The organism is Streptomyces sp. NPDC047017, from assembly GCF_040644175.1.
GTDB lineage: Bacteria > Actinomycetota > Actinomycetes > Streptomycetales > Streptomycetaceae > Streptomyces.
Genome location: NZ_JBEYVW010000005.1, coordinates 262942 through 320442, shown reverse-complemented (window position 1 = coordinate 320442; position 57501 = coordinate 262942). Strand labels below are relative to the sequence as shown.

Here is a 57501-nt window from a genome sequence, read left to right as displayed (position 1 = left end):
GCTTCAGGAGCTGGTCACACGCCTTGACGGCGTTGTCGAGGGCGTCCTTGGGGCTCTGCTTGCCCTGCAGTGCCTTGGCGACCTCGTTGCGCAGCGCGGTCTTCATCTGGTCGCTGAACAGCGCGGGCGTGTAGTTGACCGCGCTCTTCAGGGACTTGGCGGCGGCGATGCGCACCCGGGTGACGTCGGTGCCGTCCTCCTTGGTGAAGTACGGGTCGTCCAGCGAACCGGCGGTGCTCGGGAAGATGGCGACCTTCTTGGCGAAGGACATCTGGTGCTCGGCGTCGGTGACGTAGTGCGCGAAGGCGACGGCGGCGGGGGTGTGCTTGGTCCTCGCGTTCACCATCAGGCCCATCACGTACATGTTGACGTGGCCGGTGCTAGTGATCTGGTCGGTGATGCCGATGTTCTTGTACAGGCTCGGCGCCTGTGTCTTGAAGTGGTCCAGGTCCAGGGCGCTGCCGGGGTTCATGGCGACGGCGCCGGTGAGGAACTTCTTGCCCGTCGACTCGGGGGTGGCGGTGAGCACCTGCGCGTCGAGGGCCTTGGCGTCGTACAACTGCTTGTACTTGGTGAGGAGTTCGACGCCCTTGGCGTCGTTGAAGGCGAAGCCGGTGCCGTCCTTGTCCATCAGGGTGGAGCCGTAGCGGCCGAAGTCCTCGATGGTGGGCACGTTGGCGAGGGTGGCGACCTTGCCGCCGGACTTCTGCGCCAGCTGGAGGGCGTCGCCGAAGAGGTCGTCGTACGTCTTCGGCGGCTTCTCGGCGTCGAGGCCGGCCTGCTTGAACAGGGCCTTGTTGTAGAACAGCGGGCCGGTGTTCAGGTACCAGGGGAAGGCGAAGGTGCCGCTCATGCCGGGGACCTGATGGCCGGCCCAGGCGCCGGGCAGGTACTCGGCCTTGTACTTGGCGGCGGCCTTGTCGAGGTCCATCGCCAGGCCCGCCTTGGCGAGCGGGGCGACCAGGTCCGGGGAGACGTTGACGACGTCGGGCAGGGTGCCGCCGGCCGCGTCCGCGCCGATCTTGTCGGCGTAGCCCTCGGCGGGCTGGTCGACCCACTTGACGTGGGTGCCCGGGTACTTCTTCTCGAAGTCCGCGATCAGGCCGTCGAAGTAGTCCTTGAAGTTGGCGCGCAGGTTCCAGGTCTCGAAGGTGATGTCGCCCTCGACCTTGCCGGAGGCGTCCGTCGAGCCGCCGTCGCCGGAGGAGCCGCAGGCACTCAGCGGCAGGACGAGGGCGGTGACGGCGGCGGCGAGTGCTCTGCGGGATATGGGCACGGTGACACGGCTCCCTTGCGGCGTCGGCGGCGGGTTTCGGAGGTGACCATGCATGCCGAGTTCACAAAAAGTCAATGGATTAGGACCAGCCAAAGCGGCGCCTGTCACATCAGTGCAGGTCAGGCACATAGATTTCGGTACTTGCCATCGAGTACTAATGCGCTTTAGGCTTCCACCACTCAAGCGCTTTAGCGATCACTGCGGGGAAATGAGGGGAACATGCCGGCCAAGCGGTCCCCGGCACGCCGGCCGACCATGAAGGACATCGCGCGCCGCGCCGGTGTCTCCGAGAGCGCGGTCTCCTTCGCGCTCAACGGCCGGCCGGGCGTCTCCGAGGTCACCCGCGACCGGGTCCGCCGGGTCGCCGAGCAGCTCGGCTGGCGGCCCAGCACGGCGGCCCGCGCGCTGTCCGGCGAGGGCGCGGCCACGATCGGTTTCGTGCTGGCCCGGCCCGCGGACACGCTCGGCGTGGACTCCTTCTTCCTGCAACTGGTCTCCGGCATCCAGGAGATCCTGGCGGAGCGCCACCTCGGCCTCCTCTTCCAGGTGGTGGAAGACCTGGACGACGAGTGCGCGGTGTACCGCAGATGGTGGGCCGAGCACCGGGTGGACGGGGTGCTGGTGGTGGACCCGCGCACCGACGACCCGCGCCCGGACCTGCTCGACGGGCTGGGCCTGCCGGCCGTGGTGATCGGCGGCGCGCCCGACGAACGCCACCCGGGCCTGTCCACGGTGTGGGCGGACGACGCCGGCGCGATGGCCTCGGTGGTGGACCGCCTGTACGGGCTCGGCCACCGGCGGATCGTGCACATCGCGGGCCTGGCCGGCCTCGCCCACACCGAGCGCCGGGTCCGGACCCTGCGCACCGAGGCCGCGCGCCGCGGCCTGCCCGGCGTGCAGTCGGTGACCACCGACTACTCCGACGCCGAGGGCGCCGCCGTCACCCGCCGGGTGCTGGGCTCCCCCACTCCCCCGACGGCCCTCGTCTACGACAACGACGTGATGGCCCTGGCGGGCGTGGCCACCGCCACCGAACTCGGCTTCTCCGTCCCGGCGGACGTCTCCGTGGTGGCCTGGGAGGACTCGGCCCTGTGCCGCATGGTCAAGCCCTGGCTGTCGGCCCTGTCCCGGGACAGCGTGGAGTTCGGCCGCACCGCGGCCCGCGAACTCACCGCCCTCCTCGACGGCGGCCCGGCCCGCACGGTCCGGGTCCCGGTACCCCGGCTGATCGAGCGGGAGAGTACGGGGGTGGCTCGGGAGGTGTGAGGGGCGCGAGGCCGGCCACGGTGGGCATGGCCGCAGTAGGTGGCCCGGCCGGGGCGGGCCGGGCCCGCCGCGTGTCCGCGTCCCGCCCTGTGCTTGTGCCTGCGTCCCGCCCCGTGCTCCTGCCTGCGTCCCGCCTCGCGTCTGCGTCCCGCGTCAGCGCCGCGGAGCCAGGTTCAGCAGTGGGGCGCCTGCCGGGAACAGGTATTTCGCGGCCAGGACGGGGTGGCCGGAGACGGCGACCGTCTGGGTGATGAGGAGGGCCGGGGTCTCCGGGGGGCGGGAAGTGGCGGCGCCGCGTTCCTTGCCGAGCATGGTGGCGGTCAGGGTGCTGCGGGCGGTCATCGACCGGGGGGCGGCGTCGAGGAAGGCGGCCAGCATGGTGGTCGCCGGGGCTTCCGGGGTGTCCGGCGCGCCCTGGGAGGGCGGCGGGAGAGGGGTTCCGGGGGCCGTGTCCAGGGCCGTCGCGAGGGCCGGGTCCAGGGACTCCAGGTCCGTGCGGTCGGCCGCCCACTCGTGGGCGAAGCAAGCCGGGACGCCGTCGACGTCGACGACCGTCTCCCAGAAGCAGGCGCGCGCCGAGGGGGCCAGGCGCAGGTGGTAGCCGGAGAAGTCGGTGGGTTCCTCCAGGTCGACGCCGAGGCGGCGGCAGCGTACGGCGCCGGGGCCGAGCAGTGACTCGACGGGCAGCAGGCGCTCCAGGCCGGGCGCGGGCGGCAGTTGGTTGACCGTGCTGCCGGAACCCTGGCGGCGGGTGATGACCCCGTCCTCCTGGAGGAGGATCAGCACCTCGCGCAGTGCGGGGCGGCTGACGCCGAGCCGCGCGGCGAGGACCGGCTCGGAGGGCAGCCGGGCCCCCGGCGGGAAGGTGCCGTCGTCGATCGCGGCGACGATGCGCTGGTAGAGCTCGACCCGGGGTGAGTGGCGGCGGTCTCCCTGCCGAGGCATCCAAGCTCCCGATATCTGTCTGACATGTAGGCCGGTCTGGTGTCCGGCTCGGTCCAGGATAGACCGTGGGGGCGGCGGCCGTCCGGGGGTGCTCGCGGGCCGGTCCGACAGGGGCTGCTCGCGTCTCACCTCGCAGGCTGGTCGTCACGCTGCGCTCCGGGACGTGCGCGGGATCGCTCTTGTGTTCCTCGCGCGGCCGTGCATAACCTCTCGCCAGCTCACGAAAAGTTGTCAGACAAATTACGGGGCTTGTTCCTCCGGTCGATACTTCCCCGTGTCGGCCCCCGCCTCCCTGAAAGAGACGACATGTCCGTCATCGCATCGCGTCCGCTGCTCATGGACTGCGACACCGGCATCGACGACGCCGTAGCGCTGCTGTACCTGTGCCAGACCCCGGGCGTCGATCTGCGCGCGGTCACCACGGTCGCGGGCAACACCAGCGCCGAACGGGCCGCGCTCAACACCCTCCAGGTGCTGGAGGCCGCCGGACGCACCGGAGTCCCGGTCGCCTCGGGCGCCGACGCCACCCTGCGCGGCGTCGTGAACGCCGATGCGAGCTTCGTGCACGGCGACGGCGGCCTCGGCGGCGTACGGCTGCCCGAGCCCGCCGCCGCCCCTGACCCCCGGCACGCCGTGGACCTCATCATCGACACCGCCCGGGAGGCCGGCGGCGACCTGCACATCCTCGCCACCGCGCCGCTGACCAACCTGGCGCTGGCCCTGCGCAAGGAACCGCGCCTGCCCGAGCTGGTCTCCCACGTCACCGTCATGGGCGGCGCCGTCCACCACCCGGGCAACATCAGCCCGGTCGCCGAGGCCAACATCGGCAACGACCCCGAGGCCGCCGCCCTGGTGCTGGCCGCCAGCTGGGACCTCACCCTCGTCCCGCTCGACGTGACCATGCGGGAGAACCTCACCGAGGCGCACCGGCAGTGGCTGCTCGCCCAGGGCACGCCGGTGAGCCGGCTCGCCGGAGAGATCCTCGACTTCTACTTCGCCTTCCACGAGCAGACCGCGCTGCCCTTCCGCGGCTCCGCCTGCCACGACCCGCTCGCGGCCGGCATCGCCGTCGGCGAGGTCGTCCCCAAGCTCGCCCCGCGCCTGCACGTCACCGTCGACACCGCGGACGGCGCGGCCCGAGGCGCCCTCGTCGCGGACACCCGCGGCCTCTACCGCGGCTACCCGGAGCAGCCCGGCGCCCACGCGGCCGTCGTCCTGGAGACCGACGGCACCTTCCCCGACCTCCTCGTCGACCGGCTCTGCCAGGTCCGGAAGTGAGACGGCGCGATGACCACTGACCTGACGACCCGGCCGGCAAAGGCGGCGGCCGGGACGGCGGCGCTGATGACGGCGCTGCTCGCCGCGTGCACGGCCTTCCAGCTGAACGCCAGCATGCTCAGCCCGGCCCTGGTCACCATGGCCCGGGAGCTGCACACCGACGAGGCGAACACCGGTCTGTCGCAGACCGTGTTCTTCACCTCCTCCGCGATGTTCTCGCTGTTCCTGCCCCGCTTCAGCGACATCGTGGGCCGCAAGCGCGTCCTGCAGTGGATGCTGGTACTGATGGCGGTGGGCACGGTGCTCGCGGCGCTGGCACCGAACATCGCGGTCCTCGACATCGCGCGGGCCGTGCAGGGTGCCTGCGGGCCGGTCGTGCAGATCTCGCTGCTGATGCTGCGCTCCGAGATCACCGATCCCAAGCGGTTCGGCACGCTGATGGGCATGGTCGCGGCCGTCAACGGCGGTATCGCCGGGGTGGACGCGCTGGTGGGCGGCTGGCTCGCCGACCACCACGGCTACCGCAGCATCTTCTGGGTGATCGCGGTGGTCGCGGTCCTCGCGGCGGTGCTGGTCCGGGTGGGCTGCCCGGAGTCGCGGCCGTCCGCCGGGACCCCGATGGACTGGGCGGGCGTGGTCCCCCTCGTGGTGAGCGTCGCGGCGCTGCTGGTCGCCGTCGACCAGGCGGAGAAGCTGGGCGCGGCGAACTGGCCGCTGGCCATCGGCCTGCTGGTCGTGGCGGTGGCGGCGTTCGCGGTGTTCTGGCGGGTGGAGCGGCGCGGTGCGCACCCCTTGGTGCGGATCACCGACCTGCGCCGCCGGGCCACCTGGGCGCCGCTGCTGACCACCCTGCTGACCCTGATCGGCGTCTTCGCCACCGTCAACGGCGTACTGATGTCGTTCGTGCAGAACGACGCGGTGGGCTTCGGGATGGGTTCGAGCCTGGCGTCGGTGGTCTTCCTGACGCCGTTCGCGCTGGTGGGCTGGCTCGTGGGGCCGTTCACCGGGCGGCTGGCGCCGGTCCTCGGCTACCGGCGGGTGCTGCGCTGGGGCCTGGGCGGCAGTGCCGTGGTGATCGCGGTCATGGCGCTGGTGGGTGTGCACTCGCTGCCGGTGATGGTCGCCTGCACCGTGCTGCTCGGCGTGACGTACGCGGGGGTGGCCAACATCGTGCTGAACCTGCTCGGTGTCGTCCTCGCCCCGAAGGAGAACCCCGGGTTCCTGCCCGGTCTCGTCTCGGCCGCGTTCGGCCTGGGCGCCGGGCTGAGCTTCGCGCTGCTGTCCGCCGTGCAGGTCGCGGGCAGCCCGGCGGGCAGCGACTCCTCCGGCGGGTACGTCACGGCGATGCTCATCGGAGTGGTCGTCGTGGTGGCGGCGTTCGGCGCGTCCTTCCTCGTACCGCGGCCGGAGGGCGCGGAGGTGCCGTCCTGAGCGTCTGAGCACCCGGGCCGCCTCGGCTGCCTGAGCCCCGGTCGCCTGTCACCTGTCGCCTGCTGCCCGCACCGGTACCTCGGCACGGCCGCCTGCCACCCGCTCAGTCCCCCGACGCGGGTGGCAGGCGGCTGCTGTCCCGGTCCTCGCGCGGTCCCGGCGCGGCAGGGCATAGGTGCCTGCCCGCCCCGATCTCGGCACGGCAGAGGGGCAGGGGCGTGCCCGCCTCCAACCGACCGCAGCGCCACCCGCTCCACCCCTCTCCGCCCCGCCCCGCCCAGCCCCTCAGCGCATCAAGACTCCCGCGCCCCCGAGCCCGTCCCGCGCCCGTCGTCCTCGGGCTTCGCCGCCGTCGGGCCCTGCAGTTCGAGGCGGCCGCCGCCCTCGTTGTGCCCGGAGGTTCCGCCGCCGTTCTGCCCGTTGCCGCCGCTGCCGCTGCCGCCGCTGTTGCCATTGTTGCCGCTGTTGCCGTTCAGGTTCTGCCGGACGGAGTCCAGGATCGTCAGGCCCTGGGCGACCAGCCCGGCCGCGATCTCGCCGAGTCCGTCCGCGCCGTTGAGGACGTTGACGTTGGCCCCGGACAGGCCGCCCGCCGCCTCCTTGACGATCAGCGGAAGCTGGTCGATCAGCATCCGGTCCAGCGCGACCCGGTCGTAGGACGCCGCGGCCTCGGCCTGGATCTTCATCCGCTGCGCCTCCGCGGCGGCCAGCACCCGGACCCGCTCGGCCTCGGCCTCGGCGGGCTTGACGATCTCCGCCACCAGCTCCTGCTGGCGCAGCTTGGCCTGGCGCTGGGCCAGTTCCGTCTGGGCGGCGAGCACTTCCTGCTGGGCGTGCGCCTGCGCCAGCGGACCGGCCTGCGCCGCGTGCGCCTGCGCGCGGTCCACCTCGGCCGAGTACTCGGCCTTCACCACGGCGGTCTGCCGGGCGTACTCGGCCTGGCGGCGCGCCGCCTCCTGCTCGGCCTCGGCGGCGGCCTGGTTGGCCTGCGCCTGGGCGATCTGGGCCTGCCGCTGGATGGCGGCCTTGTGCGGCGCGGACATCGCGTCGATGTAGCCGGTGTCGCCGTCGTCGATCGACTGGATCTGCAGCGAGTCCACGATCAGGCCGATCTTCGCCATCTCCGTCTTGGAGGTGTCCAGCACCTCGGCGGCGAGCTTCTGCCGCTCGGTGACGATCTCCTCGACCGTCATCGAGCCGATGATGGCCCGCAGGTGGCCGGCGAAGATCCGGCCGGTCAGCACCGACATCTGGTCCTGGTCGGAGAGGAACCGCTGCCCCGCGTTGATGATGCTCTCGGTGTCGTTGCCGACCTTGAACGCGATGACGGCACGCACGTGCAGCGCGATGCCCTGCTTGGTCACACAGGTCTCGACGACCTCGGACTCGCACATCGACAGCGTGAGGAAGCGGACCTTGCGGAAGACCGGCAGCACGAACTTGCCGTGGCCCGTCACCACCCGGAACGGCGCGCCCCCCAGTCCCCGCCTGCCGCCCGAGATCAGCATCGCCTCGTCGGGGGCGGGAACGCGGTAACCGAACATGGTTTGTTTCTCCTTAGCCTGCGTCGGCCGCATCGCCGCGCAACCGGTCCAGGGGGTCGGCCCACTCGATGACGTCGACCTCACGGCATCCACGGGACTCGACGACCAGGACCGTCGCGCCGATCGGCAACGGTTCCTGCGACCAGGCGAGGAAGGTCTCGGAACCGCCTCTGATCCGCACCAGGATCTCGCCGGGACCGGCCGATCCACGCGTGCCGATGAGAAGCTCCCCCGTGCAGCCGATCACGGCCTCGTCCTGCGCCATCGCCGACTACTTCCCCTCGTACTCGTCCTGTCCCTCCGACCTTAGACCCACCCGGGCGAGCCGCCTACGCGCGTACGCCCCCGGGTGCAGCGGAGCGGGTCCCGCGCGCCGCCCGGCGGCCTCCCCCCTCGACGAAGTGGCCCGTCTGCGGGCACAGTTCCCCCTGCGTACTCCTACGTACTCACGAGTACGCCCCCACCCGCCCCGCACCCACCGAGGAGCGCCACCGTGACCGACTGGGCCGGCCGTAGCGCCGCCGAGATCGCCGCCGCCGTCCGCGAGAAGCGGGCCACTCCCCGCGAGGTGGTGGCCCGGCATCTCGCCCGGATCGAGCGCCTGGACGGCCGGATCGGCGCCTTCCGGGCCGTCCGCGCCGAGGCCGCGCTGCGCGAGGCCGACGAGGTCGGCGCCCGCTCCGGCCTGGACCGGCTGCCGCTGGCGGGCGTGCCGGTGGCCGTCAAGGACAATCTGGCGGTACGCGGTGAGTCCAGCCGTCTCGGTTCCGCCGCGACCCCGGACACCCCCGCCGCGCACGACCATGTCACCGTGGCCCGGCTGCGGGCGGCGGGCGCGGTGGTGGTGGGCCTGACCAACGTGCCCGAACTGTGCGTCTTCGGCACCACGGAGAGCGTGCACGGCACCGCCCGCAACCCGTGGGACACCACCCGCACCGCGGGCGGCTCCTCGGGCGGCAGCGCGGCGGCGGTGGCCGCCGGGATGGTCCCGCTCGCGCTCGGCAACGACGGCATGGGCTCGCTGCGCATACCGGCCGCCCACTGCGGCCTGGTCACCATCAAGCCGGGCCGCGGCGTGGTCCCGGCGGGCATCGGCCACGGCGACTGGTTCGGCCTTTCGGAGAACGGCCCGCTGGCCACGACGGTCCAGGATGTCCGCCTGATGCTGGCGGTCCTGACCGGCACCGAGGCAGCACCCGACGTCCCCGGAACGCCCGAGACCCCCATGGCCCCCATGGCCTCCGAGACCTCCGGGACCTGCGAGGCGGGGGCGCCCGCCCGTACCGTCGCCGCCTCCCTGCGCAGTCCGCTGACCGGGGTGACGGTGACCAGGCCGTACGCCGTCGCCGTCCGGGACGCCGCCCGGCTGCTGGCGGGCGCGGGCCATCGGGTCCGGCGCGCCGACCCGCCCTACCCGGCCTCGCTGGGGCTGACCGCCGTGCGGCACTGGACGGCGGGCACGGCCGTGGACGCGGCGGGCCTGGACCCGCGGCTGCTGGCCCGGCGCACCCGGGTGCACGCCGCCGTCGGGCGGCGGTTCGAGCGCGGGGTGCGCACGGGCGACGCGCGGGAGCGGCTGCGCGAGCGGATGGCGCCGTTCTTCGCCGAGCACGAGGTGCTGCTCACCGCGGCGCTGGCGCGCCGCGGCCCACGGGCCGAGCCCTGGCACGAGCGCGGCTGGCTGCGCAACCTCCTGGCCAACACCTGTACGCCGATGACACCGCCGTGGAACCTGACCGGCTGGCCCGCGATGTCCGTGCCGTTCGGCACCCTGCCCTCCGGCGCGCCCTGCGCCGTCCAACTGGTGGGCCGCCCCGGCTCGGAGGCCGCGCTGCTGGACCTGGCCGGGCAGCTGGAGCGGCTGCGCCCATGGCGGCGGACGGCGCCCCTGACGTGATCTTCCGGCCGGGCGGCGGCCTCAGAGCGCCTTGTACATGATGTGCAGCCCGACCGGGCCGTGCCGCGGATGCTCGTACGCCCGCGGCACGGTGCCCAGGACGGTGAAGCCCAGGGAAGTCCACAGGCCCACGGCCGGGTTGGTCTCGACGACGGCGTTGAAGACCATGCCGCGGTAGCCGTCGGCGGCGGCCGCCGCGAGGACGTGCTCGGCGAGCGCCCGGCCGGCGCCGCGGCCGGTGCGGTCGGGGTCGACCATGAAGCCCGCGTTGGCGATACGGGCGGCGGGGCCACCGTAGTTGGGGGTGACGAAGGCGGAGCCGACGACGGTCCCGGCCTCGTCCTCGGCGACGAAGACCCGCTTGGCGGGGCCGCCCGTCCACAGGGCGCGGGCGTCCTCCTCGGAGGTGTCCGGGTCCCAGGCGTACGTCTCGGCGGCGGCGACGATGCGGTGCCAGAAGGGCCAGATGCGCGGCCAGTCCTCGGCCGTGGCTTCTCTGATCAGCATGGGCGTGAGTCTGGCACGCCCATGCCGACGGCGATCTCGACGGGTCCCGTCCGGTCAGTCCACGCTGGGCAGGATGTGCGGCTCGGCGAGGTCGTCCTCGTAACCGGCCAGCCGGATGGGGGCGGACCGGGCCCACACGTCGAGGCTTCCGAGGTCCCCGGGCCGCCGTCCGGCGCGCTCCGCGCGCTCGCTGGGGCCCTGATCGAGATTCGTCTTCTCCGGTGTCACCGCGCACTCCCTTATGTGTCGGTCACCCTCGGGGCGCTCACGCGGGCCACGCTCCCGCGCCGGACGCCCGCTCGGGGCTGGGTCGAACAGGTCGGACGCGGTGGCGTCGGCAGCTGAGGCTCCGAGCCGGCCGCTGTGCACCGGCTCGCCCCGGGACGGACCGTGGGTGTGGATGGAACCCCTTCGCGCTGTCCGTCCGCTCCAGATTAACCAGATGAGCGGCCCCCTGCTCGATGGGGCTGCAAAAAGCAGGTAACTATCTGTTGTCAGGCATGTTCAGCGGGCTGCTCACAAGCTGATGTGTCACCACAAATGCCGACTGCGGAATCTGCGGGATTCACCCGTTCGGACGGCGTCTCGTCGTTCAGTTCCCGTTGGCCGGACCGCAAGCTCGCCATGGTGTGCTGACGCACCGCACCGGCTGTCCCCCGGGAGGAACTGACGCATGGAGCTGCGCGGTGTCGAGGAGCTGATGGACCTGCTGCACGCCGGCCGGGGCCCCGTCGTGCCCGTCCGGCACGGGCGCCGCGCCGCCGATCCCTGCGACCACGCCCTGCGCACCGCCGCGCTGCTGCGCCGGCATCGGCCGGCCGACAAGGAACTGCAGGTGGCCGCGCTGGTCCTGGGCGCCGGCCGGCTGCTGGGCCCGGTCGGCGGGGCCCCGGCGGACGAGGCGGCCGGGGCGCTGCGCGCGGCGGACGCGGTCCGCGGCCTGCTCGGGGAACGCGTCCACCGGCTGGTGCGGCAGGCGGGCGCGGGTGGGGGCGGCCCGTGCGGCGAGGACGCCCTGGCCCTGCGCCAGGCCGCCGAGGAGTGCCGCCTCCAGGGGCCCGGTGACGGCGGGCCCGGCGCGGGTGACCTGGAGGACTGGCGGACGGTCCTGGCACGGGTCGCGGCCGGCGCCTCCCGACGGGGAGCCGTCGACCACTGACCGGCGGCGGGGGGCGCGAACCGCGACCGCACCCGCCGACGCGGTCACACCCGGCTCAGGCGCTCCCGGTCCAGAGGCGCCCGATACGGTCACGACCGGTCCACGGGCGCCCGGTCCAGTCCCCCCCCCACTCGGAGGCGCCCGCATCGGTCACCCCAACCGGCCGCGCCCGCTCACCACTTGCCCGGCGCGTAGTCCTTCATGAAGACGCCGTACAGGTCCTCGCCCGTCTCGCCGCGCACGATCGGGTCGTAGACGCGGGCCGCGCCGTCGACGAGGTCCAGCGGGGCGTGGAAGCCGGCCTCGGCGAGGCGGACCTTGTCGGGGTGCGGGCGCTCGTCGGTGATCCAGCCGGTGTCGACGGCCGTCATCAGGATGCCGTCCTTGTCGAACATCTCCTGGGCGGCGGTGCGGGTGAGCATGTTCAGGGCGGCCTTGGCCATGTTGGTGTGCGGGTGGCCCGCGCCCTTGTAGCCGCGGTCGAAGACGCCCTCCATGGCGGAGACGTTCACGATGTACGTGCGCCGGGCCGCCGCCGCGGCCATCGCCGGACGCAGTCGGCTGATCAGGATGAACGGCGCCGTGGAGTTGCACAGCTGCACTTCGAGCAGCTCCACCGGCGTGACCTCGTCGACCGTCTGGATCCAGCTGTTGGTGTCGTGCAGGTCCGGGACCAGGCCGCCCGCGTCGATGGCGGTGCCGGCCGCGATCCGCTCCAGGGAGGCCGAGCCGGACACCAGGGCCAGGTCGGTGACGTCCTGGGCGGTGAGCGCCCCGGAGCCGGCCCCCGGCAGCGCGGCGACCGCGCCGGAGCCGAAGGTGCCGATCACCTCGGCCGCGGGCAGCTCACCGGCGGGCAGCGGCGCCGACTCGGCGGTGACCAGCTCGCTGTAGGCCTGCGGGGAGCGGCGTACGGTCTGGGCGGCGTTGTTGATCAGGATGTCCAGCGGGCCCTCGGCGGCGACCGAGTCGGCGAGGGCGACCACCTGGGCCGGGTCGCGCAGGTCGATGCCGACGATCTTCAGCCGGTGGATCCAGTCGGCGCTGTCGGGCTGGGCCTTGAAGCGGCGGACGGCGTCGTTGGGGAAGCGCGTGGTGATGGTGGTGTGCGCGCCGTCGCGCAGCAGCCGGAGCGCGATGTACATGCCGATCTTGGCGCGGCCGCCGGTGAGCAGGGCGCGCTTGCCGGTCAGGTCGGCGCGGGCGTCGCGGCGGGCGCGGTTCTCGGCGGCGCACTTCTGGCAGAGCTGGTGGTAGAAGTAGTCGACCTCGACGTAGCGCTGCTTGCAGACGTAGCAGGAGCGCGGGCGCCGGAGTATGCCCGCGATCTGGCCCTCCTGCGTCACGGAGGACGGCAGGATGCCCTCGGTCTCGTCGTCGATGCGCTGCGCCGAGCCGGTGGCGGTGGCCTCGGTGACCGACTTGTCGTGGGCGGTCTTGGCGGCCCGGCGCTCCTGGCGGCGGCGCTGCTTGACCATGCGGTAGATGTGCGAGGTGGCCCGGCGCACGGCGACGGCGTCCGGGTGGTCGACCTCTATGCCGTCGAGTTCGCGGAGCACGTCGAGGCAGACGGCGAGCCGCTCCGGGTCGATGCCGGGCCCGTGGGCGATCTCGCCGCCGGGCGCGTACACCACCTCGTCCGTGGCCGTGGAGCCCTGGTCTGTCACCGTCATCGCGCTGCCGCTTCCCTGGTCGTTCCCGCGGCGCTCCCACTCGCGCCCGCTGTCGAACGGGGGATTTTACGGCAGCTTCACGGCCCAGGGCCAAACGCGTGACGGACGGCACCCGCCGACTCGCTGATCACCGGATACGGCCGGTCAGGGGCCGCAGACGGTGATGAGGGTCTCCACCTCCTCGGTCAGGGCGCGGGCGAGCCGGTTCAGGTCGGGCACGGCCTTCGCGTCGGCGACGAGTCCGTAGTGCACGTGGCCGCGGTAGGTGGAGACCGCGACGGCCAGCGACTGGCCGCGGGCGAGCGGCGCGAAGGGGAAGACGGCGGTGAGCGGGTGGCCGCCGAGCCGCAGTCCGAAGCCGGGCAGCGGGACGCTGGTGACCAGGATGTCGAACCAGAGCCGGGCGGCCTGCCCGACCAGGGGGCCGCCGAGCCGGTGGCCGAGGGCGGGCACGTGGTCGGCGAGCAGCGCGACGGCGCCCGCGCCGCGGTGCGGTCCGGCGTCCTTGTTGCGGTCCATGGCGGTGCGTACGGCGGCCAGCCGGCGCAGCGGGTCGGCCACGCCGACCGGCAGTTCCATCAGGTAGCCGGAGAGCCGGTTGCCCTGCGGGTGGGCGGTGCGCGGGCGGCGCCGGGAGACCGGGATCAGGGCGCGGGGCGCGACGCCCTCGACCGGCTCGCCGCGTTCGTCGAGCCAGCGGCGCAGGGCGCCGGCGACAACCGCGATGAGGACGTCGTTGACGGTGCCGCCCACGGCTTTGCGCACCAGGTGCACGTCGTCGATGTCGAGGACCACACCGGCGGTGCGGCGGGTGCCGGTGGGCTCGGCGGTGAGCGCCGGGGTGGAGCGGGTGACGAGGGTGGAGCGGGCGACGCAGGCGCCGATGTCCAGAGCGCGGCCGACGTCGCCGAGCGCGCCGCGCAGCAGTCCGGGCAGCCGGCGTACGTCGGGCAGCGGGCGGTTCGGCGGTTCGGCGCGGCGCGGGCGCGGTTCGGGCAGGTCCATGGGGTCGAGGATGGCCGCGGCGAGGGTGAGGGCGCGCAGGCCGTCGGCGAGGGCGTGGTGGAACTTGAACAGCACGGCGAAGGAGACGCCGTCCTCGCCGGGCAGCACATGGGCCTCCCACGGCGGCCGGTTGCGCTCCAGCGGGCGCTGCATGAGCCGGCCGGCCGCCGCGTGGAAGTCGGCGGCCGGGGCGTGCAGCCGGACGTGGTTGAGCGGGTCGAAGCAGGGGTCGGGCTCGCGGGTGGCGCCGCCGAAGCCGAGCGGCTGCCGCAGTCCGTGGGCCAGCGACCGGCGCAGGCCCTGCCGGCCGAGGTCGAGGGGGCGCCACAGGTCCCGGATGCGCATGCGCAGCCCGGGCACGGCGGCGGCGCGGGCGGCGAGCAGGTCGGCCGCGTGCGCCCCGGCGGTGGGCGAGTGGGCCGAGAAGACCCCGAGCGCGCCGAGGTGCATCGGATGGTCGGCGGACTCGATGTTCCAGAACGCCAGGTCCAGGGGAGCGAGCTGGTCGGCAGTCAATGGCGTGCCTCGCGTCGACGGTGGGTGTGTCTGCAGTCAACCGCTCCCGGCCGATTACGGTCAAGTACGATCGAGTTACGCACAGTTAACGGCAGATTAAAGTCCCGTCCCCGGGGCGGGGACGGGACACCAGCTCACCTCAGCGCGGGCGGCGCCGCCTGGTCCGAGGTGCCCCACGCCGAGGGCCGCGGACCCACGGTGTACCGCAGTGTCCTGAGCGAACGCAGGGCGTCGGTGGTCAGATACGTCCGGTCGTGGGTCACCCCGTCGGCGCGGACCGTCTGGGTGTAGCGGTCCTGCGCGGAGGTGCCAGGGGCCGTGATGGTGAGGGCGCCGCGGGGGTGGTAGCGGCGGTCCAGGCGCAGGTCGATCCGGTCGAAGACGGGCGTGGACAGGCCCCAGGTGGAGTAGCCGGGCTGCACCGGGTACAGGCCGATGGACGACAGCACGTGCCAGGCGGACATGGTGCCCAGGTCGTCGTTGCCGGTCAGCCCGGCCGGCTCGTCGGTGAACAGGGTCAGCGCGGCGTGCACCACGTCGGTGGTCTTCCACGGCTGCCCCGTCGACAGATAGGTGTACGGGGCGAGCAGGTCGGGCTCGTTCAGCGGGTTGTAGCGGTCGGTGTCGTAGTAGGCGTAGGGCCCGGTGACCCACACCTCGCGGGCGGTCCTCGCGGGGTCCTTCAGCAGCTGGTCGTAGGCGAAGAACTCGTCCAGCCGTTCGTTGGCCGGGCGCCGGCCGCCGATCAGGTCCACCACGCCGGGCAGGTCCTGCGGCACCAGCCACTGGTACTGCCAGGCGGTGCCCTCGTGGAAGCCCACGCTCTGCGCCGGGCTCCACGGCCCGGTGAAGGAGCCGGTGGTGTCGCGGGCGTGGAAGAAGCCCGTGGAGGGGTCGAACAGGTGCCGGTAGTTGCGGGAGCGGGCCGTGTACCGGCCGGCGTCCTCGCGGTGGCCCAGGGCGCGGGCCATCTGGGCGAGCATGGCGTCCGACAGGGCGTACTCCAGGGTCGCCGAGGCGCCGAAGGCGTAGTCGGAGTGACCGGCCTTCGCGGGTTCGTGGCCCGGGATGTAGGGGGCGTAACCGCGGCTGAGATAGTCCGGGTTGGCGTCCCGGCCCACGGCCGGGGAGCCGGCGGGCGGCACCCCGTCGGCGTTCTTCTTCAGGGCGCGGTACGCCCGCTCCTCGTACCCCTTGAGCAGGCCCTGCTGGAAGGCGTTGGTGAGGTAGGGGGTGACCGGGTCGCCGGTCATGATGTTCGTCTCGACCGTGCCGTAGCCCCACTTGGGCAGCCAGCCGCTCTCCTCGGCCACCCGGATCACGGAGATCGCCATGTCGCGGGACTCGCGGGGCGCGAGCAGGGCGAGGAACTGGGCCTGGGTGCGGTAGGTGTCCCACAGCGACCAGTTCTGGTAGTACGTGAAGCCCCGCGCCCGGTGCACCTTCTGGTCCCAGCCGGTGTAGCGGCCGTCCGCGTCGTTGCCGACGTTGGGCGCGAGGAAGGACCGGTACAGCGACGAGTAGAAGGTACGGCGGCGGGTGGCGTCGCCGCCGCTCACCCGGACGTCCGCGAGCCGCCGTTCCCAGGACCGCCGGGCCGCCGAGCGGACCGTGTCGAACGGACGGCCGCCCTCGGCGCGCAGATTGCCCGCGGCGCCGGCCGCGTCCACGTACGACAGCGCGGTGGTCGCCTCCACCGTGCGGTCGCGGGTGGTGTCGAACCGGAGGTAGGCGCCGCCGTGCCCGGTGCGCGCGCCGGGGGTGACCGTCGGGCCGTCCCAGGTGCCGTACGCGGTGAAGGGCCGGTCGAAACGGGTGATCGTGTAGACCGTGTACGGGACGGTGTCCTTGCAGAAGCCCCGGCCGGTGATGGCGGTGCGCACGGTGCGGTCGTCGAGGATCTCCACCTGCGCGCCGGTCGTGCGGTGCAGCGCCTGCCCGGCGTCGAGCAGCACGTTGGCCTTGTCGGTGGCGGGGAAGGTGTAGCGCTGCACGGCGGTGCGCACGCCGGCCGTCAGCTCGGCCGCGATGCCCGAGTCCAGGCCGACCCGGTAGTAGCCGGGGCTGGCCCGCTCGTCCTCGTGCCGGAAGCCCGCCGCGTACTTCGCGTAGTCCGTACGGCTGACGTCACCGGTGGTCGGCAGCACCGGCAGGTCACCGCCGATGCGGCAGCCGACGCCGGAGAGATGGACCAGGGAGAAGCCGCGGATGTGGTTCTGGGAGTGGTCGTAACCGGTGCTGTGACCGGTGTCAGGGGAGAACTGCACCATGCCGAAGGGCACGGCCGCGCCGGGGAACGTGTTGCCTTCGTTCGCGGTGCCGATGAACGGGTTGACCAGGTCGGTGAGCCGGGCGTCGCGGGGTGCGGCGGCCCGTGCGGCGACGGGAGCGGCGGTCAGCGCGGACACTGCCACCGCCCCCGTCACGCACAGGCGCAGGCGCCGGGTCCATCTCATGCAGGAAGACCTCCCAGGGAGACGTCATTGCCTGCATGATCACGTCTGGGGGCCGGTCAGCCGGGCATCCCGCGAGTGTCGCGCCGCACGCGTCGCGGCGCGGCGCCCCGCCCGGCGGGAGATCCAAGTGGACCGGGCGCTCGGCGGGCGCGCACCATGGGGGCGTCACTCCCGTCTCCCGCGCACCACCGCGGTCCTGCCTCCTTCGCGGAAGGGAAGTGAACCGGATGCCCAAGGTCTCCCGGCGCACCGCCACCCAGGGCGGCGACTACGGCCCGGTCGTCGAGCAGTCCGAGGACCTCGACCCCTACACGGTGGACTTCCGTAGCTACCGCGCGGACGTCGACCTCACCGCGCTGCTCAGGGACCTGCCCGACGGCCGCTGCCAGTGCCCGCACTGGGGTTACGTCTTCCAGGGCGAGCTGATGCTGCGCTACCCCGACCACGACGAGGTGTACGAGGCCGGGGAGGCGTTCTACGCCCCGCCCGGGCACGTCCCCGTGCACACCGCGCCGGGCACCGAGTACGTGCAGTTCAGCCCGGCCGACGACGTGCGCCGGGCCAGCGCGGTCACCTTGAACCACTTCCCGCCGCTGACCGGCTGAGCGGCGGTCTCCCCGGCGGCCTACGGCACTCGCTGGCCCTTGCCCAGGGCGATCACCCCGCCCTTGGACACCGTGTACAGCTCCGCGTCCCGTTCCGGGTTGACGCCGATCGTCGCGCCGGGCGGCACCTCGACGTTCTTGTCCAGGACGGCGCCGCGCACCACCGCGCCCCGGCCGATGCGCACGTTGTCGTGCAGCACCGATCCCTGGACCACCGCGCCCGGGTCCACCCGCACGCCCGGGGAGAGCACCGAGCGGGTGACCTGCCCGCGGATCAGGCAGCCCGCGCTGATGATGGACTCCCCCGCGATGCCGCCCGCGTTGAAGCGGGCCGGGGAGAGCTGGTTGGAGTGGGTGTAGATCGGCCAGTCCCGGTTGTACAGGTTGAAGGCGGGGCGCTCGGCGATCAGGTCCATATGGGCGTCGTAGTACGCGTCGAGCGTGCCCACGTCCCGCCAGTAGCCCTGGTCGCGGCTGGTCTCGCCGGGCACGTGGTTGGCGCTGAAGTCGTACAGCTGGGCCTCGCCGCGCTCGGTGAGCTGGGGCAGGATCGAGCCGCCCATGTCGTGCACCGATCTCGGGTCCTCGGCGTCCCGGTGCAGCGCCTCGATCAGCGTCTTGGTGGTGAAGACGTAGTTGCCCATGGACGCGAAGACGTAGTCGGGGTCGTCGGGCAGGCCCGGCGGGTCGGCCGGCTTCTCCAGGAAGCGCTCGACGGTCTGCCCGTCCGAGCCGGGCGTGATCACCCCGAACGACGACGACTCGGCGCGCGGCACCCGGATGCCGGCCACCGTCACGCCCGCGCCGCCCTCGATGTGCTGGCTCAGCATCTGCCGCGGGTCCATCCGGTAGACGTGGTCGGCGCCGAAGACCGCCACGTACTCGGGCTCCTCGTCGTGGACGAGGTTGAGCGACTGGAGGATCGCGTCGGCGCTGCCCAGGTACCAGCGGGGGCCCAGGCGCTGCTGGGCCGGGACGGGGGTGACGTAGTTGCCGAGCAGGCTGGACATGCGCCAGGTGGTCGTGATGTGCCGGTCCAGCGAGTGCGACTTGTACTGGGTCAGCACGCAGACACGCAGGATGTCGCCGTTGACGAGGTTGGACAGGACGAAGTCGACGAGCCGGTAGGTGCCGCCGAAGGTGACCGCGGGCTTGGCGCGGTCCGCCGTCAGGGGCATCAGGCGTTTGCCCTCGCCGCCCGCCAGGACGATTCCGAGGACCGAAGGTCCACCACGACGCATGGCCGCTCCCCTCACCCGGTTGAACCACTACTGCCCCCGGGCAGAGCGGACTAAGCCTGCTTGAGGATCTCCTCGTACAGCCGCACGGTGCGCCGCGCGACGGCGTCCCAGCCGAACTCGGTCACCGCCCGCTCGCGCCCGGCCTCGCCCATCCGGCGGGCCGCCGCCGGATCGCCGAGCACCGCGTCCAGGGCGCGGGCCAGGCCCGCCTCGAAGCCGTCGCCGGCGTCGACGAGCAGCCCGGTACGGCCGTCGTCGACCACCTCGGGGATGCCGCCCACCCGGGAGGCCACGACGGGCGTGCCGCAGGCCATCGCCTCCAGGTTGACGATGCCGAGCGGCTCGTACACCGAGGGGCAGACGAACACGGCGGCGTGCGTGAGCAGCTGGATCACGTCCGGGCGCGGCAGCATCTGCGGGATCCAGTACACGCCCGCGCGCACCCGGCTCAGCTCCTGGTACAGCTCCCGGAACTCCTGGTCGATCTCGGGGGTGTCGGGGGCGCCCGCGCACAGCACGACCTGCGCGGCCGGGTCGATGCCGCGGACGGCGCGCAGCAGGTGCGGGACGCCCTTCTGCCGGGTGATCCGGCCGACGAACAGCACGAAGGGGCGGTCCGGGTCGAGGCCGATCCGCTCAAGGGCGGCGGTGCCGTGGTCGGGCCGGTACAGAGTGGTGTCGATGCCGTTGTGGATGACGTGCACGCGGGCCGGGTCCAGGGCCGGGTAGCAGCCCAGGATGTCCTCGCGCATGGCGGCCGAGACGGCGACGACGGCGTCGGCGGCCTCGATCGCGGTGCGCTCGGCCCAGCCGGACAGGGCGTAACCGCCGCCGAGCTGTTCGGCCTTCCAGGGGCGCAGCGGCTCCAGGGAGTGCGCGGTCATCACGTGCGGCACGCCATGCAGGAGCTTGCCGAGGTGGCCGGCGAGGTTGGCGTACCAGGTGTGGGAGTGCACCAGGTCGCGGCCCTGGAGGGCGGCGGTCATGGCGAGGTCGACGGAGAAGGTCCGCAGAGCGTCGTTGGCGCCGTCCAGGACCGGCCAGGGCCGGTGGCGCACCACGCCGGCCGACCGGTCCGCGGAGGACGCCTCGCCCCAGCAGTGCACCTCCAGGTCGACGAGCGGCCGCAGTTCCCGCGCCAGGAACTCGACATGGACGCCCGCGCCGCCGTACACATCCGGCGGGAACTCCCGGGTCAGCAATCCCACTCGCACCCGCAACTCCCTGATCCAGGCGGCGGTGGCGGGCACCGGCGCGGTTCACCGGCACTGTCCGCCGCTCGCCTTCATGGTCACCCCGATCCGGCGCGCGCGGAAGAGCGCGGGGGCCGCCGGAAGCAGCAGTCGCCGCAGACCCCGCCGCCCGGCACCCGGTAGTACAGGCAGCAGCTGCGCCGCCGGAAGCCGCCGGGGCCGAGGGTGCCCGCCCCGGCGAGCAGCGGGTGGCCGAGCAGCCGCGCGGCCAGCTCCCGGGCCCGCTCGCCCGTCTCGGGGCGGCCCTCGTCGCGCGCCCACCGCTCGGCCTGCCGGGCCGCGCCGGCCAGCGCGGAGGCCGCGTTGCCGCGCAGCAGGCCGGGCGCGAGGCGGTACCGGGCCCGCAGGGCCGCCGCCAGGGGTTCCAGGTGGCCGAGGAGCACGGTGGCCGCCAGGGTGTCCGCGTTTGCCGGCACGGTACGCACCCGGGTCAGCCACAGGTCGTCGGGGGCGCTGCCCGCGGGGTCCCAGCGCAGCAGGCACGGGTCGAGGCCGGGGACCCGGCCGTACAGCACGGCGCAGCCGAGCGCGGCCGACCACAGCCGGGCCGCGAGCCCCAGGTGCGCCACGGAGGCGGCCACCCTCGCCTCGGGGGCGCGGATGCCGGCGGCGACCCGGCGGACCCGGACGGAGAGAGGGTCGGGCGGATCGGCGGGGCCCGCGGGGCCGGTGGGAGCGGGGATGCCGTCAGGGTCGGCGTAGGCGTCGGCGAGGGTGGGCAGCGGGGCGGGGGCGGGCGGGGGTTCGCCCGTGCGCAGCACGAAGAAACCGCCGAGGCGGCGGAGGGCGGCGAGGTCGGCGTCGGGTTCCACGGGAGGCAGTACTACCAAGCCGGTGCCGCCGAGCGCCAAGGCGGCCCGGAATCAAGGGAGGTGGGCCCTTGAGGGTGCCCCCGGAGTATCCGCCGGGCGGCGCCCACCCAGGGGAGGACACGGCGGGGACCGTACTCCATCGGCAGTATGACGCAGAGGGTGCTCAGGGACGACGACGGGAAGGATTCCGCAGGGCAGGGTGTTGACCATGGAAGCCGTCCGTTCGCCGCGCCGGGCCCGCAGCCCCCGCCTCCCGCAGAGGAGCAGCAGCTCATGAGCGCCCTCGCGTTGTCCGTGCTGCTGTCGCTGGTGTCGGCCGTCGCGTACGCCGGCGGCGCCATCGTGCAGGAGCAGGTGGCGGTGTCCGCGCCCGGCGAGCGGTACGCGCCGCTGCGCCGGCCGGCCTGGTGGGCGGCCGTCGCGCTGAACGGCCTGGGCGCCGTGCTGCACGTGGTGGCGCTGGCGTACGGGCCGCTGAGCCTGGTGCAGCCGCTGGGCGCCCTGACCATCGTGTTCGCGCTGCCCATGGCGGCGCTCCTGGTCGGCCGCCGGGCGGGCGCCGCCGCGTGGCGCGGCGCGGTCATGGCGACGGTGGGCCTGGCGGGGCTGCTGTCCCTGGTGGGGGCGTCCCACGCCCAGTCGCTGGACGGCGGTCAGCGGGTGGCGCTGACCGTGGTCACCGGCGGCGCGGTGCTCGCGCTGACGGTGGCGGGCCGCGCCGCGCACCGGCATCCGGCGGTGCGCAGCGTGCTGCTTGCCGTCGGCTCCGGCATCGCCTTCGGCATGTCCTCGGTGTTCACCAAGACGGTCGCGGTCGACTGGAGCGAGGGGATCACGGCGGCGGACCTGCCGTCGCTGGCGGTGATAGGCGTGCTGGCCACGGCGGGCGTGCTGCTGTCGCAGGCGGCGTACCGCGGCGGCGGTCTCGCCGCCCCGCTGGCCACGCTGACGGTGGCGAACCCGGTGGCGGCGGCCGCGGTCGGCATCACGCTGTTCGGCGAGACCTTCCGCTACGGCACCACGGGCACCGTGGCGGCCCTGGCCTGCGCCGTGGTGGCCGCGGGCGGCCTGATCCTGCTGACCACGGAACGGATCGAGCGCACGAGCGCGGAGGCCGCGACCCGGGAGACGCCCGGGGAGAGGACTCCCGAAGAGGGGGAGCCGCCGGAGGGCGAGGACTCGCGGCCGGGGCCGGGCGGGGGCCTGGCGGCGGTGCCGCCGATCGTCCGTGTCCCCGCGCAGGCGTCGGTGGAGGTGGAAGCGACGGCGACGCCGGTGCCGGTGCCGGTGGACGGTCTCGTGCCCGCCGTACCGGCACCCCGGAAAGAGACGACGGTCCCGGCGGGGAGCGGCGAACGCCCGCCCGGGGCCGACGCGTTCCACGGCGTCCCGCTCCTCGCCGGGCCGGCCTGCGGCGTCCCGTACGTCCCGCTGCCCGTGGTGCTGCCGGTCCCCGGACGGCGCCGCCGGACGACGGTCAGAGTCTGACGCCGCCGGCCCGCAGATAGCCCAGCGGGTCGATGTCGGTGCCGAAGCCGGGCCCGGTGCGCACCTCGAAGTGCAGGTGCGGGCCGGTCACGTTGCCCGTGGCACCGGAGCGGCCGACGCGCTGCCCGGCGGTGACGGACTGCCCGTCCCGCACGGAGATCGCGGAGAGGTGCGCGTACTGGGTGTAGCGGCCGTCGGCGTGCCGGATCACCACTTGGTAGCCGTAGGAGCCGCCCCAGCCGGCGGTGACCACCTGGCCCGCCGCGGCCGCGTGCACGGTCGTGCCGGTGGGCACCAGGAAGTCGACGCCGGTGTGGTAGCCCTTCGACCAGTGGGAGCCGCTCTCCCGGTAGCCCGTGCCGATCGGAGCCTGTACGGGGGCGACCAGGGTGGGCGCGGCGGAGTGGGGCGGGGCGGACCGCTTGGTCCGGGACTGCGCGGCGGGCTTCGCCTTCGCCTTCTCCTTGGCCGCCGGGCGGGTGGCGTGGGAACTCTCCTTGCGGGGCAGCGGCACCGGGTGCGCCGTGCGCAGGCTGAGCCGCTGGCCGGGCAGGATCAGGTCGGGGTCGTCGCCCACGGTGGCGCGGTTGGCGGCGTACAACTGGTGCCAGCCGCCCGGGACATGGTGCTCGCCGGCGATCCCGGAGAGGGTGTCGCCGTGGACCACCGTGTACATCTCGGCGGTGCCGGCCCGGGACTGCGGGGTGGTCTGCGGCTTGACGTCGCGGACGCTGCGGACGGTCCGGCCGCCCTGGTCGGAGCCGTCCCTCGCGCCCGTGCCGCCGCTCCTGGCGGACCGCACGGGGCGCGCCGCCCCGCCGTCGGGACGCACACCGGGCTCCGCGCCGCCGCGCGTGAGACCGGCCCGCACCGAGCACACCGGCCAGGCGCCGGGCCCCTGTCCGGCGAGCACCTTCTCGGCGACGGCGATCTGCTGGTCCCGGGTGGCGAGGTCCGCGCGTGCCGCGTACCGCGCGCCGCCGTAAGCGTCCCAGGTGGAACGGGTGAACTGGAGCCCGCCGTAGTAGCCGTTGCCGGTGTTGACGCTCCAGTCGCCGCTCGACTCGCAGGCGGCCACCTTGTTCCAGGTGGACACGTCGGCCGCGTGCGCGGCGCCCGCGCCGATCAGCGGGATGGCCATGCCGGCGCCGCCCGCCGTGACGGTCAGTGAGGCGCGATTGATCCTGTTCGGCTGATACCGGCGGTGCCGGCCGCGTGCGGCCATGTCTAGCCCCCTCGCCATGCGTCAGGAGGGGAAAAAGTAAGCGCCCCGAACGAGCCGTGGCAAGACGCCTATCGGCCGCTTGCGCACCCCAAGTGGCCGGTAAAAGGCTTACGTTGGCCAGATCGTCGGCGTCGGTCTTGAGACGCGGGCCCGCTGCGGGCGCAGGAGAGGGCGCGGGACCCGGATGTGCGGTCGCCGTACGGGCACGTCAGGATGGTGGCACAGCACGGTACGGCAAAAACACGCGATCGATCGGATCTCTCAGATCTTCGAGGAGCACGCGGTATGAGCAGCACCAGCACCACAGCCCAGATCGGTGTCACCGGACTCGCGGTCATGGGCCGCAATCTCGCCCGGAACTTCGCCCGCAATGGCTACACGGTCGCGTTGCACAACCGGACGGCGTCCCGCACCCAGGCCCTGGTGAAGGACTTCGGCGAGGAGGGCGACTTCGTCGCGACCGAGAGCCCCGAGGACTTCGTGGCGGCGCTGGAGCGGCCGCGCCGCCTGGTCGTCATGGTCAAGGCGGGCGAACCGACGGACGCGGTGATCAAGGAGTTCGCGCCGCTGCTGGAGCCCGGCGACATGATCATCGACGGCGGCAACGCGCACTTCGCGGACACCCGGCGCCGTGAGCGGGAGCTGCGCGAGCAGGGCATCCACTTCGTGGGCACGGGCATCTCCGGCGGCGAGGAGGGCGCGCTGCACGGGCCGAGCATCATGCCGGGCGGCTCGGCCGAGTCGTACCAGTCGCTGGGCCCGATGCTGGAGAAGATCTCCGCGAAGGCGCGGGACGGGGCGCCCTGCGTCACCCACGTGGGCCCGGACGGCGCGGGTCACTTCGTGAAGATGGTCCACAACGGCATCGAGTACGCCGACATGCAGCTGATCGGCGAGGCGTACCAGCTGCTGCGCGAGGTGGCCGGGTACTCCCCCGCGCAGATCGCGGACATCTTCCGCACCTGGAACACCGGGCGGCTCGACTCGTACCTGATCGAGATCACCGCCGAGGTGCTGTCGCACGTGGACGAGGCGACGGGCAAGCCGTTCGTGGACGTGGTGGTGGACCAGGCCGAGCAGAAGGGCACCGGCCGCTGGACCGTGCAGATCGCCCTGGACCTCGGGGTGCCGGTCTCGGGCATCGCGGAGGCGGTCTTCGCGCGCTCCCTGTCCGGGCACGCGGCGCTGCGGGATGCCTCGCGCTCCCTGGCCGGCCCGAAGGCGTCCGCGCTGTCCGAGTCGGAGGCGGCGGCCTTCGCGGACCGGGTGGAGCAGGCGCTGTACGCCTCGAAGATCGTCTCGTACACGCAGGGCTTCCACGAGATCGCGGCGGGCAGCGAGGAGTACGGCTGGGACATCGACCTCGGCGCGATCTCCGCGATCTGGCGCGGCGGCTGCATCATCCGCGCGGCCTTCCTGGACCGCATCCGGTCCGCGTACGACGCCCGGCCGGACCTGCCGAGCCTGCTGTCCGACGACACCTTCGCCCAGGAGATCGCGGCGGCCCAGGACGACTGGCGCGAGGTCCTGGTCGCCGCGACCCGCCAGGGCGTGCCCGCCCCCGGCTTCGCCGCGGCCCTCGCCTACTACGACGCCCTGCGCGCCGAACGCCTGCCCGCGGCCCTCACCCAGGCCCAGCGCGACTTCTTCGGCGCGCACACCTACCGGCGCGTGGACCGCGACGGCACCTTCCACACGCTGTGGGGCGGGGACCGCTCGGAGGTCACGGCGTAGCGGGACCCAGGAGGGCGGCCTTCGGGTCACGGAAAAGCGGGACCCCGGGGGCCGGTCCTCGGGTCACCGCAGAGCGGAACCCAGGGACCGCCCCCGGTCTCACGTCATATCAGGTCAGGGGCGGTCCCGGCTCGGGGCTCGGCACCGGCTCCGGGCCCGGCGGGATCGGGGACGGCGAGGGCTCAGGGGTCGGCCGTTGCGGCTCGGGGTCCGGGGACGGCGGGGTCGGCCCGGGGCCCGGCGGTGGTCCCGGCACGGGCGGCGGGCCGGGGGCCGGCGGCTGAGGAGTCGGCTCCGGGCCCGGTACCGGCGGCCCGGGAGCCGGGGGCGGCTCGGGCGTGACGGGGTCGGGGTACGGCTGCGGAGGCTGGGGGTCGGGTCCCGGCGTGGGACTCGGCCCGGGGCCCGGGGTGGGCGACGGCGGTACGGGGTCGGGGTAGGGACTCGTCATGGCGTCCTCCGGCGGCTGGATCGGCCGAGTGGATCGGCGTCGGCTCTGGACTACTCCCCCGCCTACCCGGCACCCGCGCGGCCAGTCACCCGGCGGCGCGAGGACGAGGACCCGGCCGGGCTCATCCTGCGCCGCGGCCACGAGCCGGCTCCGCGGCCTGCTCCGTCCGTACCGCTCCCACCGCCCGCGCCGCCGCGGCGAGTCCGGGGCGCGGGCTGGACAGGACCGGGACGGAGGCCGTCACCAGCCCCTGCGCCGGGGCCATGGACGCCTGGGCGAGGACGATCACGTCGGCGTCCGTGACGGAGTCGACCGCGTCGGCCACGGCCCGCGCGTACCCCTCGGCGTCACCGGCTTCGAAGAGCGCCCAGGCACCGGGAACGAGCAGACGACGTATCGAGACGGTCCGGCCCGCGTGACGGGCCTCCTCCTCGACGAGTGCGGCGGTCGGGCCGAGGGTGCTCTCCACCGCGGCGGCCACGACCACCCGGGCCCCGGCGGCCACCGCCGCGGCCGCCATCGGCCGATCGACCCGCAGCACGGCCACCCCGGCCCCGCCCCCGGCCGCCTCCGCCACACCGCCGATGGTCGAGCACGTGCACAGCACGGCACGCGCCCCCTCGGCGGCGGCCCCCTCCACCGCCGCCCGCACCTCACCGGCCACCGCCCCGGGCCCGTCCCGCCGGGCCCGGCGCAGCAGCTCCTCGTCGACGAGGTGCCGCAGCCGCGGATGGTCCTCGTCACGCAGGACGTCGAAGACGGGGACGTGCACGGGCGAGGTGCGCAGGAGGACGAGCACGGGCGGGGAGGCGGCTCCCACCAGCCCTGGAACACCAGCTCCGGCCGACGCCGGAGCGCCGGCCCCGGCCGACACCGGAACACCAGCCCCGGCCGACACCGGAGCGCCGGCCCCGGCCGGTACCGGGTCACGAGATCCGGCTCCAGCCGCTGCCGGAGTACCGCTCAAAACCGACCCGGATGTACCGCGAGCCACTCCCGCGCGGCCTCCAGCAGCCCGGCGCCGGGCTCCGGGGCCTGGTCGCGGTGGCGTTCGGCCCACTGGACGACGTACGGGCACAGCGGCGCCACGGCGGCGTCCTCGCGCCGGGCGACGGCGTACAGCTCGCGCGCCAGCGAGCCCGCGATGCCCTCGCCCTCGTGGGCCGGCTCCACGACCGTGTGCACGGGGACCAGGGCAGGCGCGGGCGAGTCGAGGACGAAGTACTCGATACGACCCACCACTTCCCCGCTCGCGACCGCCTCCAGGCGACCGGCCGGCCGGTCGTCGCGGATCTCGACATCGCTCATCGGCAAGCTCCTCGTCACGGGGTCCGCGGTGGACCGCTGGTCAGGCCGGTACGACGGCCTGCGGGCTGCGCTCCTGGCCGGAGCCCGGCACCGGCGCGGACGGGTCGGCGCCCAGCGCCACGATCCGGTTATCCGCGTCGACGTGCACGACCCTCGGCTCCAGCGCCCGTGCCTCGGCGTCCGTCACCTGGGCGTAGCTGATGATGATCACCAGATCACCGGGATGCACCAGATGCGCCGCCGCGCCGTTGATCCCGACCACCCCCGACCCGCGCTCCCCCTCGATCACGTACGTCTCCAGCCGGGCCCCGTTGGTGATGTCCACGATGTGGACCAGTTCGCCGGGCAGCAGATCGGCGGCGTCGAGCAGCTCCGCGTCGATGGTCACCGATCCCACGTAGTGCAGGTCGGCCTGGGTGACGGTGGCGCGGTGGATCTTGGACTTGAACATGGTGCGCAGCATTCTGTGCTCCTAGAGTCGGCTCTCTGCCCGCTCGTCGCAGGTCAAAGGCGCCATTACTCTACAACGCGGCCTCCGTCGTCCGGCAGTGCGTCATGGCCGCCGTCATGCCCGCTGTCGTGCCTGCCGGCGCGGCTGCGACCGGGCCCCGGCCACCCCTTCAAGGGGTGGCCGGGGCCCGGTCGGTGTGCGGTGTGCCGTACGGGTCAGCCGAACGCCTTGATCGTGTTCCAGTTGACCGTCAGGACGGTCCGTACCGCTGCGTTGGTGTTGGTCCGGGACGGGTGGTAGATCCGGGTGTAGCCGTCCGAGGCGAGGCGGGCCCAGATGTCGGGGATGCCGTCGCCGGAGACGTCCGGGATGCCGATGGCCGTCGGGACGCCGGCCTGCGACCAGTTGGTGCCATACGGCTCGTCGTCGCCGGTCGCCGAGTCGGCGGCCAGCATGAGCGACTTCAGGTCGACGCTGCCGCCGACCGAGCCGGGCTTGCCCTGGCGCAGGTACATGCTGCCGCTGTCCAGGTTGCGCCACAGCAGGTCGGGCGTCTTGTCGCCGCTGATGTCGGCGACGTTGACGACCTCGCGGCGGCCCCAGGAGTCGTCGTTCATCAGGGTGGCCGCCCGGAAGGTCGCGCCGGTGTAGCCCGACAGCGTCCACAGCTGGGTGCCGGCCCGGAGTACGAGGTCGGGCAGCTTGTCGCCGGTGATGTCGCCGACGGCCTTGATCTGGGTCCAGGTCGAGGGCGCCGGGGCGTTCGACGGGAGGCGGACCTCCAGGCGCTGGGTGACGTCGAAGCTGCCGTAGCCGTCGCCCGGGTAGAGCCAGAACCGGCCGTCCGGGGAGACCGCGAACAGGTCGGTGGCGCCGTCGCCGGGGTAGGTGTCCTGGTAGTGGGCGATCAGGGCGGCCTTGCCGGTGGCCGGGTCGTACCAGTAGCCCTTCGGGTCGGTCTTCTTGGCACCGTCGTAGGAGGCGGTGAGGCAGTTGTACAGGTCGCCGTCCACGCCGCCTACGCAGTTGCGCAGGTTGCCGTCGGCGTTGACCACCAGCAGGTCGGGCAGGGCGTCACCGGTGGCGTCCATGGGAGCGTCCGCCGTGTCCCGCGGCGGCACGAAGAAGGTGTAGTCGGTGCGCTTGCTGGCGTTGCCGACGGCGTCGTACGCGTACACCTGAAGGGTGTTGGGGCCGGCGTGCGCGGGAGACAGCGCGCTGACGGTGGCGGCCCCGTTCGCCGCGGTGACGTCGACGGGGTTGTTGCCCTCGATGGACCAGCGGAACTTGGCCGCGCCCGTGGCGCTGAAGGTCACCGCGCCCTTGCCGCCGAACTTGACCGTGGCCCAGGTCTGCCCGTCGGGCGTGGCCTCGGGGAAGACGTCGCTGTCGACGGCGGGCTGGGGCGGTGCGCTGGCGTCGATCTTGAGCCGGCAGGGGTCGTCGCCCGGCGGGTAGTACGAGGAGACCAGGCCGCCGGAGTCCTCCGCGCGCACGTCCCACGAATAGGTGGCCTTGTCCTCCAGCGGGAAGGTGGCGGGGATGGTCACCGTGGCGGCGCCGCTGGAGTTCGTGGCGACCAGGGTGCCGGCCGGGACCGTGCCACCGGTCTTCCAGAAGCGGAAGCGCAGCTTGCTCAGGTTGCCGTCGGGGTCCTTGGCGGTGGCCGACAGCACGACGTTGGTCTTGCCGATGGTCAGGCCCGAGCCGCCGACGGAGCAGGTGCCGCCGGGCGTGGTCTTGCCGCCGGTGGGCTCGGAGGGTGGCCGGTTGTAGACGACCTCCATCGTGGCGCTGGTCGCCTTGAACTTGCGCCAGGTCTGCACGTCCGACTCGGTCGTGGCCCGCATCCCGAACGTGATGTTCGACCAGCCGCTGTCGGCGCCCTTCTGGGCGGCGTTCTTGACGTCGAAGTCCTCGTAGTCGTCGGGGCACGAGCTGGAGGACCAGCCGTGCGCGAAGGACTTCTTGTCCTGCACGGTGGACCAGCCCGGCTGCTTGTTCCACGTCGTACCGGAGGAGATGGCCCCGGTCAGGGCGAACTGGAACTCACGCGTGGTGCAGGACCAGGAGTGGTTGTTCAGGATCTTGAACTTCGCCGAGGAGATCGTGGCGCCCTTGAGGCTGCTGCTGTAGTTCATCCGCCAGAACGAGCGGGCGGTGCCGCCGGTCTCGTTCTCGTGGCCGACGCGGGCGTCGGAGGTGCCGGAGGAGAAGTTGGTGCCGTTCCAGAAGCTGGTGTTGGGGTAGGGCTTGTAGGCCACGGTCCAGCCCAGCCAGCCGCTGTTCAGGGTGGGGTCGACGAAGACGGGGTAGCGCGTGGCGGCGTCGGTGAACAGGCCGGTCCGCGTGGCGCGCACGTCCAGGCGGGCGCTCCCGGTGCCGTCGCCCTGGAGCGCGACGGGCATGGGGGCGCTGTGGGCGCCGGGCTCGACGCCCGTCAGGCCGGACAGCTTCAGGACGTCGGCGGGGGTGGCGGCCGAGGTGCGCGGGGTGCCCTTGCCCTCGTCGGGTTCGGGGTCGCGGCCGGCCGAGTCCCAGGCGAACGGCGTGGGGATGGAGCCGAGTTCCTTGCCGGACCTGTCCTGGACGAGGACGCGGCCCGTGGCGGCGTCGTGGTGGAAGACGGCCGTGGCCGAGCGCAGTCCGTAGGCGACGGTGGCCAGTGCCTTGCTCTGCGCGGCTTCCTTGTTCTTGACGATGAGCAGCTGGGCGAAGCCGCCCTCCTCGCGGGCGACCAGCAGCAGGTCGACGCCGGGCAGCACCTCGGAGTACAGGGCGCGCGAGCCGTCGAGTACGGGCTCGGGCAGGGTGCCGGGCCAGGTGTAGGCGACGGTGTGGCCGGCGATGTCGACCTCGGCCAGGACCGTGTCCCGGCCGTCCTCGCCGTCCTCGCTCCGCGGGCCCTCGGTGAGGGGGCTGCGGGTCAGGGAGCGGTCGGCGTGCGCGGACTTGGTGCCGCCGGCGAAGCGGATCGGCTGGGCGGCGTTGGCGGGCTGGACGCCCAGGCCGCGCGGGGCGCCCTCGACGCGGCGCAGCCGGTTGTCGATCGGCGCCCACGTGCCCGTCGCCGTCTTCGCCCGGGTCGGGGTGGCCGTGACGACGGTGCGCAGCTTGCCGTCCGGCTGGGCCCAGGTCTGGGAGGTGGCGGTGGTGGCGGTCTCGACGAGCACCTGCTTGCGGGTGCGCCTGGCCTCGGCCTGGGCGGCGCCCTCGTCGCGCGGGCCGGTGGCGGCCGGGCGGGCGTCGGTGGCCTTGCCGGCCTGGGGCGGTGAGCCTCCGCCGGGTTGCCACCACGGCAACAGGGCGGCGGTCAGGGCGGCCAGGAGGGGGCCGAGGGTGAGAGCCAGCCTGGTGCGCGTGCGCACGAAGGGGCTGAGAAAACGATGCGTCACGGACACGGCGGCGGTCTACTCCCGTGTGGACCAGGGCGGATGGGCATGGGCGCGCACACGATCACACGTTCGGCACATCGAGTCCACATATGAAGAATTTATGAAGTTGTGACGCTTGGATGGTGTGCGGTTGACCGAGCCTTGACGGCGCGCCTTGTGCGGCTTTTGACCACCCCGAGTGCGGCTCTTGGGGTGGATATTAATGATCTTATCTGATTCTTACCTGAAGATGACGGTCGCTCAACTCTCGCCCCGTGACGCAGAACACACGAATCCGTGGAACCTCCGGAGATCGATGTTGAACCGTGTGCCGGTCATGACGGAGGGTGCGGAGTCCATCTGTCGTTCTTTTCGCATGCCTTGGTGGGGTCGACGCGTATGCGCGCTCAAAGTCCACCGTCGTGGCTGAGGCGGTCCCGCCCAGCGACGACGGAGTCACCACGACGGCGTCGCCGGCAAAGCCGCGCGGCGACCGTCCTTCTGTTGTCCACGGCCTTGTTGGTGAGCAGTCTCGGTACGGAGGCCTGGGCGATACCCGGCCCCGGCATGAGCCGGGGGGAGGTCAAGCTCCCCGACCTGCCCGAGTCGACCGCCCTCCCGGCGGACGAGGAGGCCGAGAAGAACCTCACCACGGCGCCCGAGGTCCCGGTCGTCCCCTACGCTCCGACCGCGGTCACGCCGTGGGCGCAGGACAGCGGTGTCGCCACCCTGAAGGCGGACACCGCGCCGGGCACCACGGTCCCGGTCGACGACCTGCCGATCGCGGTGGGTGTGCCGGCCGGCACCGACCCGGCCGCCATCGACGGCGACTGGAAGGTCGACCTGGCCGCGCCGGCCGCGTCGCAGGACGCCGGCGTCTCCGGCATGATCATGAAGGTCACGCCTCCGGCCGACGCCGACCCGGCCGCCCAGGTCTCCATCGACGTGGACACCACCGGCTTCGCCGACCTGTACGGCCCGCAGGCCGCCACCCGCTTCGGCCTGGTGCTGCTGCCGAACTGCGTCATGGACGCGCCCGGCACCGGGGACTGCGCCGGCGACAGCGGTACGACCACCATGTCGGGCAAGACCGACAAGCAGCCCGAGCGGCTGCGCAGTTCGGTCGAGGTCGTCGCCGCCGACAAGGCGCCGACGAAGAACAAGGCCGCCGAGAAGGCGTCCCGGCGCAACATCCTCTCCGGTTCCGTGCCGGTCGCGAACCTGCTCGGCGGCGACGCCGGCACGAGTGCCGCCAAGTCCTCGGCCCGAACCGCCTCCTACCGTGACGGCACCGTGCTGCCCGTGGTGGACGCCTCGGGTCCGCAGGTCATCGGCGCGATGGACACGGGAGCCTCGGCCGGCGGTGACTTCACCGCCTCCCCGCTGCTGTCCTCTGGCGCCTGGGCGGCCGGCTCCTCGTCGGGCGCCTTCACGTACTCCTACGACGTGCAGGTGCCGGAGACCGCCGGCGGCCTGGCGCCGAAGATCTCCCTCGGCTACTCCTCCCAGTCGGTGGACGGCCGCACCTCGGCGACGAACAACCAGGCCTCGTGGATCGGTGACGGCTGGGACTACAACCCCGGCTCGATCACCCGGACGTACGCCAACTGCCGCGAGGACTCCAAGAAGGCCGGCTCCAACAACAAGACGCACCGCACCGCCGACCTGTGCTGGGGCTCGGACAACGCCACCCTGTCGCTGGGCGGCATGACCACCGAGCTGGTCTGGGACAAGGACCAGCACCAGTGGTTCACCGCCAACGGCGACGGCTCGAAGATCGAGCGCCTCACCGACACGGACGACGGCAACGGCGCCCGCAACGGCGAGTACTGGGTCGTCACGACCCGGGACGGCACCCGCTACCACTTCGGCCGGAACAAGCTGCCGGGCTGGACCTCGGGACAGCCGACGACCGACTCGGTGCTGAACGTGCCGGTGTACGGCAACCACGAGGGCGAGGACTGCTACAAGGCCGGTGACTGGGCCCACTCGTGGTGCACCCAGGGCTGGCGCTGGAACCTCGACTACGTCGAGGACATCCACGGCAACGCCATGTCCCTGTGGTGGAAGAAGGCGCAGAACTACTACGCCCGCAACTTCGACTTCAAGGCCCCGGTCGCCTACGACCGCGACGGCTGGCTCGACCACATCGACTACGGCCAGCGCAAGGACACCGTCTTCTCCGCGCCCGCCCCGGCCCAGGTGAACTTCACGGTCGCCGAGCGCTGCCTGCCCGAGGGCCAGCTGGCCTGCTCGGACGCCAACTTCGAGGACAAGGACCCGGGCAAGTACCGCATCTGGTACGACACCCCCGCCGACCTCAACTGCAAGCAGGTCACCTCCGGTTACAAGACGAAGTGCTGGAACGCGGGTCCCTCGTTCTGGAGCCGCAAGCGCCTGACGCAGATCCAGACCTCCGCGCAGCGCCGCACCGACACCACCGCCCGCCAGGTGGTGGACCGCTACGCGCTCACGCAGAGCTTCCCGGTCCTCAAGACCGGCCCCAACACGGCCCTGTGGCTGGAGTCGGTGCGGCGCACCGGTTACGGCCGCAACGGCAGCACGGACAGGAGCGCCACCACGAACGCGGTGCGCTTCGAGTCCAACGCCGAGGACATGCCGAACCGGGTGGCCCGGGGCCCGGAGGACCCGCGGCCCGGTTTCTCCCGGCTGCGCATCGCACGTGTCATCAACGAGTACGGCGGCGAGACCGTCGTCACCTACCGCAAGCCCGAGGGCGAGTGCGCCACCGGCACCGGCCTGCCCGGCAAGAAGGACACCGCCGCCCTCAAGGCGAACACACGGCTGTGCTACCCCTCGTTCTGGGCCCCGGACCCCGAGGTCGAGGACATCGACTGGTTCCACAAGTACGTCGTGGACTCCATCGAGGAACTCCCCAACGTCGACGGCGCGTTCGCGACCAAGACGGCGTACGCGTACAAGAACCCGGGCTGGAAGCTGGCCGACCAGGAGTTCACCAAGAAGTCGACCCGTACGTACTCGCAGTTCGCGGGCGTCGAGCAGACCACGGTGATCACCGGCACCGACGACGCGTCGATCGGCTCCAAGCGGTCCAAGGCGGTGACGAGGTACTTCCGCGGCATGGGTGACTCCGTGCCGGTGAAGGACATCACCGGCACCGAGATCGCCAAGGACCGCGAGGCCTTCGCCGGCCGTCTCGCGGAGGAACTGGACTACGACAGCGCCACCGACGCCGACACCGGCTGGGTCACCCGCAGCGTCACCGTCCCGGCGGCCACCGAGCTGGCCCACCGCGACCGCGACGACGGCCTCGACCCGCTGCGCGCCTGGCGCGTCACCGAGCCCGACGAGATCGCGTACACCAAGTCCTCCGGCACCGATTCCGACGACACCCGCACCGAGCGGGTCGTCAGGACGCACACCACCTACGACTCGGACTACGGGCTGCCCGTCCAGGTGGAATCACTGGGCGACACCGGCAAGTCCGGTGACGAGTCGTGCACCAAGTCGGAGTACGTGCACAACGCCGGCCGGAACATCATCGGTCTGAGCAGGCAGGTCCTGGTCTCGCCGACCACCTGCGCGGCGGCGGACTTCGCGGACCTGTCCACCCTCAGTGGTACCCGCACGGCGTACGACGGCCAGGTCTACGGTGCCGCGCTCGCCGGCACCACCGAGGGCGAGGCCTCCGAGACCTGGTCGATCAACGGTGCCGGCACGGGCTGGCAGTCCGACGGCACGACCGAGTTCGACGCCATCGGCCGCGTGACCCGCACCACGGACCAGGACCACAAGACGTCCGGCCTCCTCACGTACGAGCCGGCCAAGGGCCAGGTCTTCAAGGTCACCGAGACCAATGCGCTGGGCCAGTCCGAGACCCGCGAGGTCGAGCCCGGCCGTGGCACCACGACGAAGACGATCGACGCGAACAACCACGTCACGCAGGCCGAGTTCGACCCGCTGGGCCGGCTGGAGAAGGCCTGGGCCGCGGACCGCGCCCCCTCCGACACCGCCGTGCCGGACTTCCGGGCCGTGTACACGGTGCCGGAGTTCAAGGAGGGCGAGGACCGCAAGCCGTCCTACGTCACCACCTACACGCGCGGCTACAACGACCGCGTCGAGACCTCCGTCACCCTCTACGACGGCCTCGGCCGCGAGCGGCAGACGCAGGAGGAGGCGGACGGCGGCGGGTACCTGATCACCGACACGCTGTACAACAGCTCCGGTGAGGTCTGGCAGACCAACAACGCCTACCTGACGTACGAATCGAAGCCGGGCGAGCTGTTCTCCCCGCTCGCCGACACGGCCGTCCCCAACATCACGCGCTACACCTACGACGGTTCCGGCCGGGTGCTCCAGGAGACGCCGGTCCTCAAGGTCGAGGACCCGCTGACCCACGAGACCCAGTCCAAGGAGGTCCCGGACCGGGCCACCAAGTACGAGTACGGCCTGGACTGGTCCAAGGTCGACAACCCCGCCGGCACCTCCGACTACCGCGTCTACACCGACGCCCTCGGCCGTACCGCCCGCGTGGACACCTTCAACGCGGACGCGCCCGGCGGCTTCACGTCGATGCGCTATGCGTACGACCCCCGCGGCCGGCTGGTGAAGGCGGTCAACTCCGCCGACGCCACCCACCCGTGGAGCTGGACGTACGACCACCGGGGGCGTCAGGAGACCGCCACCGACCCGGACTCGGGCACCACGCGGACCACGTACGACGGCCACGACCGCGTACTCACCACCACCAACGCCCGCAACATCACGGTGTGGAACAAGTACGACCAGCTGTCCCGGCCGACCGAGCAGCGCCTGGGCAACGAGTCCGGGACACTGCTCGCCAACCTCGCCTACGACCTGGCCCCCGGCGGCAAGGGCATGCCCTACACCGCCACCCGGTACACCGACGGCCAGCCCTACACCCAGCAGGTCGACGGCTACACCAAGGACTACCAGCCGACATCGACCACGCTGACCCTGCCGACCACCGTGGCCTCCACCTGGGGCCTGGACCAGTCGTACACGTACGCGTACCAGTACAGCGACAACGGCATGCTGGAGGAGTCGACGCTGCCGAAGATCGGCAAGCTCGACAGCGAGAAGCTGGTCGTCCGCTACAACAAGGACGGCAAGCCGCTCTCCGTCTCCGGCAAGGACTGGTACGGCGCCGAGACGGTCTACGACCCCTACGGCCAGGTGCTGCGCTCCACGCTCGGCGCCCAGCCCTACCGGGTGTGGACGCAGTCGACGTACGACGAGTCCAGCGGTGAGCTGAAGGACCAGCAGGTCTACCGGGAGAAGAGCGACGACAAGTCCCTGGTCTCCGGCAATCTGGTCTCCAAGCGGTCCTACAGCTACGACCCGTCCGGCAACGTCACCTCCATCCAGGAGTCGGCCACCGGCATCGACGAGCGCCAGTGCTTCGCCTACAACCCGCTGGGTGAGCTGAAGACGGCCTGGACCGCCAAGGACCAGACCAGCTGCACCGGCCCGAAGAAGAGCGACGGCACGCTCGACGTGGCCGCCGGCAAGGACAACTCCGGCTACTGGCAGGAGTACGAGTACGACCTCCTCGGCAACCGGAAGAAGCTGACCGAGAAGGACCTCACCGGCGACACCGCCAAGGACGCCACCACCACCTACGCCTACGGCAAGGCGGACGGCACCCAGCCGCACACGCTGACCAAGGTGTCCAAGACCTACACCACCCCGCAGGGTGCGCAGGTCAAGGCGGAGGCGGAGCGGCTGTACGAGCTGACCGGCGAGACCAAGTCCGTCACCTCGGTCGAGACCGGTGACAAGCAGGACCTGACCTGGACCTACGACGGCCAGATCGACCGCGTCAAGGGCGCGGGCTCCGGCGGCAGGACCCCGTACGTGGGCCTGGCCGACAAGTGCCTGGACCTGAAGGGCGGCCTCGCGGTCGCGGGCACGGCGATCCAGCTGTACGGCTGCAACACCTCCCCCGCGCAGAACTGGCGCTTCAGCACCACCCCGGGCGGGACCGATCCCGACCAGGGCACTCTGAACGTCTACGACAAGTGGTGCGTCCAGCCGGCCGGCAACACCGCCGGGTCCGCCGTCCAGTTGCAGAAGTGCGACGGCTCGGCGGGGCAGCAGCTGAAGCGGAACGCTTCCGGACAGCTCACGCACACCGCTTCGGGCCTGTGCCTCGCGGTCAAGGACGGCACCTCGGCGGACTCCACGCCGATCGTGCTCGCCGCCTGTGACGGCACGAAGTCCGGGCAGCTGTGGGCGCCGCAGAACGACACCCGCTACATCTACGGCCCCGACGGTTCGCGACTGCTGACCGTCAAGGGCAAGCAGGCCACGCTGACGCTGGGCGAGGCCGAGGTCACCGTGCAGAAGGGCGGTGTGCTGGTCAACACCCAGCGCACCTACGACGCCCCCGGCGGGGCGGTCATGCGCTACGCCTACGGCAACGGCGGCGAGAAGCTGGTCGCGATCACCAACGACCAGCAGGGCAGTCCGTACGCCGAGGTCGCCCTCGACGGCGGGATGCCGGTGCGGGTCCGCAAGCAGGACCCGTTCGGCCACCAGCGCGGCACGGACACGGCCGGCGCCGGCCGCCAGTCGCACACCGGATTCCTGGGGTCGCCGCTCGACGACAGCTCGGGCTTCGTACCGCTGGGCGCCCGGCTGTACGACCCGGTGGTCGGACGCTTCCTGTCCGCCGACCCGCTGCTCGACCTGAACGACGTACTGCAGTCCAACGGGTACGCCTACGCGCACAACAACCCGGTGACCTTCTCCGACCCGACGGGTGAGGCCATCTCGCTGACCGCCTCCGAGCGGGCCGCCGCCCTGGCGGGCGCGGGTCTGTCCGCGGCGCAGGTCGCGCAGGCGCAGGCGATGCAGGGCAAGTCCATGACCTCGGTGATCCTGTCCGTGGCCTGGGAGACGCTGAAGGACTTCATCGGCATCAACGACGCCATGGCGTGCTTCGGCGGCGACATGTGGTCCTGCGTCAGCATCGCGGTGGACGCGATCCCGTGGACCAAGCTCGGCAAGATCCCGTCCGTCATCAAGGCGGTCAAGCGCACCATCAAGGCCGTCGAGTCCTTCAAGGCGGCCAAGAAGGCGGCCGAGATCGTCCTCAAGGCGGCGAAGGCCGCGGAGGCGGCGGCGCTGAGAGCCAAGAAACTCGCCATCGAACGCGCCAAGAAACTCGCGGCGCAGAGAGCGAAGAAGAGAGCGGCCGAGGCGGCCAAGAGAACCGCCGACAAGGCGGCGGACGCGGCCAAGAAGACCGGCAACCGGGTCCACAAGCAGGCTCAGGCCAAGGCGGCCCCGAAGGTGTCGTCGCACAGCTCCGGCGGCGGCGGAAAGGGCGGCGGCTCGAAACCGGGCGGCAAGTCCGGCGGCTCCGCCAAGAGCAACGGCGGGTCCAGCGGCAGCGGCGGTTCGGGCAAGGCCGGCGGAGGCGAGAGCGGCGGGACGTGCAACAGCTTCGTTCCCGGCACCAGGGTCCTGATGGCCGACGGCTCCACCAAGCCGATCGAGAAGGTCAAGGCCGGCGACAAGGTCGTCGCGACCGACCCGAAGACCGGTGAGCGCCGCATCGAGACGGTCACGGCGGAGATCAAGGGCCACGGCCTGAAGCACCTGGTCAAGGTCACGATCGATGCCGGCCCGAAGGGCGGCAAGACGGCCCAGGTCACCGCGACCGACGGCCACCCCTTCTGGGTCCCCGCACTGCACGCCTGGATCAAGGCCACCGACCTGCACGCGGGCGAGTGGCTGCGGACCAGCGCGGGCACCTACGTCCAGGTCACCGCGATCGAGCGGTGGACGGTACAGAACACCACCGTCCACAATCTGACTGTCGGCGACGTTCACACGTACTATGTGCTGGCGGGGGCCACGCCGGTCCTCGTGCATAACTGTGGTGAAGGGGATGGAAACCTTTATCGCGGAGTTCCGAACGGACACCCGAAGTATGACGATGCACTGGAGGGACGTGCTGTCCCGCACGGCGGGCATAGCGATCCCGGGCGTCACGCAGGCGGCAATACGGACAGTGAATTCACTTCCTGGACTCACGACTATGAAGACGTGGCTCTTGATGCTGCCGACGAGCTTGGCCCTGGAGGGATCGTGATGCGAATTCCGCATTCAAGTGTCCCGGCTGGGAGGGACGTGCAGATTCACGGAACTGCGCATGAGGTGTACGAGGAATCCGAGCACGCATTGCGTGGCGTGATTGAGGGCGCAGAGATCAGTATAGATAGGGGGCCGTGGCGCAGGCCCGGTGGATGACGGGCGACGCGCGGTCAGGGTATTGCTAGGGCGTCGGCCGCAGGCAGGAAAGTCTACGGATTCAGTGGAGGGTGTCGTGGAAAGAAGTCGTCTCATTCAACTCCTGACGGGAGAGGGTGAAGTGCGTCTTCTTTCGCGATCAGCTCTAATCTCTGGCGCCCCGTATGAGGTCTGGCCTGAAGCTGTTGCGACTCAGCTCCTACTCGCCGTGTACGAGAGGAGGCAGCGTGGCACCCGACGCTCCGGACAATCTTCGATCGGATTCAGTGATGCCCTTGATGCTCTCCGCGCATACGGTGGGGCTGATCTATCCATAGGGTTCATCGATGATCGAAGCCGGGGCGGATACCACTTCCAGCTCTTTATGGATCCCGAGATGAATACCGTTGTCGCCTGTCTGGGAATTGAGCCCCCTGGCAGCAGCTGAAATTCGTGAGGTATGTCAAGGTCGCATGGGTTCACGACTTCGCTGATGATCCTGTGCTCTATCTCAGCGAGCTCGGCGACGATGGATATGAGACTCGGAAGGTGCAGTTCTATCGGGACGGTCGATCCGAATGGGCGGATGGGAGTTTCGAAACTGCAACTGTCGACCTCTCGGAAATCCCTTTCCCGTCGCTAGAGGAAATTTCCAGCCAACCGGAATTCACTGCCCAAGTGATTACTCCGGAAGAGTTCGAGCGCGCATGGAATGAGGCGCACACGGACTTCTGACGCGTCGCTGAATTCGTCTTGTGGCGCGCCAGAGAGTAAGAAGCGCTTCCATTCTGGCGGTGAAAGAAGCTCGGGGCCCTGCTGAATTCCAGCAGGGCCCCGAGTCGTTTGACGGCAACGCTGACGGCAATGTCAGCGGACGACGGCTGCGGCGGGTGGGGCGTCGTGGTCGCCATCGGTCGACCTGAGGGCGTTGCCGAGGGTGTCGATGGCCTGGCGCTGGAGGCGGAGCCTTACGTGGGCCTAGACGCCGGCGGTGACGCCGATGTGGGCGTGGCCGAGGAGTTCCTTGATCACGACGAGGTCGACGCCCTGTTCCAGATGCAGGGTGGCGGTCGAGTGCCGTAGGTCGTGAAACCGGATGCGGCGAAGCCCTGCGCGGTTGAGGCGTCGACTGAAGCGGCGGGTGTGGTTGGCGGGTTCGAGAGGGCTGCCGGTGGGGGTGGTGAACACGAGGCCGTTGTCCGACCAGCTCGTGCCCGGGCCCTGCGTGCCTCCTCCTGCTGTTCCCAGTGAGTCTTCAGCGAGTTGACGCATTCGATGGGGAGGACGATGCGACGTTCGGATGCGCGGGTCTTGGTGTGCAGGACGGTCAGGCCGCCGGTGCGGGTGCGCTGGAGGGAAAGGTGGATGGTGGCGGTTCCTGTGCTGAGGTCGAGGTCGTCCCAGTGCAGCCCGAGGAGTTCGCCCTTGCGGAGTCCGGTGCGCAGGGCGAGTTCGTAGAGGGCGTGGAGCCGGTCGCTGCTGGCTGCGTGGAGGAACTACCGGGCCTCGCTCGCGGTGAACGGCTTGAAACGCCGGGGGCGGGGTGCCGGTATCTTGACACTTCGGGCGACGTTACGAGGAAGGTCGTCTTCGCGAACGGCGTGTTCCAGGGCGGACTTGAGGACCGAGTGGACGTAGGTCACGGTCAGCAGGGAGAGCCGCTTGTTGCAGCACTGGCCGATGGCGCAGCAGGAGCGCCGGTCGCTGTCCCGCCCCTGGGTGCAGCACTGGCAAGCGACGCGGAGAAGGAACTTGCGGACGTCGCGGGCGGTGAGTCGGGCAAGGTTCTTTGCCCCGAGCCCGGGGTTGAGATGGAGGCGGACGCAGGCGGCGTAGCGGGTGGTGGTGTTCTCCCGTACCTGGTGGACGGTGACACCGTTCAGCCAGTACGTCAGGTACGCGCTGACGGTGCTGTCGGCCGCCGCGACGGGCAAGCCAAGGTTGCTAGCGGCGATCTTCTCGGTGAGCTTGGCGAGAGCATCCTTGCGGGTGGTGCCGTAGACCCGGACGCGCTTGTGGGTGTTGCCGGGGGCGAGGACGTACCCGGCGGCTTCCCAACGGCCCTCCTTGCGCTGATAGACGGTTCCGTCGCCGTTGGCGCGGGAGCGGGTGCGGCGGGATGAGGTGGGGCGCGGCGTGGTCATCAGGCGGCTTCCTGTTCGAGGCGGGTGTGGATGAAGTCGGTGAGGGCGTGGGTGGGGATGCGGCGGGCGCGGCCGAGGGTGATCGAGGCGAGCTGGCCGGAGCGGAGCAGGTCGTAGACGGCGGAGCGGCCGAGCTGGAAGCGGGCCATCACCTGGGGCACCGTGAGCAGATCCAGCGCGGGTGCCGCCTCCGCGTGGAGGACGGCAGGCGGGAGCGAGGCCATCAACAACCCCCTTCGGCCGCGAACCGCCGTTCCAGTTCCTTGCGATGCCAGACGTTGGCGGCGAGGAGGGCCGCCCCGGGGCTGTAGCCCGAGCCGAGGTAGTCCCAGTGACCGACGAGGAGCGTGGTCGTCGGGTCGGACTGGGGCAGGCCGGCGTGAGTGAGGGCCTGTTCGGTACGCCAGGTGCGGCGGCGTCGCGCAGCGCGCCCAGGGTGGTGGAGTAGCTGCGGGACTTGGTGGAGAAGTGGCCCCGGAAGCCGAGCATGTGCGCCCACTTCCAGAGCTTCAGATCGGCGCACTCAGGCAGACTCCCCAGCTCCCAGCAGGTGCGGATCATCTGCCGCACGTGCCGGGCGACGGCGAGCCGAGACAGCGGCAGAGCCTGCCCCGTGCCGTCGCACGCGGTGCACGGGAGCGGCGTTCCGTGGGGCAGCATAGTGGCGCCGGGTCCCTGGCAGGGGCGGCAGGACAGGGCACGGTCGAGGGTGCCGGAGGCGTCGGCGGACTTGGTGGCGTACTTCGCCACGTAGGCGGCCACGGCCTGATCGGTGAATTCGGCGTCAGCACCGAAGGATGCGATCTCGCGCACCCGAACTGCTCGCCCCAGCCGAGTGCGCGTTCCCCGACCGTATCCGAGGCGACCGTGATGCGGACCCGCGCGGCGGCGGCGCGGGCGGCCTTGGTGAGTACGGCGAGGGTGGCGTACGGGGGCGGGGGCTGGGTGCTGCCATCGGGGCCGTCGAGTCGGATGACGGCGTGGAAGTGGACCAGGCCGCGCTGCTGGTACTCGGCGACCTCGGCGAAGGAGACTCGCAGGACCGCCCGGGCGGCCTTCTGAGTCATGCCGAGCCCGGCGGCGGTCTCGCAGCGCAGGTAGGTGGTGAAGCGGGCCCACAAGGCTCCGGCGTGGGCGTTGAACAGGACCGCGCCCTCGTAGTCGTACGTCGCGGGGTTCAGCGGCGTCCCGATCAGCGGGTCGTCACGTTCGTGGAGCTTGCGGCAGCGGCAGGGACGGGCATCGCCACCGGGGGTGGTGAGGCGGTTGTGGACGGGGCCGAAGGGCGGCGGGGTGAGAGTGACGAAGACGCGGGGGTGGGTGCGGACGGTGTCGGGCACGGTCTTGCCGCCGGTCAGGCCGGCGCGGATGAGGTGGTAGGTGTCGGCGGCGTAGAGGCGGGAGCAGGCCGGGCAGCGCGAGGCGCGGCGGTTGCCGCACGAGGTGAGCAGGCTGCCCATGGGCTCGGCGGAAGAGGTGTAGGAGCGCAGCACCTCACCCGTCACCGAATCGACGGTGGTGGTGTGGCCGGTGAGGCGGACGGGTTCGGTGCAGCCGCCGAGGCGTTCGATCTGCTGCTGTGCGCGGTCGAAGTCGGGGTGGTTGACCAGGTGGAGCAGGTCCCGCACGGCGGGGCTTGCCACGTGGCGCAGGTCCAGAGTGACCATTCGGGGCGTGTCCCTTCTGTCGGGTGGTGGCCCCGAGCAGCAACCGGCCATGAGTGTGGGCGCGTTGGTGCTGCTCGGGGCATGACGAACCGGGCCCGGGAGCGGGCGAGGGAGTGTGACCGGGTAGGTCCGGGGCTCAGAGCTGAGCGAGTGCGGAGGTTGCCACCGGCAGGGCAATGCCCATGCGCGTCCCCAGCTGGGCGGATCGGTGTTCCGCGCTCGACGCGGTGGGTGTCCGCGATGCGCCGGGCCGCGTCCAGAAGCACGGCTGGCAGGGCCGGGCCGGAGACGGGCCGGGCCGTCTTGGTGACGGCGGCCGGCGGAGCGGCGGCCAGGGCCGGAGTCGGAGCGGGCTTCGGTTCCTCGGCCGCAGCGGTGGCCATGGCTGGGATGGGTGTCGGGGGTGCGGGTTCGGGGGTGGATGCCTCGTCGGGCACCGGCTCGGAGATGGGAGCGGGGGCGTCCTCCAGGTGCGGGATGGGGCGGATGGGGGTGTGGAACTGGGCGAGGAAGGCGGGGCCGACGTGGCCCCAGCCCAGGAGCAGGAGTGGAGCGACGGTGTCCAGGCAGGCCCGGCCGTAGCGTCCGGTCAGCAGCGGTTCGGCGGTGTTCGGGACGAGGGTGAGCAGCCCGCACAGGTGGAGCAGCCGGATGCCAGCCCGCAACTCCGCTTTGGGGACGCCACGCAGGGCGAGGAACCGCAGGGCGACCAGGAGTCCGACGACGGACAGGTCCACCATGGGGGCGATCAGCGGCGCGATCGGATGGGGGACACCGAGGCGCAGGGCGAGTGCCCAGACGTTGCCGAAGGAGAAGACGAAGGCCAGGGCCGCGATGACCGCCATGACTACGGTCACGGTGCGCCTGGTGAACCGTTCCTCCGTCATGTTCTCAACTTCCTTTCTGGCGTGAGCTGTTCGTGAACACTTGGTGAGTGACGGCGCGGGCGTTGATGTCTGGCCGGTCGAGCGGAGAAGGGCATCCAGGCACAGGTCCGGGTCTGCGGTCAGGTGCGAGGTGGCTTCGGTGACGCGGGCGGCGTCGGCGTCGGAGACGTAGGGGGTGCGGATGCGGGTGTAGCCGGGGCGGCCCTGCATCACCATCACCGCGACGCCGACGTAGGCGGGGTCCTGCAACGTGACCGGGCTGGCGTCGGGCCAGTTGCGGCTGTCCTCGCCCAGGGCGGCCACCGCGGCTTCCACGGTCTTCTGCGCGAACGACAACCCGATGGGGCACACGTCGCGGATGAAGGTGGGGATGGCGTCGCCGGTGGTCTTCTGGCTGATCAGAATCACCAGGATGCCGACGCTGCGGCCCTTCTTGACCAGGTCCTCCACCAGCCGGGCGTTCGCCGCCGTCAGCGCGGCCAAACGTTTCGTCTCGGCGTCGCTTGCCCTTGTACTCGCGGAAGAACGTGTGCGCCTCATCGATGACCAGGACCGTGAGCGGCCACTGCGGCGAGGGGCCGACGTGCCACATGTTCTTCACGCCCAGCACGTCACGGATGGTCGACGAGCGCCTCTTGCGCAGCTCCACCAGGCGCTTGAACAGCGCGTTGGCTTCATCGAGCGGCACGTCCCACTCCAGGCCACCGCGCGGTGGCCGAAGCTGTACGTACGGCCCCACATGTCCCATCACCACGCCCACCTTGCCGCTCCGCCGGTCGACCACCAGGGCGCCGGCATCGGACGAGACGGTGTGCCCGTCGGCATCAGGGGTGGGGGCCGTCATCGTGACCACCCCGGCGAGGCGCAGCGGGACCGGGCGTCCAGTCGCAGGGCGGGAACACGTGGGGTGGCACTCATTCGCACGGTGACGCTCCTCGGCGGCGTTGATGCGTGCCCCTGGGCCTGTTGGTGCCGCAGGGTCGGCACCGATCCTCACGCCGGTCACCGGGACGAAGGAACCTCCACCAACCCTCACTTCGGGACGTCCTGCACCGTGTAGAACGTCCCTAGTGCCGTCCTGAGACGAAGGGGGAGACTTGTGCCGAACGAGAGACTACGAGCTGTCATGGCGGCGGGAGGCTGGACGTACGCCGCACTCGCTCAGCAGGTCGAGGTCGACTCCAAGTCGGTCGAGCGCTGGGTGAACCTCGGGCGTATCCCACGTCGTGCCACCGCCCTCCAGGCGGCCAAAGCCCTGGGAGAAGACGTGCACGCACTCTGGCCGGCGCTCCGCCAGGGCCGCCCCGCCCGCGCCATCAGCCCCGAACTGGTGGCGCTCTACGAGCAGCGGGCCGACCTCCCCGTCTCGGCGTTCACCGACCTGATGGTCCAGGCCCGGGAACGGATCGACATCCTCGTCTACGCGGCCGTCTTCCTCTACGAGGCGTACCCGCGGCTGAACGAACTCCTCACCGAACGCGCCGCCGAAGGCTGCACCGTCCGCATCGCGATCGGGGACGCCGACAGCGACACCGTCCAAGCCCGCGGCCAGGAGGAGCGGTTCGGCCACGGCATCGAATCCCGCTGCCGTCTCGCGCTCATGCACTACCGGCCGCTCGCCGACATCCCCGGCATCGAAGTCCGTACCCACGGCACCACGCTCTACAACTCCCTCTACCGGGCCGACGACCAGCAACTCGTCAATGCCCACGTCTGGGGCGTCAACGCCTACGCAGCCCCCGTGTGGCACCTTCGCCGTCACGAGACAGGCGGCATGTTCGACACCTACGCCGACAGCTTCGACGCCGTGTGGGCGACCGCAACCCCCGTACGAGAGGAAGACTGACCGTGGCCCGCACCGAGTATTACGACGACCCCAGCGCGCCCGAGCCGAACAGCATGGTTGTCGCCGCCTCCGCCGTCGTCACCGACGATCACGGGCGCATCCTCCTCCAGCGCCGCCGAGATAACGACTTGTGGGCACTGCCGGGCGGCGGCATGGACCTCACCGACTCCCTGCCCGGCACAGCCGTCCGCGAGGTCAAGGAAGAGACCGGCCTCGACGTCGAGATCACCGGCCTGGTCGGCACCTACACCGACCCGAAACACATCATCGCCTACACCGACGGCGAGATCCGCCGCCAGTTCAACGTCTGCTTCACCGCCCACATCACCGGCGGCCAGCTGGAGATCTCCGACGAGTCCACCGAACTCCGGTTCGTGCCACCCGAAGAGATCGAGCAACTGCCGATGCACCACACCCAACGACTCAGGCTCCAGCACTTCCTGGAACATCGTGAAAGCCCCTACCTGGGCTGAACCGGCTGACGGCAGTAGCGACGGCAACACCCACGGATTTCCGCGCACAACCACGGACGCCAGCGGGACACAAAACCCGCGCTGACCAGCGAAGAAGCAGGTAGAGGGGTACCGCGTAGCACACGTACTATGTGCTGGCTGGCGCGACGCCGGTCCTCGTGCACAACTGTGGATCGGGTGGTGACGATGACCTGGTCACGGTTTATCGCGGTACCGACCAGGGACTGGAGAACATGATCGCGGAGGAATCCGGGCACCTTATGAGTGATGCCGCACGGAGCACTTATGCGGGGACCGGTTCGATGGAAGAAGCGATGAAGGCATCGCAGCAGGCTCACGCGGATGCGCTCCAGGCCTGGGGCTCCCTCGACAACTACGTCCAAGCGCACGGGTCGTTCGGTACGGAGATGGGCCAAATCGGCCCCCGGTCGATGATGTCGTTCACCACGGACGTCAATGTGGCGCGGAGCTTTGGCGGTACCGTCTATGCTGCAAGGATTCCGCGAAATCAAATGATCCTGCAGACATTGCCGGGTGCGGGTGAAGCAGAGGTTCTTGTTCCGCACATGATCGCTGTGACGAGGCTGTAAATGTACGTGGAGATTGTTCTCGGCCCGCTTCCCGTGCGTTACTATCCTCAGTCGCGCACGCTGGAAAAGGGGGATCTTCTTCCCGGTCAGACTGAGGGCCGGGAGCAGTCTCTCGTTCGATCTGACCGATTGCGGCGTATCGTCATGCCGCTCCCAGGCGGCAGGCGCTTCCGGTTGTTCCTGCACTGGAGCGACGGCACCGACCTGGAGGACCTCGACAGGAGGATCGTCCACGGTGATCCCTGGGAGAGGTGCTTCGACGGCGCACTCGCCGGTGGCGACATGGATCTCCGCTGTCGGAGCTGCGGCACGGACTTCGTCGCGATCGTGGCCGATGCCGGGATCCCGCTGCTGGGGGACGTCGCGGCACGGCTCCGAGAGCACGAGTTCGTCGCTTCGTGTCCGGTCTGCGGTGCGGCATGGCAGCCTCACGTGTTGCACGTAGTCGAAGTCGCGTAACGGCGGGGGCCCGTTGGGAGTGATTCCAGCGGGCCTCCTGCGGCCTTGGCTCATCACTGGCTGCCCTGTGCCAGGCGGCAGGGTGGGGTTGTCTCGCAACTTTCACAAGGAAAAACAAGAAGGAATGGTAGCCAATAGCCCTGTGATTGCATTCCTGGCAAAAATCGAGCACGGATGCCTGATCTTGCGGGATGCGGAAAGTGACGATGACGTCAGCGACTGGGACCCGGCGTCGAGCAGTTGGCATCAAGAGGGCAGCTCGCTCATCTTCGGCGTTCAGGCCGGTGTCGATGGGCCTGTCGAATGCGAGGTATGGAAGTCGACCCCACCCGTGGTGCTTACTGCGAACCTCTTTGAGGTGTCACTTCCATGTCCGTCTGGGTGGCTCGTATTGCACGACCCGAACGAACACGTCCGAATGCAATTCACGGGATTCCGTGGCTCAGTTACCTGTTCGGTAAGGGTGGATGATCCGCAATTTCCGTCAAAGGTTCAGATCTTGCTGAGGGCGGAAGGCGAGTAGCTCCTTGACGCTCACAGGAACGGGCGAGATTCTATTCGAGGGTCCCACCAGGGTCCCACCAGTTTCTCGCATATGACGTGAGTGCGTCACTGGGGGATGTCGACCTTCCCGCGCCATTCCGAACTCCATAGTTGAAGCCCCGTCAGGTATTTCCTGACGGGGCTTCAGCGTGGGGTGAGGCAGTAGTTGACGGCAACGTCAGCGCGCGGGCGCTCCGCACAGTGGCGGGTCGGGACCGGTCAGGCTTCCCGTGTCGAAGCCGGTCACTGGGCCACCTCCGCCGCGACCGGTTCCAGGCGGGTGGCGCGGTAGGCGACGCCGTCGGAGAGCTGACCGTTGAAGATCCGCGCCCACGGGGTGGCGAACAGCTCCACCGGCCCAACCATCACGCCCGGCTTCAGTCCGGCCGCGATCTCCCCACCTTGATCCGTGCGGCCCTCGGCCTTCCCGTGGCGGACGTAAGGCAGTTGCGGCTGCGTGCGAGCAGGCTTCCCGAAGAGCCGATCGACCGTGCGCCCCGCCGGTCCCGGCCGTACGAACGGCCGGGCAGCTGGTACAGCTCAGAGAAGCAGTTGCCCGGCCGCAAACAGTGGCACCCGACAACAGCGCCACCTGACTGGAAGGTGTGTGCCACCTGACTGCCGTACTAGTCGAGAAGATCGGGGGCGCCGCCGAGCTGCCGCTCGTACGCCGCCCGGGCCCGGGGCGAGAGGAGTTCGTGCGAGCGGGTGAACAGGGCACGCAGGGACGGGCCGTGGCGCTCCGCCAGTTCCGGGTTGTGGGCCAGGACGTCCAGTTCGTTGGCGGCGGTCAGTTCCAGGAAGGCGCGGGTGTCCGCCTCGGGCGGGGTGTGCTCGGTGCCGGTGAAGCGGTCGCGGAAGCGGACCGGGTGCTCGCGGCCCAGGCGCGGGTACACCGCGGCGCGGTCGCAGCCGGCGTAGAGGCGGACCAGCTCCTCGGCCCGTGGGCCGATCACGGCGGCGACGGCCTCCCGTTCGGTGAGGGGCGCGAGCGGGTGGTCGAAGCCGTCGGTGCCGTACAGGGCGTGACACAGGCCCGCGAGCTGGACGTCCTCGTCGGCTCCCCAAGCCCTCAGTACGTCCTCGACCCGGATCAGGTGCTCCAGGAGCGTGCCGCCGGGGTGGGGCATGCCGTCGGCGCCACGGGCGCGCAGGAACCGCTCGGCCTCCGCGGACCGGCTCATCGGATCTCCTGGCCCACCGAGCGGGCCACCTGTGCGATCAGCTCCGCCGTGGCGGGGGTCTCGACGCCGTGGGCGGCTCCCGCGCGGACGACGGCCCCGCCGATCGCGTCGAGTTCGAGCGGGCGTCCGGCTTCGGCGTCGCGCTGCATCGAGGACATCATCTTCTCGGGGGCCAGGTCGAAGACGGTGAGCACGGATTCGGTGCTCACCTGCGCGCCGGCGGCCCGGGCCACGGCGGTGATCTCGTCGACGACGGTGAGCAGTTCCGCGCGGTGTGCGGTGCGGACGGTCCCGGCGTCGGCCCGGTACCGCGTGGTCAGCAGCGCGAGCGGGGCCAGGAAGGACAGCTTGTCCCAGAGCATCGGCGTCTCGTCGTCGCGCAGGGTGACGCCGAGCCCCGCGTGACGCAGCTCCTCCGCGAACTCCTCGATCAGGGCGCCGAGTTCGAGGTGGGCGAACGGGCTGCCGTGGACGATCCGGCCAGGCGCGGTCCGGGTGGCCTCGACCTTGATCGTGCCGGCGACGATCCTGCCCGCCGGGTAGCGTTCGCGCAGCGCGGCCATGTGGTCGAGGCCGTTGAGCAGCGGGATGACGACGGCGTCGGAGAGGACGGGGACCGGGAGGCGGTCCAGTGCCTCGGGCAGGCTGGTCTGCTTGACCGTCACGAAGACGGCGTCCACCGGCTCTCGCAGCAGGGTGTCGGCCTCGACCTCCGCCGTGAAGTCCCCGTACCGGCCGCTCTCGACCCGCAGGCCGCCGCGCCGCAGCACGGCCGCGGTCTCCTCGCCGGCCAGGCAGATCACGCGGTGTCCGTCCCGGGCGAGCAGTGCCCCGATCAGTCCGCCGACGCCTCCGGGGCCGAGGACGGCCACGGTCGAGGGGGTGGTGGTGGTCATGTGGACTCCTGTTCCTGCGCACTCCTGCGAATGTTCCACAGGGATGATCAAGTACGGCTCAGATTCAAGTCAATCCACGGGTTTACTCGCCTATCCCCCAGCTATTGCTTGGGTCCGCCACATCTCCCGCCAACCTCCCGACTCCTATCGATAATGAAAATCGTTGTCGTATAATGTCGCCATGGCACACACCGAGATTTACCCGCCCTACGGGCCTGTCGTCTTCCGTGATGCCCGGTGACGGCCCGCGAAGGCGCCCTGCCGGTCGTGGTCGTCGCCGGGCTGCACGCCGACGCGCGCCACCAGACCGTGGAGCGGCTGCTGCACGCCGTGCCCGGCAGCGTGGCCCTGCACCACGACCTGTCCACGGCCCCGGCCGGTACCGTCCGGCGGAGCGTGCGCGACGCCGACGGCAGACGGGCCGTGGGCGAGACGCCGCTGGTGAACGACTGTGCCTGCTGTGCGCTGCGCGAGGATCTGGTGCCGGAGCTGGAGCGCCTGGCGCGCGACGGCCGCACCCGGCTCGCGGTGGTCGAGCTGTGGGACTCCGTCGAGCCGCGCGCCATGGCCGAGGTCGTGGCCGCGCACGCCGGGGAGCTGCTGCGCCTGACCGGTGTCATGACGGCCGTCGATCCGTCCCTGCTGCTCGACTGCCTGGCCGACGGCCACGAACTGGCGGAGGCGGGACTGGCCGCCGCCGCGACCGACCAGCGGACCGTGGGCGACACCTGCGCCCGCCAGCTGGAGTACCCGTCCGTGCACGTCGTCGCCGAGGCCGGCGCGGCCGAGGCGGCGGACCTCGCCCTCCTCGGCCAACTGCACCCGACGGCCCGGCGCGTGGCGCTGGAGTCCGCACAGCTGCCCCGGCTGGCGTTCGCCGGGTTCGACACCGAGGCCGCCGCGGCCGCCCAGCACCCGGCGTGCGCGCTGCTCCCCCAGGACGCCGACGAGTACGGCATCACCACCCTGGTGTGGCACAGCCGGCGGCCCTTCCACCCGGAGCGCCTCTACCACGCGCTGGAGGACCTGTGCTGCGCGGCGGTCCGCAGCCGGGGCCGGTTCTGGCTGGCCGACCGGCCCGACACCCTGCTGTCCTGGGAGGCCGCGGGCGGCGCGCTGTGCGTGGAAATGGCCGGGCCCTGGCTGGCCTCGCTGCCCGACGCGGCATGGGAACTGGTCCCGCCGGTGCGCCGGGCCGCCGCCGCGCTCGACTGGCATCCCGAACACGGGGACCGCGGCCAGCAGCTGGTGTTCACCTCACCGGGGCTGGACCGCGACGGCCTCACCGCCGTCCTCGGCTCCTGTCTGCTCACGGACGGGGAGCTGGCGCAGGGCCCCGAGGCGTGGAAGCGTTTCCCGGCGGCCTTCGACCAGCTCCTCGACCCTGTCCCCTGACCCTCCGATCCCAGCCCGTACGCACGCACGGCACGTCCTCGCGCCCGCGGAACGGCGCTGCTGCCAGGGCTGGGGCTGACCGGCCGTGGGCCGGCCCGGGCCCGCCCGCCCTGGATCCCACCTGCCCCGGACCCACCACCCCCAGGCCCCGCCCACCTCACGCGCCGCCGCGGCGCGGGGGCGGGAAGGCGTACAGGTCGAGGATGTCCGGGCAGGGGGCGACGCCGGGGCCGCCGGCCCGGACCCAGGCGGCGATGTCCTCGGTGGCGGCGGGGTCGTTGACCAGGCCCAGCCAGACCGGCCGTCCGCCGGCGGCCCGCCCCGCGGCGGACGGCTGGACGACGATGACGTTGGCGTGCTCGCACACGTCGAGGCACTCGGAGACCCGTACCGGCACCTGGGCGCGCAGCCGTGCCGTCTGCGCCGCGTGATCGATTCCCGGCACCTTGGCGGTGCCGCAGCAGCAGTCCCGGCACACCACGACCCGGCACGGTGCCGGGCCGGGTCGTCCGGGGTCCGCCGGTATGCCGCCGGGCCTCGCTCCGGTCGCTTCCACGGGCATGGGGCGCCTTCCTCTCCCGGGGAGATCCGCCCCGGTGCTTCGTCGAGGGGGCGACCGCGTGAGTCTCCTGGCTCTCGGGTCGATGCTCGCCCCGGCCCTCCCGCCCGCCGGGGGCAGTGGCCTGTCGGGAGCCGCTCGCCGATCACAGTGGCGGGACCGCGCCGGATTCACACCGGCTTCCTCGGACCGCCGTCGCCTTGTCGCCGGTCATCATCCCATCCGGGTGCCGGCGCCCGCGCACCGCCGTCGGCGGGCCCGGATCAGCCGTGGGGGAGGATCACCGCGCGGCCGTCGACGAGACCCTGGCGCAGGCGCTCGTAGGCGAGGGGAGCCTCGTCGAGGGAGTACGTCTCGGTGTGCACCGACAGCGCGCCGGCGCGGGCCAGGGCCAGGACCTCGGTGAGTTCGCCGCGGCTGCCCCAGTACGGGGAGCTGACCGTCACCTCGTAGGGCAGTGTGCCGAAGCCGACGGGCAGCGCGCCGCCGCCGATGCCGACGATCGAGATCTCGCCCTCGATCGCCGCCAGCGCTCCGGCGAGGGTCACGGTGGGCGGGGCGCCGACGAAGTCGAACACGGCCTGCGCGCCGAGCCCCGCGGTCAGTTCGCGGACCGCGGCCACGGCCCCGGCGTCGGACAGGACCGCCTCGTGCGCGCCGACCTGGCGGGCGAGGCGCAGCTTGTCCTCGCTGATGTCGAGGGCCACCACGCGGGCCGGGGTCAGGGCGCGCAGCAGCTGGACGGCGACGTGCCCGAGGCCGCCGGCGCCGATGACCACGGCGGTGGAGCCCGGCACCAGCCGGGGCAGCGCGCGCTTGATCGCGTGGTACGGCGTCAGGCCCGCGTCGGTCAGCGGGACCGCGGCGACCGGGTCGAGGCCGGCCAGCGGGACGAGGTGGCGCGGGTCGTCGACGAGCAGGTACTCGGCCATCGAGCCGGGGGCGCCGAGGCCGGGCGGGCGGATGCCGAGCGCCTCGGCGCGCGGGCAGTAGTTCTCCTTGCCCTCCGCGCACTTGGCGCAGGTGCCGCAGCCCCAGGGCCCGTACACGGCGACGTCGTCGCCCTCCGCGAGTCCGCTCACTCCCGCGCCGAGGGCCGCGACGGTGCCCACGCCCTCGTGGCCCAGGGTGAGCGGGAGGGCGAAGGACAACGCCTCGGCCGGGCGGCTCATCAGCGCGATGTCGGAGTGGCAGACACCGGCCGCGGTGACCTTCAACAGGACTTGTCCGGGCCCGGGTTCGGGGTCGGGGACGGTGACCACCTCCGGCGCGGCGCCGATGGTGCGGTACTGCAGTGCCTTCATGGCACGTCCTTTCGTGGTGTGCTCAGTCGTCGGTGCCCGCGGTGCCGCCGACGCCTCCGGAAGCGGGCGTGCCGGGGCCGGTCGCGGCCTGGGCGGCCTCGGCCGTCAGGGCGTCGTAGGCCCGTTCGACCAGGGCGGCGAGGTCCGCCGCCGGGTCGTCGTCCCCGGGCGCCCGCGCCCACAGGCGCAGCGCGGCGGTGAGCACTCCGGCGGCGGCGCCGACGACGACGGCGGGGCGTACGTCCCGGGCGTCGTCGGTGCCGAGCCGGCCGGCGACGATCCGGACCGACTCCTCCTGGGCGTCGACCCGGATGCGCTCGTACGCGGCGAACAGAGCGGGTTCGCTGTCCAGCAGGGCGAGCAGCCGCCGCGTGTCCGGCCGGACGCGCCAGGCCGGGGCGTCCCGGTCCGCGAGCCAGGCGCGGACGGCCCGGCGGTAGGCCGCCAGGGGCGGCTCGCCGGGCGGGCGGGTGCGCAGCAGGGCGTTGATCCGGGCGCCGTCGCCGCGGACGAAGTCCAGGGCGGCGTCCTCCTTGCCGGTGAAGTTCCGGCTGAAGGTGCGGCGGGTGACGTCGGCGCGTTCCGCGATCGCCTCCACCGTGGTGCCGGCCAGGCCGCGCTCCAGGATCAGTTCGAGGGCGGCGCCGGCCAGCGCGTTCCGCGTCCGGGCGGCCTTGCGCCGGCGGCGGTCCTCGGGGGCGCCGGCCGGGCCGGCGGGGGGCTGCTCCGCCGTCATGGATTCACCGTACACCTACTTTGTGTCCCCTGGGGACACCTGTCCCTCGGGGACATCCGGCCGCCGTCTGAGAGTGCGTGCCGGGGGTACTCGGTGCCGGTCCTGTTGACCTCGGGTCGAAGGGATTCCCCGTCATGGCTGACGACACGAGCGGCTCTGTCCGCGAGGAGGCGCGCCCCGCCGATCCGCAGGCGCGTGCCTACGCGGACCCGGCCCCGGTGGGCCTCGCGGGTTTCGCGCTCACCACCCTGCTGCTGTCCATCGTCAACACCGGCCTGCTGAAGGAGACCGGCGCGATCGTCCCGGTGCTGGCCCTCGCCGCGTTCTACGGCGGCCTGGCCCAGTTCGTCGCGGGGCTGTTCGAGTTCCGCCGCGGCAACACCTTCGGCGCGACGGCGTTCATGTCCTACGGCGCCTTCTGGCTGACCTACTGGTGGCTGGTGCAGCAGCTGACCTCCGCCGGTGACGTGCACGTCGCGCTCGGTCTCTACCTGCTCGGCTGGGGCATCTTCACCGCGTACATGGCGGTGGCCGCGCTGCGCACCAGCCTCGCCGTGCTGGGCGTGTTCGTGCTGCTGACCATCACGTTCGTGCTGCTGGCCGTCGGCGAGTTCCAGGGCGGGGTGCCGCCGCAACTGGCCACGAAGATCGGCGGCTGGTTCGGCATCGCGACGGGTCTGGTCGCCTGGTACGCCTCGGCCGCCGCCGTCATCAACGCCACCCACCGGCGGCCGCTGCTGCCGACCGGTCCCCGCTGACCGTACGGTCCGGCTGGCGGCGGCCGTCGCCTGCCCGTCCTCCATACGCGCCTACGCCACCGCCTCCCGCTCCCCGGCGAGCGCCCGCTGCGGCTCCCCTTGGCCCGCCTCCCCCTCGCGCGGCCCCGCCTGACCCGGCTCCCCTTGGCGGGCGAACTGCGTGCGGTACAGCTCCGCGTACCGGCCGCCGGCCGCGAGGAGTTCGTCGTGGGTGCCGCGCTCGACGACCGTGCCGGCCTCGACGACCAAGATGAGGTCCGCGGCGCGCACGGTGGACAGCCGGTGGGCGATCACCAGCGCGGTGCGGTCGGCCAGGGCCTCGGCCAGCGCCTCCTGGACGGCCGCCTCCGAGGAGTTGTCCAGGTGGGCGGTGGCCTCGTCCAGGATGACCACGCGCCGGCGGGCCAGCAGCAGCCGGGCGATGGTCATGCGCTGGCGCTCGCCGCCGGAGAACCGGTAGCCGCGTTCCCCGACGACGGTGTCGAGGCCGTCGGGCAGCGCGCGGACCAGGTCGTCGAGGCGGGAGCGGCGCAGGGCGTCCCACAGTTCCTCCTCGCTCGCCTCCGGGCGGGCCAGCAGCAGGTTGGCGCGCACCGAGTCGTGGAAGAGGTGGCCGTCCTGGGTGACCATGCCGACGGTGGCGCGCAGCGCGGCGGTGCCCAGGTCGCGTACGTCGACCCCACCGACGCGCACGGCGCCCTCGTCGGCGTCGTACAGGCGCGGCAGCAGTTGCGCGACGGTCGACTTGCCGGCGCCGGAGGAGCCGACCAGCGCCACGGTCTGGCCGGGCTCGGCGCGGAAGGAGACGCCGTGCAGGACCTCGGCGCCCTCGCGGCTGTCGAGGTTCGCCACGTCCTCCAGGGAGGCGAGGGAGACCTTGTCGGCGGAGGGGTAGCCGAAGCGGACGCCGTCGAACTCGACGGAGACCGGGCCGTCGGGCACCTCGCGGGCGTCGGGCCGTTCCTCGATCAGCGGCTTCAGGTCGAGCACCTCGAAGACCCGCTCGAAGCTGACCAGGGCGCTCATCACCTCCACCCGGGCCCCGGCGAGCGCGGTGAGCGGCGCGTACAGCCGGGTCAGGAGCAGGGCGAGCGAGACGACGGCGCCGGGCTCCAGGGTGCCGCGCAGGGCGAAGTACCCGCCGAGGCCGTAGACCAGGGCCAGGGCGAGGGAGGACACCAGGGTCAGCGCGGTCATGAAGGCGGACTGCGCGGTCGCTGTGCGGATGCCGATGTCACGGACCCGGCGGGCGCGGGCGGCGAACTCGGCCGACTCCTCCTCGGGACGGCCGAACAGCTTGACCAGGGTGGCGCCGGGCGCCGACAGCCGCTCGGTCATCCGGGTGCCCATCTCCGCGTTGAGGGCGGCCGCCTCCCGCTGCATCCGCGCCATGCGGCCGCCCATGCGGCGGGCGGGCACCACGAACACCGGCAGCAGCACCAGCGCGAGCAGGGTGATCTGCCAGGACAGGGTGAGCATCACGGCGAGGGTGAGCAGCAGCGTCACGATGTTGCTGACGACTCCGGAGAGCGTGTTGCTGAAGGCGCGCTGGGCGCCGATGACGTCGTTGTTGAGGCGGGAGACGAGCGCTCCGGTGCGGGTGCGGGTGAAGAAGGCGACCGGCATGCGCTGCACGTGGTCGAAGACCGCGGTCCGCAGATCGAGGATGAGCCCTTCGCCGAGGGTCGCCGACAGCCGTCTGCCGAGGATGCCGAGTGCCGCCTCGCCCACCGCGAGCCCGGCGATCAGCAGGGCCAGGCGCACCACGCCGGACCGGTCGCCGTGCGAGACGATGGCGTCGACGACGCGTCCGGCGAGCACCGGGGTGGCCACGGCGAACAGCGCGGTCACCACCCCGAGGGCGACGAAGTACGCGATGCGGCGGCGGTGCGGGCGGGCGAACGCGCCGATGCGGCGCAGGGTGGCCCGGGCGAACGGGCGGCGTTCCCGCTGGGCGTTCATGACGCTGTACAGCTGCGTCCACGCGGTGGTCTCCATGCTCATGGACGAGAACGTAGGACCTCAAGCGGCGTTGAGGTCAACAGCGGGGCGTAACCTGCCGTTCCCGTACCGCCACCCGAGGAGGCCACCGCCCATGCCGATACGCGTCGAGCGTCAGGGACACGTCACCACGGTCGTCCTCGCGCGACCGGCCGCGCGCAACGCGGTGGACGGCCCGACGGCGGCCGCACTCGCCGCCGCCTTCCGCGCGTTCGAGGCCGACGACGAGGCCAGGGTGGCGGTGCTGTGGGGCGAGGGCGGCACGTTCTGCGCGGGCGCGGATCTCAAGGCCATCGGCACCGATCGCGGCAACCGGGTCGCGGAGGACGGGGACGGCCCGATGGGGCCGACCCGGATGCGGCTGTCCAAGCCGGTGATCGCGGCGGTCGCCGGGCACGCGGTGGCCGGCGGGCTGGAACTCGCGCTCTGGTGCGATCTGCGGGTGGCCGAGGAGGACGCCGTGTTCGGGGTGTTCTGCCGCCGCTGGGGCGTGCCGCTGATCGACGGCGGCACCGTCCGCCTGCCCCGGCTGATCGGCACCAGCCGCGCCCTCGACCTGATCCTCACCGGCCGCCCGGTCCCGGCCCGGGAGGCGTACGAGATGGGGCTGGCCAACCGCCTCGTGCCCACCGGGCGGGCGCGCGCCGAGGCGGAGCGGCTGGCCGCCGAGATCGCCCGGTTCCCGCAGGAGTGCCTGCGCTCGGACCGGGCCTCGGTCCTGGAGCAGGAGGGGCCGGCCGAGGAGGAGGCGCTGCGGGGCGAACTCCGGTACGGGGCGGGCGTGCTGGCCGGCAGCCTGGAGGGGGCCGCCCGGTTCACGGCGGGGGCGGGGCGCCACGGGACGTTCACCGACGACGGGGAGCCGGGCACGGCCGGGTGACTCGGAGCACGGGCGGGTGAGCCGGGCACAGCCAGGTGAGCCG

42 protein-coding genes, 3 pseudogenes and 1 riboswitch (1 of these 46 only partly in view) are annotated in these 57501 nt (G+C 72.0%); of the genes and pseudogenes, 17 read left to right on the top strand and 28 right to left on the bottom strand.

From position 1 onward, the window contains the following. A protein-coding gene (locus tag ABZ858_RS11230; RefSeq protein WP_361375056.1) for a sugar ABC transporter substrate-binding protein crosses the window boundary here: on the bottom strand, positions 1–1276 show its 5' portion. Its footprint begins 11 nt before the window's first position; the window shows 1276 of its 1287 coding nt (coding positions 1–1276); the start codon lies at positions 1274–1276; its stop codon lies beyond the left edge, outside the window. A gap of 219 nt (positions 1277–1495) precedes the next feature. Between ABZ858_RS11230 and ABZ858_RS11225 the strand changes: the two genes are divergently transcribed. Continuing rightward, positions 1496–2542 carry a LacI family DNA-binding transcriptional regulator gene (locus tag ABZ858_RS11225; protein ID WP_361375054.1) on the top strand — a complete coding sequence of 349 codons (1047 nt, stop codon included), beginning with the start codon at positions 1496–1498 and terminating at the stop codon, positions 2540–2542. 153 nt (positions 2543–2695) lie between these two features. Here the strand turns inward: ABZ858_RS11225 and ABZ858_RS11220 are convergent, their stop codons facing one another. Then, entirely contained in the window at positions 2696–3487 is a 792-nt protein-coding gene (locus ABZ858_RS11220) for a GntR family transcriptional regulator (RefSeq protein ID WP_361375052.1), read from the bottom strand. A gap of 306 nt (positions 3488–3793) precedes the next feature. Here ABZ858_RS11220 and ABZ858_RS11215 point away from each other — a divergent pair, with 306 nt between their 5' ends. Both ABZ858_RS11215 and ABZ858_RS11210 read left to right on the top strand, forming a co-directional pair. Then, positions 3794–4765, top strand: a complete 972-nt coding sequence (locus tag ABZ858_RS11215) for a nucleoside hydrolase (RefSeq protein ID WP_361375050.1) — start codon at positions 3794–3796, stop codon at positions 4763–4765. A 9-nt stretch (positions 4766–4774) separates the two neighbouring features. Then, positions 4775–6196 (top strand): MFS transporter, encoded by a 1422-nt coding sequence (locus ABZ858_RS11210; protein ID WP_361375048.1) that lies wholly within the window; start codon positions 4775–4777, stop codon positions 6194–6196. 293 nt (positions 6197–6489) lie between these two features. Here ABZ858_RS11210 and ABZ858_RS11205 read toward each other — a convergent pair whose 3' ends face one another. Continuing rightward, positions 6490–7740: an SPFH domain-containing protein gene (locus ABZ858_RS11205; protein WP_361375046.1), complete on the bottom strand. Its 1251-nt coding sequence runs from the start codon at positions 7738–7740 to the stop codon at positions 6490–6492. 13 nt (positions 7741–7753) lie between these two features. Continuing rightward, complete coding sequence (locus ABZ858_RS11200) at positions 7754–8005, bottom strand: hypothetical protein (protein WP_361375044.1); 252 nt, start codon at positions 8003–8005, stop codon at positions 7754–7756. Positions 8006–8233: 228 nt separating this feature from the next. On the opposite strand from ABZ858_RS11200, the gene ABZ858_RS11195 reads away from it, so the two are divergent. Continuing rightward, positions 8234–9637, top strand: coding sequence for an amidase (locus ABZ858_RS11195; RefSeq protein WP_361375042.1), 1404 nt, complete (start codon positions 8234–8236; stop codon positions 9635–9637). Between the two features lie 21 nt (positions 9638–9658). Here the strand turns inward: ABZ858_RS11195 and ABZ858_RS11190 are convergent, their stop codons facing one another. Further along, a complete protein-coding gene (locus tag ABZ858_RS11190) occupies positions 9659–10144 on the bottom strand; it encodes a GNAT family N-acetyltransferase (protein ID WP_361375040.1) in 486 nt (161 codons plus the stop codon). 54 nt (positions 10145–10198) lie between these two features. Next, complete coding sequence (locus ABZ858_RS11185) at positions 10199–10372, bottom strand: hypothetical protein (protein WP_361375038.1); 174 nt, start codon at positions 10370–10372, stop codon at positions 10199–10201. A 445-nt stretch (positions 10373–10817) separates the two neighbouring features. Here ABZ858_RS11185 and ABZ858_RS11180 point away from each other — a divergent pair, with 445 nt between their 5' ends. Continuing rightward, the gene (locus tag ABZ858_RS11180; protein ID WP_361375037.1) at positions 10818–11303 is read left to right on the top strand and encodes a hypothetical protein; all 486 of its coding nucleotides are present in this window, start codon (positions 10818–10820) and stop codon (positions 11301–11303) included. Between the two features lie 173 nt (positions 11304–11476). Here ABZ858_RS11180 and ABZ858_RS11175 read toward each other — a convergent pair whose 3' ends face one another. From ABZ858_RS11175 to ABZ858_RS11165, 3 genes are all read right to left on the bottom strand, one after another. Beyond that, positions 11477–12976, bottom strand: coding sequence for an SDR family NAD(P)-dependent oxidoreductase (locus ABZ858_RS11175; protein WP_361375035.1), 1500 nt, complete (start codon positions 12974–12976; stop codon positions 11477–11479). 144 nt (positions 12977–13120) lie between these two features. Further along, entirely contained in the window at positions 13121–14497 is a 1377-nt protein-coding gene (locus tag ABZ858_RS11170; protein WP_361375033.1) for a wax ester/triacylglycerol synthase family O-acyltransferase, read from the bottom strand. Between the two features lie 134 nt (positions 14498–14631). Next, entirely contained in the window at positions 14632–16953 is a 2322-nt protein-coding gene (locus tag ABZ858_RS11165) for a GH92 family glycosyl hydrolase (RefSeq protein ID WP_361375031.1), read from the bottom strand. A gap of 227 nt (positions 16954–17180) precedes the next feature. Between ABZ858_RS11165 and ABZ858_RS11160 the strand changes: the two genes are divergently transcribed. Continuing rightward, entirely contained in the window at positions 17181–17558 is a 378-nt protein-coding gene (locus ABZ858_RS11160) for a hypothetical protein (RefSeq protein WP_361375029.1), read from the top strand. 20 nt (positions 17559–17578) lie between these two features. Here ABZ858_RS11160 and glgC read toward each other — a convergent pair whose 3' ends face one another. The 3 genes from glgC to ABZ858_RS11145 form a co-directional block, all read right to left on the bottom strand. Then, positions 17579–18799, bottom strand: a complete 1221-nt coding sequence (glgC, locus tag ABZ858_RS11155) for a glucose-1-phosphate adenylyltransferase (protein ID WP_361375027.1) — start codon at positions 18797–18799, stop codon at positions 17579–17581. Between the two features lie 50 nt (positions 18800–18849). After that, complete coding sequence (gene glgA / locus ABZ858_RS11150; protein WP_361375025.1) at positions 18850–20013, bottom strand: glycogen synthase; 1164 nt, start codon at positions 20011–20013, stop codon at positions 18850–18852. A gap of 77 nt (positions 20014–20090) precedes the next feature. Continuing rightward, a complete protein-coding gene (locus ABZ858_RS11145) occupies positions 20091–20864 on the bottom strand; it encodes a (2Fe-2S)-binding protein (protein WP_361375023.1) in 774 nt (257 codons plus the stop codon). Positions 20865–21137: 273 nt separating this feature from the next. Between ABZ858_RS11145 and ABZ858_RS11140 the strand changes: the two genes are divergently transcribed. After that, the gene (locus ABZ858_RS11140) at positions 21138–22352 is read left to right on the top strand and encodes a DMT family transporter (RefSeq protein WP_361375021.1); all 1215 of its coding nucleotides are present in this window, start codon (positions 21138–21140) and stop codon (positions 22350–22352) included. On the opposite strand, the gene ABZ858_RS11135 is transcribed toward ABZ858_RS11140, so the two are convergent. After that, positions 22342–23577, bottom strand: coding sequence for a transglycosylase family protein (locus ABZ858_RS11135; RefSeq protein ID WP_361375020.1), 1236 nt, complete (start codon positions 23575–23577; stop codon positions 22342–22344). The two genes, ABZ858_RS11140 and ABZ858_RS11135, sit on opposite strands and share 11 nt — an antisense overlap. 285 nt (positions 23578–23862) lie before the next feature. Between ABZ858_RS11135 and gndA the strand changes: the two genes are divergently transcribed. After that, positions 23863–25311: an NADP-dependent phosphogluconate dehydrogenase gene (gndA, locus tag ABZ858_RS11130; RefSeq protein ID WP_361375018.1), complete on the top strand. Its 1449-nt coding sequence runs from the start codon at positions 23863–23865 to the stop codon at positions 25309–25311. A 572-nt stretch (positions 25312–25883) separates the two neighbouring features. Here the strand turns inward: gndA and ABZ858_RS11125 are convergent. The 4 genes from ABZ858_RS11125 to ABZ858_RS11110 form a co-directional block, all read right to left on the bottom strand. After that, positions 25884–26561, bottom strand: coding sequence for an arylsulfatase (locus tag ABZ858_RS11125; protein WP_361375335.1), 678 nt, complete (start codon positions 26559–26561; stop codon positions 25884–25886). Positions 26562–26725: 164 nt separating this feature from the next. Beyond that, complete coding sequence (locus tag ABZ858_RS11120; protein WP_361375016.1) at positions 26726–27070, bottom strand: N-acetyltransferase; 345 nt, start codon at positions 27068–27070, stop codon at positions 26726–26728. A 40-nt stretch (positions 27071–27110) separates the two neighbouring features. Then, positions 27111–27533, bottom strand: coding sequence for an aspartate 1-decarboxylase (gene panD / locus ABZ858_RS11115; protein WP_361375014.1), 423 nt, complete (start codon positions 27531–27533; stop codon positions 27111–27113). Between the two features lie 203 nt (positions 27534–27736). Beyond that, on the bottom strand, positions 27737–30922 hold the full coding sequence (locus ABZ858_RS11110) for a DNRLRE domain-containing protein (RefSeq protein ID WP_361375012.1): 3186 nt from the start codon (positions 30920–30922) through the stop codon (positions 27737–27739). A gap of 540 nt (positions 30923–31462) precedes the next feature. Here ABZ858_RS11110 and ABZ858_RS11105 point away from each other — a divergent pair. Both ABZ858_RS11105 and ABZ858_RS11100 read left to right on the top strand, forming a co-directional pair. Further along, positions 31463–39157, top strand: coding sequence for a ricin-type beta-trefoil lectin domain protein (locus ABZ858_RS11105; RefSeq protein ID WP_361375010.1), 7695 nt, complete (start codon positions 31463–31465; stop codon positions 39155–39157). A 432-nt stretch (positions 39158–39589) separates the two neighbouring features. After that, complete coding sequence (locus ABZ858_RS11100; protein ID WP_361375009.1) at positions 39590–39871, top strand: hypothetical protein; 282 nt, start codon at positions 39590–39592, stop codon at positions 39869–39871. 132 nt (positions 39872–40003) lie between these two features. Here the strand turns inward: ABZ858_RS11100 and ABZ858_RS11095 are convergent. The 5 genes and pseudogenes from ABZ858_RS11095 to ABZ858_RS11075 form a co-directional block, all read right to left on the bottom strand. Further along, positions 40004–41280: pseudogene (locus ABZ858_RS11095) on the bottom strand (site-specific integrase). Next, positions 41280–41504, bottom strand: a complete 225-nt coding sequence (locus tag ABZ858_RS11090; RefSeq protein WP_361375333.1) for a helix-turn-helix domain-containing protein — start codon at positions 41502–41504, stop codon at positions 41280–41282. Before ABZ858_RS11090 ends, ABZ858_RS11095 begins: the two are co-directional and overlap by 1 nt. 250 nt (positions 41505–41754) lie before the next feature. Continuing rightward, positions 41755–42851 (bottom strand): annotated as a pseudogene (locus ABZ858_RS11085) (replication initiator); the annotation flags it as partial. Continuing rightward, the gene (locus ABZ858_RS11080; RefSeq protein WP_361375007.1) at positions 42782–44317 is read right to left on the bottom strand and encodes a DUF2637 domain-containing protein; all 1536 of its coding nucleotides are present in this window, start codon (positions 44315–44317) and stop codon (positions 42782–42784) included. The pseudogene ABZ858_RS11085 and the gene ABZ858_RS11080, both read right to left, overlap by 70 nt. Before the next feature lie 190 nt (positions 44318–44507). Then, positions 44508–44687, bottom strand: a pseudogene (locus ABZ858_RS11075) (hypothetical protein); the annotation flags it as partial. Positions 44688–44960: 273 nt separating this feature from the next. Here ABZ858_RS11075 and ABZ858_RS11070 point away from each other — a divergent pair. The 4 genes from ABZ858_RS11070 to ABZ858_RS11055 all read left to right on the top strand — a co-directional run bounded on the left by ABZ858_RS11070 (position 44961) and on the right by ABZ858_RS11055 (position 47202). Then, entirely contained in the window at positions 44961–45680 is a 720-nt protein-coding gene (locus ABZ858_RS11070) for an XRE family transcriptional regulator (protein ID WP_361375005.1), read from the top strand. A 2-nt stretch (positions 45681–45682) separates the two neighbouring features. Continuing rightward, positions 45683–46153, top strand: coding sequence for an NUDIX domain-containing protein (locus ABZ858_RS11065; protein ID WP_361375003.1), 471 nt, complete (start codon positions 45683–45685; stop codon positions 46151–46153). Positions 46154–46284: 131 nt separating this feature from the next. Continuing rightward, positions 46285–46743 (top strand): hypothetical protein, encoded by a 459-nt coding sequence (locus ABZ858_RS11060; protein ID WP_361375001.1) that lies wholly within the window; start codon positions 46285–46287, stop codon positions 46741–46743. After that, on the top strand, positions 46744–47202 hold the full coding sequence (locus tag ABZ858_RS11055) for a hypothetical protein (RefSeq protein WP_361374999.1): 459 nt from the start codon (positions 46744–46746) through the stop codon (positions 47200–47202). A gap of 1169 nt (positions 47203–48371) precedes the next feature. On the opposite strand, the gene ABZ858_RS11050 is transcribed toward ABZ858_RS11055, so the two are convergent. After that, a complete protein-coding gene (locus ABZ858_RS11050) occupies positions 48372–48929 on the bottom strand; it encodes a DUF6817 domain-containing protein (RefSeq protein WP_361374997.1) in 558 nt (185 codons plus the stop codon). Further along, the gene (locus ABZ858_RS11045; RefSeq protein WP_361374995.1) at positions 48926–49825 is read right to left on the bottom strand and encodes a 2-dehydropantoate 2-reductase; all 900 of its coding nucleotides are present in this window, start codon (positions 49823–49825) and stop codon (positions 48926–48928) included. The genes ABZ858_RS11050 and ABZ858_RS11045 overlap by 4 nt, the downstream gene beginning before the upstream one ends. A gap of 237 nt (positions 49826–50062) precedes the next feature. Between ABZ858_RS11045 and ABZ858_RS11040 the strand changes: the two genes are divergently transcribed. Continuing rightward, the gene (locus tag ABZ858_RS11040) at positions 50063–51220 is read left to right on the top strand and encodes a GTP-binding protein (protein WP_361374993.1); all 1158 of its coding nucleotides are present in this window, start codon (positions 50063–50065) and stop codon (positions 51218–51220) included. 157 nt (positions 51221–51377) lie between these two features. Here ABZ858_RS11040 and ABZ858_RS11035 read toward each other — a convergent pair whose 3' ends face one another. From ABZ858_RS11035 to ABZ858_RS11025, 3 genes are all read right to left on the bottom strand, one after another. Then, positions 51378–51782, bottom strand: a complete 405-nt coding sequence (locus ABZ858_RS11035) for a (2Fe-2S) ferredoxin domain-containing protein (protein ID WP_361374991.1) — start codon at positions 51780–51782, stop codon at positions 51378–51380. 60 nt (positions 51783–51842) lie between these two features. Continuing rightward, a riboswitch (cobalamin riboswitch) is annotated at positions 51843–51965 on the bottom strand. 77 nt (positions 51966–52042) lie between these two features. Then, positions 52043–53083, bottom strand: a complete 1041-nt coding sequence (locus ABZ858_RS11030) for an NAD(P)-dependent alcohol dehydrogenase (RefSeq protein WP_361374989.1) — start codon at positions 53081–53083, stop codon at positions 52043–52045. A 22-nt stretch (positions 53084–53105) separates the two neighbouring features. Beyond that, positions 53106–53819: a helix-turn-helix domain-containing protein gene (locus tag ABZ858_RS11025; RefSeq protein ID WP_361374987.1), complete on the bottom strand. Its 714-nt coding sequence runs from the start codon at positions 53817–53819 to the stop codon at positions 53106–53108. A 134-nt stretch (positions 53820–53953) separates the two neighbouring features. Between ABZ858_RS11025 and ABZ858_RS11020 the strand changes: the two genes are divergently transcribed. Beyond that, positions 53954–54577, top strand: a complete 624-nt coding sequence (locus ABZ858_RS11020) for an acetate uptake transporter (protein WP_361374985.1) — start codon at positions 53954–53956, stop codon at positions 54575–54577. Positions 54578–54628: 51 nt separating this feature from the next. Here ABZ858_RS11020 and ABZ858_RS11015 read toward each other — a convergent pair whose 3' ends face one another. After that, positions 54629–56575 (bottom strand): ABC transporter ATP-binding protein, encoded by a 1947-nt coding sequence (locus ABZ858_RS11015; protein ID WP_361375331.1) that lies wholly within the window; start codon positions 56573–56575, stop codon positions 54629–54631. A gap of 97 nt (positions 56576–56672) precedes the next feature. Between ABZ858_RS11015 and ABZ858_RS11010 the strand changes: the two genes are divergently transcribed. Further along, on the top strand, positions 56673–57458 hold the full coding sequence (locus ABZ858_RS11010; RefSeq protein WP_361374983.1) for a crotonase/enoyl-CoA hydratase family protein: 786 nt from the start codon (positions 56673–56675) through the stop codon (positions 57456–57458). Positions 57459–57501 lie beyond the last annotated feature (43 nt).

What these genes read in the sequence shown, in the direction of transcription:
- ABZ858_RS11225 (WP_361375054.1), top strand. Translation starts at nt 1,496, where the DNA reads ATGCCGGCCAAGCGGTCCCCGGCACGCCGGCCGACCATGAAGGACATC.
- ABZ858_RS11220 (WP_361375052.1), bottom strand. Translation starts at nt 3,487, where the DNA reads ATGCCTCGGCAGGGAGACCGCCGCCACTCACCCCGGGTCGAGCTCTAC.
- ABZ858_RS11215 (WP_361375050.1), top strand. Translation starts at nt 3,794, where the DNA reads ATGTCCGTCATCGCATCGCGTCCGCTGCTCATGGACTGCGACACCGGC.
- ABZ858_RS11210 (WP_361375048.1), top strand. Translation starts at nt 4,775, where the DNA reads ATGACCACTGACCTGACGACCCGGCCGGCAAAGGCGGCGGCCGGGACG.
- ABZ858_RS11205 (WP_361375046.1), bottom strand. Translation starts at nt 7,740, where the DNA reads ATGTTCGGTTACCGCGTTCCCGCCCCCGACGAGGCGATGCTGATCTCG.
- ABZ858_RS11200 (WP_361375044.1), bottom strand. Translation starts at nt 8,005, where the DNA reads ATGGCGCAGGACGAGGCCGTGATCGGCTGCACGGGGGAGCTTCTCATC.
- ABZ858_RS11190 (WP_361375040.1), bottom strand. Translation starts at nt 10,144, where the DNA reads ATGCTGATCAGAGAAGCCACGGCCGAGGACTGGCCGCGCATCTGGCCC.
- ABZ858_RS11180 (WP_361375037.1), top strand. Translation starts at nt 10,818, where the DNA reads ATGGAGCTGCGCGGTGTCGAGGAGCTGATGGACCTGCTGCACGCCGGC.
- ABZ858_RS11175 (WP_361375035.1), bottom strand. Translation starts at nt 12,976, where the DNA reads ATGACGGTGACAGACCAGGGCTCCACGGCCACGGACGAGGTGGTGTAC.
- ABZ858_RS11165 (WP_361375031.1), bottom strand. Translation starts at nt 16,953, where the DNA reads ATGAGATGGACCCGGCGCCTGCGCCTGTGCGTGACGGGGGCGGTGGCA.
- ABZ858_RS11160 (WP_361375029.1), top strand. Translation starts at nt 17,181, where the DNA reads ATGCCCAAGGTCTCCCGGCGCACCGCCACCCAGGGCGGCGACTACGGC.
- glgC (WP_361375027.1), bottom strand. Translation starts at nt 18,799, where the DNA reads ATGCGTCGTGGTGGACCTTCGGTCCTCGGAATCGTCCTGGCGGGCGGC.
- ABZ858_RS11140 (WP_361375021.1), top strand. Translation starts at nt 21,138, where the DNA reads ATGAGCGCCCTCGCGTTGTCCGTGCTGCTGTCGCTGGTGTCGGCCGTC.
- ABZ858_RS11135 (WP_361375020.1), bottom strand. Translation starts at nt 23,577, where the DNA reads ATGGCCGCACGCGGCCGGCACCGCCGGTATCAGCCGAACAGGATCAAT.
- gndA (WP_361375018.1), top strand. Translation starts at nt 23,863, where the DNA reads ATGAGCAGCACCAGCACCACAGCCCAGATCGGTGTCACCGGACTCGCG.
- ABZ858_RS11120 (WP_361375016.1), bottom strand. Translation starts at nt 27,070, where the DNA reads ATGAGCGATGTCGAGATCCGCGACGACCGGCCGGCCGGTCGCCTGGAG.
- panD (WP_361375014.1), bottom strand. Translation starts at nt 27,533, where the DNA reads ATGCTGCGCACCATGTTCAAGTCCAAGATCCACCGCGCCACCGTCACC.
- ABZ858_RS11105 (WP_361375010.1), top strand. Translation starts at nt 31,463, where the DNA reads ATGAGCCGGGGGGAGGTCAAGCTCCCCGACCTGCCCGAGTCGACCGCC.
- ABZ858_RS11090 (WP_361375333.1), bottom strand. Translation starts at nt 41,504, where the DNA reads ATGGCCTCGCTCCCGCCTGCCGTCCTCCACGCGGAGGCGGCACCCGCG.
- ABZ858_RS11070 (WP_361375005.1), top strand. Translation starts at nt 44,961, where the DNA reads ATGGCGGCGGGAGGCTGGACGTACGCCGCACTCGCTCAGCAGGTCGAG.
- ABZ858_RS11055 (WP_361374999.1), top strand. Translation starts at nt 46,744, where the DNA reads ATGTACGTGGAGATTGTTCTCGGCCCGCTTCCCGTGCGTTACTATCCT.
- ABZ858_RS11050 (WP_361374997.1), bottom strand. Translation starts at nt 48,929, where the DNA reads ATGAGCCGGTCCGCGGAGGCCGAGCGGTTCCTGCGCGCCCGTGGCGCC.
- ABZ858_RS11045 (WP_361374995.1), bottom strand. Translation starts at nt 49,825, where the DNA reads ATGACCACCACCACCCCCTCGACCGTGGCCGTCCTCGGCCCCGGAGGC.
- ABZ858_RS11035 (WP_361374991.1), bottom strand. Translation starts at nt 51,782, where the DNA reads ATGCCCGTGGAAGCGACCGGAGCGAGGCCCGGCGGCATACCGGCGGAC.
- ABZ858_RS11030 (WP_361374989.1), bottom strand. Translation starts at nt 53,083, where the DNA reads ATGAAGGCACTGCAGTACCGCACCATCGGCGCCGCGCCGGAGGTGGTC.
- ABZ858_RS11025 (WP_361374987.1), bottom strand. Translation starts at nt 53,819, where the DNA reads ATGACGGCGGAGCAGCCCCCCGCCGGCCCGGCCGGCGCCCCCGAGGAC.
- ABZ858_RS11020 (WP_361374985.1), top strand. Translation starts at nt 53,954, where the DNA reads ATGGCTGACGACACGAGCGGCTCTGTCCGCGAGGAGGCGCGCCCCGCC.
- ABZ858_RS11015 (WP_361375331.1), bottom strand. Translation starts at nt 56,575, where the DNA reads ATGGAGACCACCGCGTGGACGCAGCTGTACAGCGTCATGAACGCCCAG.
- ABZ858_RS11010 (WP_361374983.1), top strand. Translation starts at nt 56,673, where the DNA reads ATGCCGATACGCGTCGAGCGTCAGGGACACGTCACCACGGTCGTCCTC.